This window comes from Desulfovibrio sp. An276 (assembly GCF_002159665.1).
Taxonomy (GTDB): Bacteria; Desulfobacterota; Desulfovibrionia; order Desulfovibrionales; family Desulfovibrionaceae; genus Desulfovibrio; species Desulfovibrio faecigallinarum.
Window position 1 is genome coordinate 57,672 of record NZ_NFJC01000004.1, and the last position, 57,671, is coordinate 115,342.

Below are 57,671 nucleotides of genomic sequence, written 5' to 3' on the forward strand. Positions count from 1 at the left end.
TCCACTATCCAGGCGCTTTCCGTCATGGGGAATGGCAGGACAAAGAGATCCACCTCGGCATCGCAATTGCCACGAACGGCGATGAGCGGAACCATTTCCATGAGCCTTGCAAAATTGTCCGGCATGTTGCCAGGGCCATAGGAGGCGGGCAGCCTGTTGCGCGGTCCGTGGTAGAGGATGTCTCCCAAGAGGACCACATGGTCGGGCTTCATCTCTTCGGTCTTTGCAAGCAGAAACTCAAGGCTCTCGCAGGAACCGTGCAAATCGGATGCTATGAGCATGCGCATTGATTGCTACTCCCCTGTGCCAGTCTTGTCCCTGTTCATCCAGGCGTCCCTTGTCAGCGCCTCTTCGGGCAGCATGACGGGAATGCCCTCGCGCACAGGGTACACAAGGGCGCATTTTGCGCAGGCAAGGCCCTCGCAAGTGCCAGCATCCGGCAAAAGCTCAAGCTTGCCCTGGCACACTGGGCAGACCAGAAGGCCCAGAAGTTCCTCTTTGTTCATAAAAACGCTCCTCGGGGCACGGGGCCCTTGTGTGTCCGGCATGAAGCCATGCCGGACACCTACTATAGACAAAATGCTAGGGATGCGCCACAGCCACGTACGGGTCGCCAAAGTAGCGTCTGACCACTTCCCTGATGTCCGCAGGAGTGACCTTCCTGGCCTTTTCCAGCTGCTGCAGGGCAAAGTCTTCGGGCAGACCGAAGAACACTTCCATGGCAGCCTCGCCGCCCCTGGCGGACAGGCTCTGGCGCGAGCGCACATAGCGGCCCTCGATCACGTTGCAGGCTGCCTCAAGCAGGGCAGGATCGAGCTCCTTTTCCTTCAGATTCTGTACTATGGCCGCAAAGCCCTTGCGCGCCTCTTCCACGCGATCCGGTGTCGTGCCTGCGTAGAAGAGCATGAGGCCTGCCTTCTGGAAGGTGAGGTTTTGGGCAGTCACTGTGTAGCCAAGGCTCTCCTCGTCGCGCATCTTCGAGAAGAGCAGACCGCTTTGCCCGGAAAGAACTGCCTGCAAAAGAGTCAGGGCAGGCGCATCCGGATGTGTCTGCGGCACAGTAGGCCACAGTTCCACAAGATGGGCCTTGTTCTTGTCCGGCACGTGCAGGACAAGCTCCTTGTCCCTGCCCCAGGAAGGGGCCTCGACTACCACGCGCTTTGCGCTTGCCTTTGGCAGGGTCTTCGCCCAAGCAAGGGCCTTTTCCCTGTCAAACTTTCCGGAAAAGACCAGCACCCTTGGCTGGGCCATCTGTTCCTTCCAGTAGCGGACCACATCGTCCCTCGTAAAGGCATTCACGCCCTTTTCCGTGCCGAGTGCATCAAGGCCGTAGGGGTGGTTGCCAAAGAGGGAGGGCCACAGCTTTGCCACAAGCTTGGACATACTGTCGTCGTCGCGGATGATCCTGGCGCTTTGCATGTCCTTCTTGGCCCTGGCTATTTCGCTCTCCTCGAAGCGGGGGGCTGTCACGACGCTGTACATCAGGGCCAGAAGATCGTCCATGTAGCGCGAGGGTGTACTCGCACTGATGGAAAAGGTCTGGCGTCCTGCCTTGGCGCCCAGGGTCTGGGCCTTCGAGGCCAGGGCCTTTTCAAAGGCCACCCTGTCGAGCTCGCCGCAGCCATCGCTCAAGGTATCGGCCACAAGCGTTGCCAGACCTTGTGTCTTCTCATTGAGCAGGGCGTTGCCGCCTGCAGCTATCATGTTCACGGACACGTAGGGGATGGTGTTGTCCCGGACAAGCACAAGCTGAACACCGTTTTCAAGCTCTATGGTCTCGCGACCCTTTGCCCTGGTAGCCGCTGCACTCTGCGTTCCTTGGGAAGCCTTTGGCCATTCGCGTTCCAGGATGGCGGCAAGGTCGCCAATCTGTGCCTTTTCCGGGGCAAGCAGGCGCACGCTGACCCTTTCCGGACGGATGTAGTCCCTGTACGCACTCTCAATCTGGGCAAGATCCACGCTGCGCAGGGCCTTGCGCATATTGGCCTCGCCAAGGCGCCCGCCCATCTCGAATTCCATCTGGGCCCGCCAGGAGGTCAGGCCGTTCAGGGTCTCGGACTGGCGGTCAAAGTCGTCCTCTGTCACAAACTTGGCCCTGGCAAGATCGTCTGCGCCAAAGTCCCCAATCCTGAATTTGGCGAGATCGCGCACAAGCTCGGTAAAGAACTGGTCTGTCTTGTCCGCATCCAGAATGGCGGAAATGGTGAAAAGCCCCACTCTGGAAAGGCTCATGTTGCTCACGGAGATGCTGTCCACAAGGCGCAAGTCGTTGCGGTACTTGCGCTCGAAGGGTGTGGTGCCGTCTCCGGCAAGCAGATAGGCCAGAAGATCCAGGTCAAGGGATGTGTAGTCGCGAAGGCCCGGCACGGGGAAGGCAAGGCTCAAATAGACCTTGTTCCACTTGCCCCTGACTATTTCCACGCGCCCCTTGTCGGCAAATTCCAGACTGCTGGCTTCAATGGGGGCCTGGGCTTTAAGCTCGTTTCTGTTTGCAAGGGAGGAGAAGTTCTTCTCCACATAGGCGCGCACGGCTTCCGGGTCCATGTCGCCTGCGACCACAAGCAGCATGTTCTGGGGCTGGTACCAGGTGTTGATATAGGCTCTTAGGGAATCCACGGTCACGGCATTGACACTTTCCCTCGTGCCTATGATGGGATGGGCATAGGGGGTTTTGGCAAGGCCAGCCCTTTGCACCTCGAGAAAGAGCCTGTAGGTCGGCTCGTCCTCGTTGCCTTCCATTTCGGAGATGATGACGGGCTTTTCCTTTTCCAGCTCCTCTGGATCGAGCAGGGGATGGAAGGCCATGTCGCGCACAATATCTATGCCTGTCTGCCAGTGCCTTGCGGGCATGTCCGTAAGATAGCAGGTCTTGTCAAAGCTCGTGTAGGCATTGAGATAGCCGCCCAAAGACTCAACTTCCCTGGCAATCTGCCCCTTGGGACGCGTGGTCGTGCCCTTGAAGACCATATGTTCGAGCACATGACTTATGCCAAAGTCCCTTTCTTTTTCGTTGCTCGATCCTGTGCGCACATAAAGCCTTGTGCACACCATGGGAAAGCGCGTGTCCTTTATAAGGTAGACATTCAGGCCGTTTGCCAGTTTGAAGATCGTTTCGTTCGGGGAAGAGGTTTCGAAGCCCAGGCTTCCCTTCTCTGCCGCATTTTCCGCGGCCATTGCTGTTTCCATGGAACCTGAAAGAATAAGCATACCTGTAACCACAAGAAGAATCAGCAAGCGCTGCAATGGATATTTTCCTTTTGTTTCAGCCATATGTATCACCCTTGCATAAATGTGCGATCCAACTGCTGTCCGCTCTTTTTGCGAGGCAGGAGACAGGCTCGTGTGCATGGAGCCCATGCCCAAGGCATGGCCTGTCGGGCCCCCAAGGGGGCAAAAATCCCGGCCGGGGCCGGGAAAATTTGTTGATTTCATGAGGCTTTGTGCGGATTTCGGCTACCTGTTCTCGCGAAAGAGCGCAAGCGTCTCTTCCGGGGAGCCGAGGCGCAGGGACTTTTCCTCCCTCGGCGCATCTAAAACCCTGGGCTCTCCAGCAAGGGGAAGCTCCTTCGTCCGTATGAAGGTGTCCACAAGACCAAAGACGAGCTCGTTGCCGCAAAAGCGTCCCTTTGCGATATTTGCCTGGTACTTTGGCAGCTTTGCCTCGAATTCCGTGAGCAGTTGCGGAGAGAGCTTCTCCATATCCGCCTGCATGCCGTAGCCAAGACGTTCTATGTAGAGCGCGTTGAAGCGCTGCTCTATCATGGATTTCAGAGGGATGGTCAGTATGGGCTTGCCAAGATGCAAGGCCTCGGTCATGAGCGTATGGCTTCCGCCCTGGACAACATAGGACGCACTCGCAAGAAGCTGCAAAAAGACGTCCTCGCTCTTCTTCATGAAGACGATATTGCCGTCCTGTCCCTCTTCCCTGGTGTAGCCAAAGACATAGCATGTTCTTTTGGTAGAGTTTTTCAAGAAATCCAAAAGGGCTGGACTTGTGCTGTTGCTCTGGTACACAAGGACATGGCCCAGATCTTCGGGCTTTGCCGCTATAACCTTGTCCCGCAGTATGGGAGGAACTACCCTTGCCCTGTATTTTGAAAGTACCGGCGGCTGGTAGAAGGAGACAATGAGGTTCTGTTCCGTTGGGCTGAAAAGGTATTTTGGAGTCAGCCCCTGCACCATTGTGTCCCACCACATGTTGCCGGGCAGATTGTGCCTGCAGCAGGTGATAACGTGCTGGTGGCTCAAGGTCAGGCAGGGCACATTCATGCGCTTTGCGGCCCTTGGCACAAAGTACTCAAGGTCAGTCATGCACACATCGGGCTCGAAGGCGTGGATGAGATCCATGATCTCGCGCACGTACTTCTCCCTTTTCCAGAGCAGGGGGACTGCCCTTTTGATGGTGGTCTTGAAGTCCACCTTGTAGTTTTTGAAGGCAGTGCCGAGATTGGGAATCGTGTGCACGGGAAATTCCGGCTTGAGCACGGATAAGGCATCGTCTGCGCAGACAAAGAGAAAGTCGTGCTGCCTGAGCCTGCGGGCTATGGTGAGCCCGCGCATGGCGTGTCCATGCCCTGTGCCGTGTACTCCATACAAAATCCGCGCCATGAAACCCCCTTTTTGGTATGTCCTGTCTGGTTGGCCCTAGGCCTTGGCATCGGCCACTGTGGTGTCCGCGTCTTCGCTGTCGCGCACTGCCTCCACGATGTTGGGAAGCTTGCCTATGCGCTCGATGACCTCGTAGAGCTGGTTGGCGTTCTTGACCTCAACCACAAAGTGCAGGGTGGATCTGCCGTCCACCAGGGCCTTGATGGTAGCGGACTGGATGTTGACTTCCGCCTCTGCAAGAACAGTGGCAATGGAGGCCAGGGCACCCCGCTGGTTCTTGGCAAGAACGAAGATGCCACCCTCGAAGGGCTTGCCCTGCTCGCCCTCGTCCCCTTCCCAATGCACGGAAATAAGCCTTTCGGGCTCCATGTTGGGAACATTGGGACAGTCGGCCCTGTGAACGGTAATGCCTGCTCCGCGGCTGATGTAGCCCACAATGGGGTCCCCGGGCACGGGATTGCAGCAGCGAGCAAAGCGCATGAGAACACCGTCCACGCCGGAGACGGCAACGCCGCCTGCGGGAAGCTTGCCCTTGCCCTCCTCGTGCGCTGGCTGTGCAGGTGGCGTGGGTTCGGCTGCCTTCTGTGCAGCTACCGGTTCCCCTGGATGAAGCACTGCGTAGAGCTTGTTCAAAACCTTGCGCGGGGTCACGTGGGCGTAGCCCACTGCGGCGTAGAGTTCCTCTATGCCGTCGAAATTCATGTCCTGGGCAACAATGTTGAGCTGACCTTCCTTGGCGCAGCGCACGACATTGATGCTGGCCTTCCTGCCTTCCTTTTCCAGCATTTCGCGGCCAAGCTGAATGGCGCGCATGCGCTCTTCGGTGCGCAGATAGTGCTGGATGCGGTTGCGGGCCCTGGCGGTCTTGACAATCTTGAGCCAGTCCCTGTTGGGGTTGCGGGCAGGATCGGTGATGACCTCGACAGTGTCGCCGTTTTTCAGCGGGGTTCCCAGGGGCACAAGGCGGCCGTTGACCTTGGCGCCTGCGCAGTGCTGCCCCACCTTGGTGTGGATGTGGAAGGCAAAGTCCAGGGGCGTTGCGCCTTCGGGCAATTCCTTGACGTCGCCTGCAGGCGTGTAGACGTAGACCTCGTCGTGGAAGAGGTCCATCTTCAGGGAGTGCATGAACTCCTTGCCGTCCGCCTCGTCGCGCTGGCGCTCGAAGATTTCGTTGAGCCAGGAGAACTGGGCCAGATCCTTGCTGTTGATGCGGCCGTGCTCCTTGTAGAGCCAGTGGGCGGCAATGCCGTGCTCTGCCTGCCTGTGCATTTCCTCTGTGCGTATCTGCACTTCGATACGCTCGCCGTCAGGGCCTATGACCGTGGTGTGCAGGCTCTGGTAGCCGTTGGCCTTGGGCATGGAAATGTAGTCTTTGAAGCGCCCGTGCACGGGTTTCCACTGCTGGTGCACAAGGCCAAGGACCGCGTAGCATTCCTTGACATCCTTGACTATGACCCTGAAGGCCATGATGTCGTGCATTTCGTCCAGAGTCAGGGACTCTGCCAGCATCTTCTTGTAGATGCTGTAGTGGTGCTTGATACGTCCGTAGACCTGACCCTCGATGTCGTTCTTCTTCAGAAAATCCTGAAGCATGCCCACAACGTTCTCTATGATCTTCTTTTCCACCACCTGATGTTCTTCCAGCCAGTGGGTAATCAGATTGTAGACGTCGGGGCGAAGATACTTGAAGCTCAGATCCTCCAGCTTGCGCATGATGTTGTAGAGGCCGAGCCTGTTTGCCAGGGGAGCATAGATGTCCATGGTCTCCTGGGCTATGCGCTTTTGCTTGTAGGCCTTCTGGAAGTCCAGAGTGCTCATGTTGTGCAGACGGTCTGCCAGTTTGACCATGATGACGCGCATGTCGTGGCTCATGGCGAGGATCATCTTGCGTATGTTCTCTGCCTGAGCCTCTTCCTTGCTGTCAAAGGGAATGCGGCTGATCTTTGTGACACCATCCACGATGTCCGCGGTCTCGTCGCCGAAGTTTTCGGCAATGGTGTCTATGTCCACACCTGTGTCTTCCACTGTGTCGTGCAAAAGGCCTGCCGCGATGGTAGGCTCGTCAAAGCCCATTTCGGCCAGGATGTTGGCAACGGCCAGAGGATGGGACAGATAGGGTTCTCCGGAGAGTCTTGTCTGTCCTGCGTGGGCCGTGGCGGCAAAGATGTAGGCCCTCTGGATCATCTCCAGATCGGCGTCCTTGTGCAGCGACTGCACCTTGTCGAGAATTTCCTGGATGCGTATCATACAATGCTCTCCGCAGACTTGGACACAGGCAGGACAAAATTGTCCCTCATGTCCCTCATGTTCCTCACTTCTTTTTCTTGTAGCCTGAATGAAGGGCATTGCCAAGACTGCGAGAGCGCACGAAGCCCCCTTCTCCCGCGAATTTTGCAGGAAAAGGGAGCGTTCGAAAGTCCGAAAATCCGGAAAAAGAGATTGGCAAAAGGAGGGCAACTACTTTTCCGTGAGCCTGTACCTTTGCCTTGGGCTGTTGCGCCCCTCGGTCGCTTCCACTCTTCCTGCCTTCTTGAGCCTTTGCAGGGCATTGGCGACACTTGTGCGGGAAAAGCCTGTGGAATCCACGATTTCGCGCACGCTCACGCTGCCGCTCTTCCCTATCATCTCCACAATAGTGTCTGAAAGCTGACTGCCCCGTATGTTCTTTTTCCCCGAAACATGAGCTCCGCGACTTGCAAAGCTCACGCTGAAAGAATCGGGCAAGGCCCTGATGCGCGCAGGCTGCACCCCCTCCCTCGCAAGCTCGCTTTCGATGGTGGTAAGGCCTCTGCCGCAGTTGTCCGCAATAAGGCCCCTGTTTCCGTACACATCGTTCTTGTAGGGCGTGATCTCAAAGGTTGCCTCGAGGATGGCGGAAAGAAAGACGTTTCTGCTGGATGTTTTCCCAGGCTTTCCCAGATCTTCTGCAGCCATTCCGTACAGGCTGCCGGGGCTTGTGACCTCAAGGCTGTCTCCATACATAGTGATGCACACAGGCTGACCAAGATCTTGCGGGGCATAGGACCTGTGCTGCAGGGCGTTGGCTACGGCCTCGCGTACTGCCGAAAGTGCGTAGTCCGGGACATCTTTTCTGAAGGCACCCTCTATCTTCGCACCTGTACGCATGTTTCTTTCCACGCACTCAAGGGCATCGGCAACCATGACGGGTATGGGACCAACAAAAGTCCAGCTTTCCCAAAAAGTCGGCTTTTCGGGCAGACTCTCCTTTTCGTCTCTGTTTCCGGCAAAGAGCGAGAAAGCCACCACGAGCCTTGGATAGAACTTTTGCGGATAGACTCCGAGTGCCAAAAGCCCTGCCAGTGTCGGGCGCAAGCACCCTTTGCCATCTGCCGCGATCACGCGCATGTTGCGCAAGGTATCTTCCTCGTCCATCTGTCCGAACACACGCGGATGGATGCTGCGCAATCCTTGGACAAAATCCCGGACAAGGGAGCTTTCCAGATCTTCCAGAATCGCCCCTTCGACAATACAAGCGTCCCAATGGGGCTCGCAAGATACAGGCAGACAATGCGCCTTTCCGGCATCCAGCACCTCAGTGTCTCTGCCGCATTTTTCCGGGCTATGGGAATTCTGCCCGATTTCTTCTTCACTGCCCATGACTCACCCTCCTGTCCTCGTTTTCGAACAACTGACAACTTGTCACAGGCTCGGCACAAAGAGCCAAAAAGTCAACCTCTGTATCAGGATTTGCAGCAAGTTCCCTGAAATATTTTTAAAACACACGAAAACACTAGCCATTACTTGCCAGAAATACTCATTAACCAAAAGCAAATCCCTGACTAGTGTTGAGTTTTACCCCTCTATTTCAGATCAAACCATAACTAACAAGCTAAGATTACACTATATTATCCCTACTCAACATTCACCAAAAACAACTAGTTATTGTTGAGTTGAGTAGCAAGTTCAATGACAAGTCCTGTTGCGTTGTCCGCCTAGGGCACAAGCTTTGTCTCGTAGAGTCTGTTGCCCAAAATGCTCGAACAAAGCGAGCAAAGCCCTGTCACAAGAACAATGATACCCAAGGGGAGCGCGCTTTGGGGGCCTGCAAGGCCTGTCAGGGGGGACGTCAGGGCGCCGAAGAGAAAGACTGCCACACCGAGGATCCCGGAGGCTGCACCTGCTCCCACGGACTGCGAGCAGATGGCCAAAGAAAAGCTTGGAGAGAGGGTGAAGCTTTGCATGGCAAGCATGGCAAAAAGCGCTATCATGAGCGGCCAGGGCGAGGCAGGGGTCACAAGGCATACGTAGAAGACAGCCCCGCAGGCAAGTGTTCGCGCCATGTCTCCGGCAAGAAGAAGGCGCTTGTCACCCAAACGTTTGGACAACCAGCCTGCCAGAAGGGAGGTGCACACCATACCTATGGCGTTCACGGCAAAGATGAGGCTGAAGCGCTCCATGGAAAGGCCGTAGACGTTCTGGAACACAAAGGGCGAGGCCGAGACATAGGCAAAAAAGCCTCCCATGGTGAAGCCCTGCACGCAGGTGTAGCAAAGGTACGCCCGCTCTCTGAAAAGCCTTCCGGTGTTCGCAAGGGATGCGAGAACCCCGCCCTGCACGCGCTTATCCTTCGCCAGGGTTTCGGGCAAGAAGAAGAGGGTCGAAAGCGTCAGAATCACCCCGATGCCTGCAAGCACCCAGAAGACGCTGCGCCAGCCTGCCCAGCCGCCGAGAAAGCCGCCAACCACAGGCCCCAGGATGGGGGCTACGCTGTGAATTGCCATGAGCAGCGAAATGTATTGTGTGAGCTTCGAGCCGTGGAAGATGTCGCAGCAAACGGCCCTTGCGAGCACTGCCCCTCCGGCGCCCCCGAAGCCCTGCAAAAAGCGCAGAACGATGAAGCTTGTGCCATCCTCGGCCTGGGTGCAGAGGAAGGAAGCCACTGTGTAGAGCACAAGCGAGAGCACGAGCACACCGTGGCGCCCCCTGCTGTCGGATATGGGCCCCACAAAGAGCTGGCCCAGGGCCAGGCCCAGAAGGCAGGAGGTGATGCTCGACTGAGCAAGGGCAGTGGAAATGCTCAAATCCGCCGCTATGTCCGGCAGAGTGGGCAGATACATGTCCGTGCACAAGGGTCCGAAGGCCGTGAGCCAGGACAGAAGGAGGGTAGTACAGGCAAAGCGCAGGCCGTGCTGTTCCTGTATGGGTGTAGTGGAAAAGGGCATGGTATCCTACGTGATTTCTTTGAAAATTGCGGTTTCGTGGCAAAGAATCCTGCTTTGGGCACTGTCCGCATATCCGGAAAAAAAGACTGCGGACAGTGCGTGCGGACAGGCGCCGCAAGAAACGAGCCTATGCCACGAAGCAACTCCAAGCGCAAGAAGGCTTGTCAGGGCACAAGCCTTGCTGCAGGCTTTTCGCCTGCAATCCACCACCGTTCCATGTTCCAGGCAATGCCGGCCAAAGCCGGCTCTATGCCCCTGATGCGGCTTTTGAGGATGGGCAGGGACCAGGGCACATAGAGGAAGCAGTAGGGTTGCTCGTCCGCCAAAACTTCCTGCACTCCATAGTATATCTTCCTTCGCTCTTCCTCGTCGAGGGTGGCGCGCCCCCTTTCCAGAAGCATATCCAGCCTTTTGTTCTTGAACCAGGTGAAATTGAGGCCGCCTTCCACTGCGCTTGAGGAGTGCCAGACCTGGTACAAGTCCGGATCCGGGGTAATGGTCCAGCCAAGGATCACTGCGTCAAAGGCGCCCTTGTTCACGAATTCCCTGATAAAGGCAGCCCATTCCACTGTGCGCACACTGACGCGGATGCCCACCCTTGCCAGCTGCTGCTGCATGATGATGGCGCACAATATGCGCTCCTGATTGCCCTGATTGGTCAGGATGGTGAATTCGAGCTTCTTGCCATCCCGCTCCACAACGCCGTCTCCGTCCCTGTCCGCAAAGCCGGCCTCTGCAAGAAGCCTTTTTGCGCCCTCTGTATCCTGAGCCACTGGCTTCAGATCCGGATGATAGAAGGATGTCCCGGGCTTGTAGGGACCAAAGGCCGGAACGCCCTGGCCTAGCAGTGCGCCCTTGACGAGCTCGTTTCTGTCAAGTGCTTTGGAAATGGCCCAGCGCACGCGCTTGTCCGCAAAGAAGGGGTGGCGCATATTGAAGCCCAGATAGGTGTAGGACGAGGAGAGGTAGCGGTATTTGCGGAAATTGTCCTCCCAGGCAGGGCCCTTTGTCTGGCGCAGGTACTGCTCAGGAGAAAGACCCATCATGTCCAGCCTTCCGGCTTTCAGTTCCATGAACATGGTAGCCATGTCCGGGATGATTCTGTAGGTGATGGTCGCAATATGCGGCTTGACAAGGAAGTAGCGCTCGTTTGCAGCAAGGGTTAGTTCGGAGCCGCTGGACCAGGAATAAAGTTTGAAGGGGCCTGCGCCTACGGGATTGCGGGCAAAGCTTCCTGTGCGCACGTCCTGCCCCTCAAGCACGTGTTTGGGCAGGATGGAGGAGGCAAAGCTGACCTTTGCCCTCGCATAATAGGTGTCGTAGCTGACCTCAACCGTATATCGGTCAAGCTTTTTAACATCCCTGATGCGCATAAAGTCTTCTGCGTAGGGACTGCCCGTCTTTGGATCCGCCACAAGCCTGATGGTGAAGACGAGATCGTCCGCTGTCATCTCCACCCCGTCTTCCCAGAGTATGCCCTTTTTCAGACGGATGACTATGCGTTTCCCGTCCTCGGACATGTCAAAGCTCTCGGCTGCCCACAGCTCCAGTTCCAGGTTTTTGTTGTAGCGCAGGGGAGCAATGAAGATGAGGTCCGCAACCTCGTGGGAGGCAGAGTCCGAGCTTATGTAGGGGTTGAGGTTCGAGGGCTCCCCTATGCTGCCAAGCACAAGGTTGCCGCCGTCCACAGGAGCCTTTTGCTGCGTGCCGGACTCTGTCCCCTGTGCTTCGGCAAGGCCTGTGCAGACAAAAAGAAAAAGCACAAGGCAAAAGGTGAGGTATTTGAGCAGAAGGCCTTGGGGCAGAAACTGGCCCTTCCTGCCTGTTTTGCGCACATACATCTTTTTTGCTGCAGGCGTATTGATCATTTTGCCCTTCCTGTTATATGGTCCGCAAGATCCTAGCAGATTTCTTTTGTACAATTGCGCCCAAAATCCATCCAATCCCGTTCCCCGGGCAAGGCCAGGGGAAGATCCTGGACAGGGAGGCGCCCCCGGTTGTCAGCCTTTTTTGCGCGGAACACAAGCCCTGCCTGCCTATCCCCCAAGGCCAGGCCCCTTTGAAGCCTAGAGGCTTTCCGCATTTTGGAAAAAAGTTGCTGCAGCTCATGCCTTTCGGGATGTGTATCCACAGGGCAGATCTCCGTAATCTTTGCGCGCAACAAAAGCCAATTCCCTTGCCTTGTGCAGGAATGAGCCCTTGGCGCAACGCATTTTTCGCAAAACTCCAGTGTTCTTGCAAAGCCACAATACCCAACAGAATTGTCCGCATCCTGCCGAAGGTGGCAAGACGGGCCCGAGGAATCATGAGCCGATCCGAACACAGTGTTATCCTTGAGATAAGCCAGGCATTTCTGCACGACAGAATTCCGGAATACATTCGCGATGCCGGAAGTTACATTCTCTCCGACAGCGGTGTGCAGAAGATCCATATCCAGGAAGGCGAAACATGGGAGGTGACCGGAAACATCCAGGGCGACGATTTCCAAGTCTATACACCCCAGCTGACCTTCTCCATCTTCGACCACAGTGTCAAGTCGCTGTGCAACTGCTCGGATGCCTTCACGGGCATCTGCAGCCATGTGGCAGCGCTGACCATGCATCTTGTGGACGAGCTGCGCAAGGAGGAAGGCCAGGAAACGGACGATCACAACCCTGCTGTCGACTGGAAGCAGAGCTTCCGCGGCTTTTTTTCCACCAGCATGGAGCCGGAGGCAGGCAAGCACTACCTTGTCTTCCGCTTCGAGCCGGACGAGGGAAGACTTTTGGTCTCCTTTTTCCGCTCCCGCCAGAACAAGTCCGGCCTCTCCACTGTGCACAACGAGATAACCCTGGAGCAGCTCATAGCCAATCCCGAATGGTGCGAGGCCTCCCCTGAGCTGCCCAGGGTTGCAAGACAGATAGGTCTGCACGTGGACTATTTCGGGCACAGGGTGGAGATTCCGGACGGGCTCGTGTCCTGGTTTTTCTGGGCCGTGCGCCACGAATACTATATTTTCTGGAAGGATACGGACAAACCCTGCCGCATAGAGTCAACGCCCTTTGCCCTGAAGCTCAAACCCAATCTGGACGCCCAGGGTTTCTGCTTTGACGTGCTTTTGAAGCGCGAGGGACGCCCCCTCATCTACATCAGCACAAGCGAGGAAGAGGACGAGAGCCACAAGAAGGCAAGCGACGAGCCCACAGAACCGCCTGTCACCTTCCACGGCCAGATGCCCCTGTGGGTCTGCTACCGCAGAAGCTTCTACCCTGTGCAGACAGGCCTTGACCCGTCCCTTGTGCGCAGCCTCATCTACGAGCGTCCCGTAGTCCCCCACGAGGAAATTTCCGAATTTCTGGACCGCGTGTGGACAAGGCTTCCCTCCTCGGAACTTTTCGAGCCGGAAAAGTTCCTCAAGATGATGGAGCCTGTCTTCCAGCCTGCCACCTACAATCCCAAACTCTTCCTGGACGAGGAAGGAAGCCTTCTCACCCTGGAAATCGACAACATCTACGAGACAAAGCACGGAGAATTCTCCCTGGGCGGTCCCAATCCGGATTTCCAGACAGGCAGCTACACCTACGAGGGCCAGACCTTCCTTGTGCGCAGACATCAGCAGGAAGAGGCGAACCTCATGGCAACCCTCTCCTCCATCGGCTTCCAGCCCCGCTCGAACAAGCTGTGGTTTTTGGAGCCAGAGGAGGCCATTGCCTTTTTGCTCGACACCTACCCCACCCTGGTCGAGACCTACCGCGTCTACGGCGAGCGGGCACTCTCGCGCTACAAGGTGCGCTCCACAAAGTCCACCATCAACGCGGAAGTGGCCAGCAACGAAAAGGACAAGGTTTTCTCCCTGGACATCACCGTGGACTACGAGGGACAGAGCCTGCCCCTGGACAAGATCTGGAAGGCCTGGATGCGCGGCAAGCGCTACGTGCAGCTGAAGGACGGCTCCTACACGTCCCTGCCGGAAGAATGGCTGCAGCGCATTGCCCACAAGCTCTCGGCCCTTGGCCTTGATCCCACAAAGCCCCCGCAGACCATCTTCAAACAGTTCGAGGCGCCCATGCTGGACAGCCTCCTTGATGATCTGCCCAATGCCCAGACAGACTCTTTCTGGAGCAAGCTCAGGGAAAAGATTCACTCCTTCAAGGAAATCCGCCTTGTGCCGGAACCCAAGGGCCTGCGCGCCTCTTTGCGCTCCTACCAGCTGCAGGGCCTGGCCTATCTGAACTTCCTCTCGGAGTACGGCTTTGGCGGCATCCTTGCCGACGAAATGGGCCTTGGCAAGACCATACAGACGCTGGCCTTTATCCAGCATATGGTGGAATCGAAGCTCGAAGGCCCGAACCTCATTGTTGTGCCCACATCCGTTTTGCCCAACTGGGACAGGGAAGCGGAAAAGTTCGTACCGGACCTGCGCCGCCTCATCATCTACGGCACGCACAGGGAAAACATGTTCCGCCAGATCGCGGACTCGGACCTTGTTATCACTACCTACGCACTTTTGCGCAGGGATCTGGAAGAAATCCAGAAGTTCGAATTCAATACGGTCATCCTGGACGAGGCGCAGAACATCAAGAATCCGAACACCATCACTGCGCGTTCCGTGCGCCGCCTTGCCGCACGCATGCGCCTGTGCCTGTCCGGTACGCCCATCGAGAACAATCTTTTTGAGCTCTGGTCGCTGTTCGAATTCCTCATGCCGGGCTTTTTGGGCTCGCAGCACGCCTTCCAGCGCGGCATAGTCCGTCCCATCAAGGACGGAGATACGGAAACGCTGGAGTATCTGCGCATCCGCATGCGTCCCTTCATCCTGAGGCGTACAAAGTCCGAGGTGGCCAAGGATCTGCCGCCCAAGGTGGAGAGCGTCACCTGCTGCGCTCTGGAAGAGGCCCAGGCAGAGCTCTACGCTGCAGTGGCCCACAAGCTGCGCGATCAGGTCCTGGCGGATGTGGACGAAAAGGGTATGGCAAAGAGCCAGATGTCCATTCTGGACGCCCTGCTCAAACTGCGCCAGATCTGTTGCCACCCAAGGCTTCTGAAGATAGACATGCCCGGCTTCTCGAACAATCTGCCTTCTGGCAAGTTCGAGGCCTTCAAGGATATGGTCATGGAAATCGTGGAGGGCGGCCACAAGGTCCTGGTCTTCTCGCAGTTCGTGCAGATGCTGCAGATCATCCGCCAGTGGCTCTCCTTCAGCGAAGTGCCCTTCTGCTATCTCGATGGAGCGAGCAAGGACCGCTTCGAGCAGGTGGATCGCTTCAACAACAGCCCCGATATCCCCATCTTCCTCATTTCCCTCAAGGCAGGCGGTACAGGCCTGAACCTTACCTCAGCGGACTACGTCATCCACTACGATCCGTGGTGGAACCCTGCTGTGGAAAGCCAGGCCACGGACAGGACGCACCGCATAGGCCAGCAAAGACAGGTCTTCTCCTACAAGCTTATCTGCCAGAACACTGTGGAGGAAAAGATCCTGAGGCTGCAGGAGTCCAAGCGCAACGTGGCAGCATCCATCATTCCCGGCCAGGAGACATGGAAGTCTCTCACAAGGGAAGATCTGGAAATGCTCTTTGACGTCTAGGGGGCACAAGGCCGGGAAACCGGCCATATCCGAAATATTTGGCCGGGCAGGCGCACTCATTGCGCGTCTGCCCGGCTTTGCAATGAAAGACTTTTGCCGCAACTTGCCAGCAATGGTGCAAAGTCCGCCATCCACTCGCCTGCCCACAAAAGCCGGAAATGGCGTCTTTGAGCTCACTGTCGTGAACAGCTCTTGCGCAGTGGCGGCATAGCCCCGGGACACAGGGACACAAGGCCTGCATTGACAGGGGTCATTTTCCGGACTACCCCTGCACAGTGTTCACTTCATGCGAACAGGCATGCAAACGGCCACTCAAACGGCACATGAAATGCAAACGAACCAAGGAGCATATATGCACGTCAACTCCTTCCCCCTGGGGCCTCTTGGCACCAACAGCTACATTCTGGACAACGGCATTGAGGCCCTGGCAATAGACGTGGGCGGCGATCCGGCAGACATGCTGGCCTTCCTGAGCAGGAACAATCTGAAGCTCCTTGCCATACTCATAACCCACAGGCACTTTGACCACCTCTACGGCGTGGCAGCCCTGCAAAAGGTCCTGGACGTTCCCTGCTACCTGCCTTCCGGCGAGGAGGTCTTAAGAGACAGCGAGGCCGCACAGGGCGGCATCTGGGGCATGCCCATGGTCCCGGCCTTCAGTGAAACGAGCCTTTCGGAAGGAAGCACGCGCATAGGCTCCTTCGAGATCACAGTCCTGAATACGCCCGGACACACCCCGGGCAGCGTTTCCTACTACATCAGGGAGGCAGGGTGCGTCTTTACTGGCGACGCCCTCTTCTACCGCTCTGTTGGCCGCACGGACTTTCCCATGGGCGATCATCAAAAGCTTCTCGCAAGCATACGCGAAAATCTCTTCACTCTTCCCCCGGAAACAATCGTCTATCCGGGCCACGGCCCCCAAAGCAGTATTGGCGACGAGAGGCAGCACAATCCCTTTGTGGGGGACTTTGCCTAAAGCCCATGTCGCAAACCGGGGTTCTCATAGTCTGCGCATCCCCCCACAAGGGGGGAACAACGGAGCGGCTTGCGCGCATCCTTCAGGACGGCCTTGCCAGGGACGCGACTCATGTTGAGGTCTCCCTGCTCCATCTTGCGGAAAATAGGTTTTCCGGCTGCCTGCACTGTGGGGCCTGCAAGAAGGACGGTACCTGCTCTCTTAGAAAGACGGACGATTGCGAGGCCGCATTTTCCGCCATGCGCAATGCTTCCCTTGTCCTCTGGCTCTCGCCTGTCTACTTCTATGGCCTTCCGGCCCAGGCCAAGGCCCTCATAGACAGAAGCCAGCGCTTCTACGAGAGCAGGGCGTGTGAGCACAACAAGGCAGCCAATGCCCTCTGTCCAAGGGCTCTCTCGCTTTTCGTGTCCGGCAGAAGAAAGGGGGATATGCTCTTTGCAGGCTCCCATCTTGCACTCAAATACTTTTTTGCTGCCCTTGGCATACCGTACGCTGGCTCCCTTGCCCTGCGAGGGCTGGAGGCGCCTTCGGATGTGACAGCCGAAACGAAGCAGGATCTTTTGCGCGCAGCCAAAATTCTTGCGCACAGCATTGAGAAAGATTGCCCTGATATTGCGAGTGCCATAACAAAAGCCTGCCCGCGTATCGAAAATGCCTTGCCCGCATAAGCCACAAATTTCCACAACCAACAGACAAATAACAGCCAAATCAGCCAAGGCTTCACACAGGGGATGACACTGTGAGCTTTATTTTGAACGGCCTTGTCTACGACAAGCCCATGTTTTCAATTGTCGCCTACAACAGGGCACAGCTTGCCACTGCCTTCGAGCAGATGGAAAAGCTGCGCAAATCCGGCCATCTTGCGGGCTATGTGCGCAGGGAAGCCTTTTTGCAACAGGAAACAAGCCTGGATCCGGAGACCGAGGAACAGCCCATGGCGCTCCTCAAATTCACGCTCTATCGCCTGCAAAAAAAGGCCCCGGAGCCCCAACAGCGCCCCTGGGTCTTTTGCCCGTCCCTGCTTGGGGTGGAAGACGGGTACATCAAGGTAGCCACAAACTGCCCTGGCTCCTTCATACATGATACCCTGGCCCCGGACTTTTCCTGTTCCGCACACTTCGAGGACGCCTTTGAAAGCCTTGTCTTCATGGGCCGCGAGGAACAAAACCTCGCAGCGGACAACACAACACCCGTGCGGGACCTGCTTTTTGAAGCCCTGGGCAAGGCAAGCGTGCTCATGGGACACTTTTCGCCAAAGGGTATCAGCCTTTGCCCCTCGACCCTTGCCCTGCACAAGAAGGCCAGGGAAGAGGCGCGGGACCTTCTGGTCCGCGATGCCGACAGGGAGGAGATTGTCAAAAGGCTCTGCCAGCCTGCCTCCCCCATACGGACAGCCACGCGCCTTGAGGGCGGAAGGGCACTTCTTCTGGAAAGGCACCTTGCGCGCCTGATACGTCTCGCAAGCGAACACGCCATCCCCACAGACAGGCTTGAATCCCTTGCAAGGGCCGTCTCTTCCGTGGAACTGCCCCTGCCAGGCTCCGAGGCCCTTTGGAGCGGAGGCCTTCCCTGCCCCTGGGGCATGCTGCCTGCGTCCGTGGAAGAGGAACTTTTGAAGGCAGGCGTGGACATCCAGAAAAGGGCTGCCCTTCACATGGAGCTTCAAAAGGACGGAAGCGTGCTCTTTGCAGCCCTTCCCCTTGCAGAAGACGGCACACGCACATGCGGCGTTTGCCGTACCTGCCTTGACGAGCGTAGCGACGCCTGGCAGCTCGACACAACAAAAGCCCTGCAGGAACAGGATACAATACAGGAAAGAGTGCAGGCCGGCGAGATCGACGACGCCATCATCGTCAACCGCTGCGCAGCCGTGGCTGGCACAGGCCATGGCGCCCTGCTCTGCAAGCAGGGACCTGCGCTTTTCTGTCCCCCTGCCCGCGACAGGGCCAGGGACAGCGTGTGCCTCGACTTTCTCCTTGAGCGCTCGCTTGTGCAGGAAAGGCTGTGCGGGCTTGCCAAGGCCCTCTCAAGCCAGGAACTCTTTCGCGCAAACTCCCTGCACGGTCTGGAAAAGATCGTGGTCGTCAAGGACTAGAGCTCCTGCCCAGTCTTTGCAAAAGCCTGCCCCGCACGAGCGGGACAGGCTTTTTTGTCCTTTCGGGGAAGGGGGAAAAATCGGTCCTAGCCAGGCAGAAGTGCCACGGCCATGGAGGAAAAGCTCACGCTGCAGCGTGTCCCTTCTCCTATTTCCATCCTGCGCACTGCCTCCATGCCCATGAGGGCTGCCATGCCAGTGCCGTCGTCCAGCCGTATACGCACAGAGGCCTCAATCTCGCCCTCGCGCACATAGAGCACTGTTCCCGTATAGTTGTTGCCAAGGCTGGTCTCGCTTCCCTCTTTTGTGAGCACAACCCAGGGGGCCTTCACCGTGGCAGTGACTGTCTGTCCCTTGTGCAGGGAGAGAGTGCGCATGCTTTCCATGGACACTGTGGCCCTGATCTCCAGCCCCGAGAGCGAGGTCACAACCACAAGGGCCGTGGTCATACCCTCGCGTATGGTCGTGATGCTGCCGGCAAAGGCGTTGCGCGCGGAGGAGTGGCGCAGGGTCTCCCTGCGCAGATGGGCGTGAAGGATCTGCCTTGCCTCGCTGTCATGGAAGTCCTTGAGCTGCACGGCCTGGGCTGGGCTTTGCAGGCCCAGAAACTTCTGCACAATGGACACAGGGATGCCGTTGTTCAAAAGCTCCGCCCCACGGGAGTGACGCAAAACCCTTGGGCCTCCAAGGGATTTGTCTATGCCGCACATGTCCGCCACAAGATAGAAGTTCTTGCGCACATAGCCAGGGTCCACATGGGAGAGGCTGCCCAAAAGATCGCTTACGGCAGGATCCTCTGCTATGCGCAAGAGGCTTGCCATGGCCTGATCCTGGATCTGTATGTCCCGATCATCCGCCACATGTATGGTAGAGGTGGAAAATATCAGGTCCTTCTTGTCGTCGATCTCCAGAGCCTCTCCCAGGCGCAGGCCGCCGTGTCTGATAAGCAGATAGACGAAGTACAGGCGCAGACGGATGCGGCGCTGCTTGAGCGTGCGCGCCTTTTCAAGCCAGTCGCTCCATGTTCTGTCCAGGAGATTGAGTGTTTCGGCGTCAAGGTATTTCATAAGGCAGGAAAAAAAGAGGCTGGCACCTTGCTGTGCATGCGGATTTGGGCAGCAGGCGGATTCAGACAGCAGACGATGGGCTCGCAAGACAGAGCCGGAAACGAGCCCTACTATGGCACACTGTGGCCCGTTTGCGCAAACAAGCACGAAAAATGTTCCAAGCGTGATAGTTGCACAGAGGCTTTTCACAAAAGCACCTCTTTTCCCACGTGACGTTTTTCGCAAGGCGTTGACAGGAAAGGTGCTTGCGATCAAGAAAAAAGCGTTCTTTTTCATTTCCTTCTTTCCTGTGCCCCAGGGGCAGAGGTCTCCATGTCATTCTCCCCCAAAGCCTGTCTTTCAAGGGGCTCAAGGCCCCAGTCGTGTCCCAAAACGCCGCTTGCACTTGTCCTTCTTCTTGTGGCTTGCCTCTTCTTTCACCTTGCAGGCCCGTGCGAGGCCTCAAGGGCAACTCTTCTTGTGCCGAGCAAGCCAAGCATCGAATCCCCCCTCTCCGTCACCCAGGCCACAGAGGCAGGGGAAGCAGTTGCCAAACCAAACGAGCAGGAAAAATCAAAAAAGAGCGCAGATGAAGCCCAAAAGAGCAAGCAGGGCGAGAAAAACGGCGCAAAATCCAATGAGAGCGCAGGCAAGGCCGACGCCAAGCCCGATACAGCCGAGGTCTGCGAGATCGTGGACGCTGTCAATGCAAGCATACAGGCAAGCATTGCCCCCCAGCAGCTCAAGGAGGAGGTGGATCTGCTCATTGTGGGCATGGAAGCCTTCCGCTACAGGGGAGTGGCCATTGATCCGCCGCGCATCTTTACCATCTACCGCTTTGACAAGGACGCGGAAAATCCCAGGCGTCCTGCAAGGCGCGAGGATCGCCTGGGCGACATAGAGGAAATCCGCTATCTGAACCAGAAGGCCTGGGGCGCCAATGTGGGCCTCGACAGGCCAGGCCTCTACCAGTTTGTCATCGAGACCCAGCCCTGGTGGTCCCAGTCCGAGGCAGGCTACGAGCGCCACATAGTAAAGACAATGCTGCCTGTCTTTGGCGAGGACTGGGGCTGGGATCTTCCTCTGGGCCTGAGCCACGAGATAGTCCCCCTTGTCCGCCCCTTCGGACTCTTCTCGCCTGCCCTTTTTGCCGCCAGGGTGCTGGTGAACGGCAAGCCGGCAGCTGGCGTGCCGGTGCAGGTTTTCCGCATCAATACGGAAAAGACAAAGGTTCCCACGCCCTGGCACGAGGAAATGCACCTTCGCACCCTGCCGGACGGCACCTTTGCAGTTGTGCTGAACAGGGCTGGCTGGTGGTGCTGCACGGCAACAAGGGAGGGAGCTCCTCTTAAAGGGCCAGACGGCCAGCCCTCCCCGCTCAAGGAAAGCGCGCTTTTCTGGCTCTACGTGGACGCCCAGGGAAAGTAGCAGAGCAGGCGCCCCTTTTGGGGAAGGGATTTTTCCGGACAGTACGGAAGGTCCCGGGCAACGGCCCCTAAGCCACGCTTTTTTCGCGCCACCCTTGCCTTTTCCCTTTGCAGACCTTATCTTCCATCGCGTGGAAACAGTGTCAGAGCCTTTTTCGCACTGAATCCGGCAAGTCGGCAACTCACACATTTGTCTCAAGCTTGCTTCACAAACCTCGGGAAACAACAGGAGCTGCGTCCCGACCGTCCTCACTTCTATGGACAGGCGCACCAACGCAGAACTCGCATGATCAAGAAATTCACAGCTCTTTTCTCGGCTCTCTTCCTTGTCTTTACCTTGAGCCTCGCCCTTCCGCTCGACTCCGACGCGGCTCGCATGGGTGGCGGCAGATCTTTCGGCAGCCAGCCTGCCATGCGCGCTCCGACCAAGGCTCCTGCCATGCAACAGCAGCAGAGGGCACAGCAGACTGCTCCCAATCAGGCGGCTACTGCCCAGCAGCCGAGGCGCGGCCTTCTTGGCGGCTTTGCCGGCGGCATGCTCGGCGGTCTTCTTGCAGGCACGCTCATTGGCTCCCTGCTCGGCGGCGGCGCCTTCTCCGGCGTGGGCTTTATGGACATTCTTCTGCTCCTCGTCATCGTTGGCGGCGTGATTTTCTTCCTGCGCAAGAAGCGTGCTGCCCAGCCCGCAGCCCAGACAGCAGGCTATGGTCCTGCCAGCAACTACACTGAGCAGCAGGCCTATGACACGAATACCATGCAGCGCAACAGCGTCCAGGACGCCTGGTCCGGCCTTTCCAACAACCAGGCCCAGGCAGCCCCTTCCTACCAGACCAACATTCCGGAAGGCTTTGACGTGGAAGACTTCCTGCGCGGCGCCAAGATGGCCTACACCCGCATGCAGGCTTCTTGGGACAAGCGCGATCTGGACGATATAGCCAATTTCGCCACGGACGCTGTTCTCGATGAACTGCGCATCCAGGCCAAGGAAGATCCCAACCCGAGCCAGACCCAGATTGTGCTCATCAATGCCCACCTCATTTCCGTTGAGGAATTCGGCAGCATGGACAGGGCCCAGGTCTACTTCGATGTGCTCATGCGCGAGGATCCCAGCCAGACCCAGCCCGCCAATGCCCGCGAAATCTGGCACTTCATACGCCAGCACGAGACAGGCACCTGGAAGCTCGACGGCATCCAGCAGATCGAAAGCTGCTAATCCCACCTTTGCCCACATGGGCCACGTTTTCTTTGCCGGAGCCTCTTGCATGCTCCGGCATTTTTTGTGCGATAACGTCTTGCCTGCAGCTTTTTTTGGACACATTGCGGCAGGACAGATGCAAAACAGAGGAAAGCAAAATGGATCCAATACAGGAACTGGCCATTACCAAATGGGACAATGTGTACCATCTCTTCAACATGAAGGTTGAGGAGGCCTCGCCAGAATACAGTCGCGTGAGCATGCCCATAGAGCCCAAGGCCTGCAATGGCATGGGCTTTGTACACGGGGGCGTTCTCTTTGCCCTGGGAGACATTGCCTTTGGCGCAGCCTCCAACTTCGGGCAGCCCACGGGCACTGTCACCCTGTCCTCCAATGTGCAGTTTCTCTCTCCCGGAAAGGATGGTCCTCTGATTGCCGAGGCCAAATGCATACGTTCCGGCAAGCACATTGTTGTCTACAACGTGGACATACACGACGCCAAGGGCGTCCACGTTTTGCACGGCACCTACGAGGGCTTTCGCACGGACTTTGCCTTTACCGAAACAAAGGCTGAAAAGAGCGGGGAATAGGGCACGTTTCCGCGGCAAGGCTCCAAATCGGCTCTTGCCTTTTTGCCATTTGCCCCGTACATAAGGGTATAAATCTTCTAATGCGGAGACGTTTCGTCACCGGTGTGGCGCCCAGTCTTCAAAACTGGTGGCAGGCTGAGAGGTCTGCGGTAGGTTCGACCCCTATGCGTCTCCGCCAAAAGCACACAAGGCCTATGCCTTCCATATAGACAAAACCCCGTGTCTTTTGCGGACACGGGGTTTTTCATTGGCCTGTGAGAAGGGTTTGCCTATTTGTCTGCCCGTTCCTTCTCCCGATCCATCTCCAAAAGTTCCATGAGTTCCTTCATGCGATCGTGCCTGTGTATGGAGACAAGCAAGTGGGGCTCGAAGTGGCGCGCGCGGTAGTCGTGCTTCCAGCGTTTGTGGTGGTAGACCTTGTGCATGTGGTGGAAGCTGCGCACAAGGTTCATGTCGCGTATACGGGCCAAAAGCAGGCACAGGGAGCCTGACACAATGAGCGCTATGCCCGTCATCATGGACAGGGGTATGTGGTCTCCCAGAATGATCCAGGCAAGGATCGGGGCAAGAACAGGCTTGAAGAAGAACACCAGGGAGGCCGTAAAGGGCGAGGCAGCCTCTGCAGCCATGAAGTAGCAGGCAAAGCCTGCCCCCGAAACGCCTATGCCTACGTAGAGCATGCCCAGGAAACTTGCGGGCGTATAGCCTGAAAGGAGGTCCACATTGGTCAGCATTTCGAGCCCGTGGGCAGCGAAAAATCCGCCAAGAGGCGTCAGCTTTGCCAGGGCAAGCAAAAGCATGAGCTCAAATGAACCCAAAAGGAAGGTCGCGCAGGTGACAACAACACCCGAATGCCTGCGGCAAATGGGCGTGGAGAGCACGGAATAGAGGGCAAAGGTGATGGGAGCTACGAGCGACAGTGCCAGAGCCTTCACGCTTAAGGTTCCGGCAAAGGGAATGACAATGCACACAACCCCTGCTATTGCCAGCACTATGGCCTGAATCTGGCTGCGGGCAATGGGATTTTTCAGCAACAAATGGGCAAAGAGCAGCACAAAGGCCGTATTGCTGCAGAAAAGCACAGCCACAACGCTTGCCGGGGCCTGTTCTACTGCAAGCTGATAAAAGCCCATGCTGAACACCATGCCAAGCAGACCAAGAAGGGCCAGCTCGCCAATGCAGGCAAGGGTCAGTCTGTTTGTGCCGCGCTTAAGATCCCGCAGCGCAAAGGGTATGAGGGCAAGGCCCCCCAGAAAAAAGCGGGTGATGTTGACCTGCATGGCGGAGAAGCTGTCCGCAATGGCCTTCAGGGCAATCTCCATGCTGGAGAAGAAGATTGTTGCTATGACGACAAAGACAAGGGCTCTGTTCATGATTGAGAAAGAAAAAAGGCTGCTGCCTTCCTGTTGTTACGAGAAGAGGAAGAGGGTCGCGAGCCCCAGGAAAATGAAAAAGCCCGCGCCGTCCGTGATGGTGGTGAGGAATATGCTCGAGGCCTGGGCCGGGTCGCGTCCCAGGGCGCGGAAGACCAGAGGAATGGAGCCGCCTGCAACGGCGCCAAGGACCATGTCGCACAGAAGCGCTCCGCCCATGACAAGGCCTATCACAAGGTTGGAGGTGAACAGCCACGCGCCAATGGTGGCCAGTATGGCCATCACAAGGCCTGTGAGCATGCCTATCTTGGCCTCGCGCAAAACTGCCATCCAGGCCTTGCGGACATCGAACCTGTCCGTGGCGAGCTGGCGGATCATGACCGCCAGGGCCTGCTGGCCGCTGTTGCCGCCCTGGTTTGCCACCATGGGCATGAGCACTGCAAGCACGGCCATCTGACTGATGGTGCCGTCGAATTTGTAGACAACCGAGGCGGACAGGGTAGAATTCACCATATTCACGCACAGCCAGGGCAGGCGCTTGCCAACGCTCTCAAGCCAGGGCGTATCGCTGGTCTCCTCCGGGTCGGCACCCACCATGCCGAGCATGTCTGCGCTGGCCTCCTCGTGCATGATGTCCATGATATCGTCGTAGGTCACAACGCCCATGAGGTGGTTTTGGTAGTCCACAACGGGAAGTGCCATGTAGTTGTAGTGGGCAAGCTCGCTTGCCACATCGCGCTTGTCCGTATCAAAGAGCACGCTCACCACACTCTGGCCTGCCACAGCGGAGGAAAGGACAGTGCCGGGCTTTGCCAGCATGAGGTTGCGCAGGGAAAGCACGCCCACGAGCTTGTCCTCCTCGTCGACCACATAGCCGTAGTAGGGCATTTCCTTGTCTTCTTCCATTTCCTGGCGGATGTGGGCAATGGCCCTGTCCACGGTCCAGTCGTTTTCGAGCAGGATGATTTCCGTGTTCATGACGCCGGCAGCGGAGTCCGCAGGGAAATTCAGAAGGCTTCTCAGCTCGTCGCTGTCTTCCTTGTTCAGGCGGCCAAGGAGCTCGTCGCGGTGATCCTCGTCCAGCTCGTCCAGAACGTCGGCAGCGTCGTCTGGCTCCATTTCGGCGATGATCTGGGCAGCGTCGTCGGCATCCAGATTTTCGAGAACGTCAACGACTGCATTCTCGTCCATTTCCGCGAGGGCCTCTGCTGCGTCCTCGCGGTTCATGCGCCGTAACGCACACACCTGGGATTCGAGGTCCAGATTTTCCAGGTGATCGGCAAGGTCTGCGGGGTGCACAAAGGAGGCCTCGGCAGCAGCGTCCACGCATTCCTGCGGGAGAGCTTCCTCGTAGTCGTGCCCATCGTGGTTGCCGCCATCGGTCTCGACCATCTCGTCTTCCGGGTGGTGCTGCCCCGAGGCATCCTCCAGAATGGCGGACGAGGTGGTTTCGTCGCCTTCCTGGATCAGGGGCCTTTTATGCATGTCACCGTTCATCATGGAAAGGGGCTTTTCGGCTGTCACCTCTTTCGTACCCGAAACTGCCGTATCCTGATTTGCCATGGATGCGGGGCTTGCCTGCCCTTTTGCGGCTGCTTCCTTCATTTCCTGCTCGTGCAGGTCCTGTGACTGGGCCATGGCTACCTCCCGGAATAATGAATCTTGATGCCCCTCGGGCCGCGTGCTATGACCTTTGGGCGGCCTTTCTACCAAAAGCTCATGCAAGGGACAAGCCTTGAGCGCGGGGCATTTTAGCCATGGTTCGCTACAGTTCTGTGACAAGAGTGCACGAAGCCTGCAGCCTGGTTGGGGAGCATTGCTTTGCCTTGCAGATCATACATAAAAGCCATGCACAAGATGCAGGCACAACTGCACGCCCAGCATCCTGTGCAAACAGGACAACAGGGCAATTTCGAGGTTGCAAAGTACAGGAAAAATATATATGTCGCGTGTCCCCGAAGGACGAGAAGACATGTGCCGTGCAAAAAAGACCTTTTGCGCAGCATGCTCCGCATCCTTCCATCAACCGCATCTACCATACTCGTCCCCATCCGTTCCCGAACCCATGCATAGGGAAGAGTCGCGCAGCGACAAGGACTATCGTCCCCCGCGGGAGCAGCATATTCACATCACGAGAGCCAGGAAAAAAAGGGAGAGCAGACATGACTGACATTCTGGAAATAGAGGCACGCTGCGCGAGCCTCAAGGAAAAACTGGGCAAGAAGGTCGCCATTGTTGGTCATCACTATCAAAAGGACAGTGTGATCAAGTTCTGCGATCACGTTGGGGACAGCCTGGAGCTCATACAAAAGATTCCTGCTCTGGACGCCCGCTACATCATTTTCTGCGGTGTTTCCTTCATGGGCGAGACAGCTGCCATGCTGGCAAGAGAGGATCAGAAAATCCTTTTGCCCGCTGCCGCATCCTCCCCTCGCACGGTCAACATGCCCAGCGCGGCACAGCTGGAAAAGACCCTTGCTACCCTGAAGGAGCATGGACACAATTTCATTCCCCTGGTCTACGTCAACTCTTCCGTGGAGCTAAAGGCGCTCACAGGACGCATGGGCGGGGCCATGTGCACATCGAGCAATCTGCGCCGCATGCTGCAGTGGGCCTTCAAGAAGTCCGCGCATGTCCTCTTCGTGCCGGACCAGAACCTTGGCCGCAACACTGCGCGCCAGATGGGCCTGAAGGACGAGGATGTGGCCATACTCAAGACCTGCGAGGACGGCATTGATCTAAGCGTGGAGCAGCCTCTCGACAGGCATCTGCTTCTCTGGCCCGGCTACTGCAGCATACACGAGGCCTACACTCCTGCCATGCTCAACGACATGCGCTTCCAGCACCCTGGCTGCCGCATCATCGTCCACTCCGAGGCAAGGCCAGAGGTTGTCGCCCTGGCTGACGCCGCAGGCCCCACCTCCTTCCTCATCCGCGAGGCTGCAGAGACTGCAAGGACAGGCAAGGCCAACGTGCTTGTCATTGGCACAGAACTCAATCTCGTGGATCGCCTGAACAAGAAGCACATGAACCACTGCACAGTCCTGCCCCTGCTCAAATCGGACACGCAGTACGACACCTCGGCCATAGTAAAGCCGGAGGAGCTCCTTGCCTCCCTCGAAGCCATAGACAATGGCACAGCCACCGGCGTCGAGCTCACGGCAGGGGAAAGGGAAGACGCAGCCCCCTGCGTCACCCGCATGCTCTTTGCCTGCGGGGCAACCAATCCCCGCTAGAAACCATATGCCTTTTCGAGGTAGCGGCCTTCCCCAACAGGGAAGGCCTTTTTTTGTGCCCCTTCCCTGCGCACTTGCGGCACTCTCCCGGGACAATCATTCGTCTTGCAGCGTCTTTTTTTGGCATGCTGCATTTCCCCCTTATCCTGCCCTACCCTCCTGATACTGCAGAATGCAATACCCCTCAGAAGTGCCCTACCCGCTTGTGCAAGACTTTGCAATTACGTATCAATGCAGTCGCTTCTCGCCTCCTGCGCTTTTCAAAGTCCGGCAAACGTGCTAGGAAGTGCACTTGTGGCCATGTTGCTTTCGTTCTTTCGCAGCATTCTTGCGGAGACTGTATGGCCAAGGACCTTTGCCTTCCCTTCCAGGCATTTTGGAGAGAGAAAGATATATGAAGCATCTTCTACTGAGTCTGCTTGCCCTTGTGCTCCTTGTCTGCGGCCTCACCGTTGCCGCAAGCTTCTTCTTGAAGAGCACTGTGGAGGACATGACACGGGAAGCCATTATGAGCATGGCAGGCCCTGGCGAGTCTGCCCTGGAGGGCGTGACCTTCTCGCCCCTGACAAGGGAGATCACCATCACGGGCTGGCGCACGCGCCACAGCACAACCGACGGTCCTGTCTCTGCCCACGCGCCCACTGTGCACGGCAAGGTCACCTTCAGGGGCGTGTTTGCCTGCATGCCGGTCCTTGGCACTCTCATCAACAATGCCGACACCATGGTGCCAGTTCTCGACAACGTCCGAGCCAGGGACCTTGCCTGGAGCAGCGCCGAGCGCCACGTTACCCTCGCCCGCGTGGAAGTTGGCACTGTACGCATACGCTTCGGCCTTCTGCAGCAGTACACCCTGGGCCTGAGGCCGCCCTTTGCCCAGGCAGTGAGCGGCATACACGTGGACAGGGTGGACGCAGACAATCTGACCCTTGTGCTCGCAAATCCCCAAAATGCCATGCAGCTCTCCTCGAAGACCATGGAAATCAAAGACGCACGCGGCACAGGTGCCAAGTCCTGCACCTTCAAAAACGTCACCTGGACCCTGCCAGGGGAAATACTCACCAGCCGCGAGGTGACCCTGAACGACATCAGGGTGTCCCCTGCCCTTTTGAGCGAGCTTGTGGCGCTCACAAGCAAGAGGCCGCGCACGCCAAGGGCAAACACCCACCTTGTGGAGGCCCTGGTTGCCAATGGCCCCATTGTTGCCAGGGCAGGCCTGAGGGATCTCGAACGCACGGGTGCCAGGAATGCAGCCCCCTTCTTCATGGAAAACTGCGATCTTGTGTGGACCGACGACAAGCCCTTCAACGTGGAGGCCCATGTGCGCGGAATGCGGCTTTCGCAAAGGTTTGTGCAGGAAAACGCCCTTCCTGTGAACATGGACGGCATGGAAGAGATACATCTCGAGGCTGACCTTGCCTCCTCGGGCATTACAGAGGTCCGCGAGACCGGCCTTGTACGCCTGAAGGATCTGGCAGACATAAGCTACACCCTTGATCTGGACGGAGCTACCATGAACGTGACAGGCCTTGTGCTCACCCTGCGCGACTACGGGCTTATGGCACGCATGGCAAGGACCATCTCGCCGGATCCGCACGCAGCAAGCATGCTTCTCAAGGCAAGCGCAAACAGCCTGTGCCAGGGAGACGACGAAAAGGGAAGGCAGACATGCGAAAGGATAGCAGACTTCGTGGACGCGCCTGGAAGCCTTACCCTGAAAAGACGCGCAGACGTGCCCCCTGCCTCCATGGTGGAACTTGCGCTCAATGTCCTCTCTGCCCGCCTGGGCTACCTTTTCGAGGCAGAGGTCACGCAGGGAGGAGCAAGCCTCACAACCCAAACAGAAAAAATCTATGGCCAGGGCAGATAGCTTCCGGCCGCAGGAACAAGGATACAAAAGAGTGACAAACTGTCAGCAACTGCGCCTGAAAAAAGGCGAGGAACGCCGCCTGAACATGGGACATCTGTGGGTCTTTTCCAACGAGGTGGACGTAAAGGCCTCTCCACTTGCGGACCTTGAACCCGGAAGCGAGGTTGCGGTCACGGACTATCGCGGAAACATTCTTGGCTGCGCGACAGTCAATCCCCAAAGCCTTATCTGTGCGCGCCTGCATGCCCGAAGCCTGGTCCCCCTGGACGAGGAACTCATAGCAAAGCGCCTTGGCAATGCCCTTGCCTTGCGCGAGAGCCTTTTTGACAAGCCCTTCTACCGCCTTGTGCACGCCGAAGGGGACTTTCTGCCAGGCCTTGTGGTGGACCGCTTTGGCTCGCATTTCACGGTGCAGGTTACGACACTTGCCATGGAAAAACGAAGGGACGCAGTCAAATCTGCCCTTGAAAGTATTTTTGCGCCCACATCCATACTCTGGGACAACACGGTTGCCCTGCGCGCTCTGGAGGGCCTTGAGCTTTTCCGCACAGAAGACGGCGCATGTCCCGAAACACTTGAAGTGCCGGAAAACGACTGCGTGTTTTCTGTCTTTATGAAGGAAGGACAAAAGACCGGCTGGTACTACGATCAAAGACCAAACAGGGCGCTCATGCAGCATTTTGCCAAAGGCAAGAGAGTTCTCGACGCCTTTTGCTACGCTGGCGGCTTTGGCGTCAACGCTGGCCTTGCCGGCGCAAGGGAAGTGGTCTTTTGCGACGCCTCGAAAAAGGCGCTTGCCATGGCCAAGGACAACCTGCACCGCAATGCGAAGGGGACTTCCTGCACCTGCCTTGAGGGGGACGCCTTCGAGACATTGAAGAGTCTGAAGGACAGGGGCGAGCGCTTCGACATCGTGAGCATCGATCCGCCTGCCTTCATAAAGCGCAGGAAGGATCACAAGGAAGGTCTTACTGCCTACAGGCGCATCAACGCCCTTGCCCTCACACTTGTGGCTGACGGCGGTCTTTTCTTCACCTCTTCCTGCTCGCAGCTTCTTTGTGCAGACGAGCTCAAATCCTGCGCAAGCCACGCGGCTGCACGCCACGGCCTGCACTTGCGGCTCTTGCACCAGGGCTTTCAGGGTCCGGATCACCCCGTGCACTGCGCCATGCCCGAAACGGCCTACCTCAAATGCCTTGTCTACTCGTGCAATAAGCTCTAAGCTAGTTCTTCCCTTTTCCCATCCCCCCCACATTTGGGGCAAACAATAAAGGATAGTCATCATGCTACTGAACAAAGCACGCCTCCTCACGCCCGGCCCAACACCTCTTCCAGAACAGGTGCGCCTTGCCCTGGCAAAGGACGCGGTCCATCACCGCGAGCACGCCTTCTCGGATCTGCTTCTCAAGGTCGAGGAACAGCTCAAGGTCCTCTTTGGCACAAGCGAGCCCGTGCTGCCCCTGGCCTCGTCCGGAACAGGCGCCATGACTGCAGCCGTGGACAGCCTCTTTGCCCCCGGCGACAAGGTCATTGTCATCAATGCCGGCAAATTCGGCGAGAGATGGAGCATGATTGCCAGGGCCCGTGGCCTGCAGGTGGTGGAGCTTTGCTACGAGTGGGGCCTTGCGGCCAATCCCGAGGACATCGAGGCCTGCCTTGAGGAAAACAGGGACGCACGCGGACTCTTTGTCCAGCTTTCCGAAACATCGACGGGTGTTTTGCACCCTGTGAAGGACATAGCCGCAAAGCTCAAGAACACAGGCGTCATGCTCATTGTGGACGGCATAAGCGGCGTTGGCATCTGCCCCTGCCCCATGGACGAATGGGGCATAGACTGCCTTGTCACAGGCTCCCAGAAGGGTCTCATGCTGCCTCCGGGGCTTGCCTTCATAGCCCTCTCCGAAAGGGCCTGGAAGGCAGCGGAAAAAACCAGGGGCTCCTTCTACTTCAATCTGCCCAAGGAAAGGGCCAATCTTGCCAAGGGCCAGACCAATTTCACAACCCCGGTCAACCTCATCCAGGGCCTTGACGCGGCCATGGATTTGCTCCTTGGCGAGGGCCTCGACACCCTCTACCGCAAGCAGTGGGCGCTCACAATGCTCTGCCGCAGAAGCATACAGGCCATGGGCCTTATCCCCTATGCCAGACGCAACTACACCTGGGGCCTTACCTCGGTGCTTTTGCCGGACGCTGTCTCCGGAGCACGCGTACAGGCTGACTGTACGCAAAACTGGGGCATTACCATTTCCGGAGGCCAGGACACCCTCAAGGGACGCATTGTGCGCGTGGCTCACATGGGCTGGATCGACTGGTCGGATGTTGTGGCAGCTCTCTACGCCCTAAACAGATCCATCATCGACAACGGAGGCTTTTGCGGCTCCCACGATTTCCTGGAACAGGGCCTTGCGAGCTACAGGGCTGCCCTCGAGGGCGAGCCGGGTGTCGAGCCTGTGCTCGTGCACAACTAAAGGCACTGGCAGGCAAAAAGGCCACAAGTATCCACGGTACGCAAGAAACAAGCGAGGCGGCGCGAAGGTCCAAGGGCCTTCGCGCCGAAAAATCCATGAGCGAGAGCAGCACAAACAAGGATTGCGCCACAAAGGCGCAGGACACGGACAAGGCAGCAGAAAAAAACAGCTGCCAGCTTCCGGAAATCACCTTCTCGACCTTCATTCTCTCCCTTGCCTCCTCCACCCTAGTCCAGTTGGGCGAGGTGCCCAATCCGGTGAGCGGCGTCATAGAGCCCAACCCGGAACTGGCAAAACACGCCATAGACACGCTGGCCATGCTTGAGGAGAAAACACGCAAGGGCCTTGACGAAAACGAAAAACAGATGTTGCACAGTCTTTTGTACGAGCTCAAGATGAAGTACGTCTGCCTGTGCGACAAGCTCAATAACGCCTGATCCCCCGAAGGGGGCCCTTCCTCCTCAGTCAAAAGACCTCCCTTCGGATCCACGCAATTCCGGATCCAGACAGACAAATTTCAGGATAGAAAAATTATGGACAAGATTCGCGCTGGCCTTGTGGGCATTACCGGCTACACAGGCATGGAACTGGCAAGACTTCTGGCTACGCACCCCTCCATGAAGCTCACCATGGGCTGCTCCAGATCCGAGGCCGGACGACGCCTTGGGGAATTCTATCCCTTCCTCGAGGGCCTGCCGGGAGCGGACATTGTCATCAGCGTCTATTCGCCAAAGGCTGTTGCCGAGAACTGCGACATAGCCTTTCTGGCTGTGCCCCACGGCAAGGCCATGGTCATGGCAAGGGAACTTCTCGAGGAAGGCGTGCGCGTGGTGGATCTGTCCGCGGACTTCCGCATACACGACGCTGACGTCTACGAGGCCTGGTACAAGGTCGCTCATACTGAAAAGCACCTTCTGCCCGAGGCCGTCTTTGGCCTTCCGGAATTCTACGCGGACAAGGTCGCAAAGGCCCGCCTTGTGGCAAACCCCGGCTGCTACCCCACATCCATCATCCTGGGACTCGCACCGGCACTCAGAAACGGCCTTGTGAGCAGCGAGGACATTGTCATCGACTCCAAGTCCGGCACCTCGGGCGCAGGACGCAAGGCTGTCACCACAAGCCTCTATTGCGAGGTGACGGACAGCTTCAAGGCCTATGGCCTTGGCAAGCACAGGCACACCCCGGAAATCGAGCAGGAGCTCTCCCTGCTTGCAGGAAAGCCCGTGACAGTGTCCTTCAACCCCCACCTTGTGCCCATGAACAGGGGCATACTCTCCACCATCTACACAAAGCTTGCCACAGACAAAAACCTGGACGAAATCTGGCAGGTGTACAAGGACTTCTACAAGGACTGCCCCTTTGTGCGCGTCCTTGCCAAGGGAAGCCTTCCCGAGACCCGATTTGTGCGCGGAAGCCTTTTCTGCGACATGGGCCTTGTGCTCGATCCGAGGACAAAGCGCCTCATCATAGTCTCCGCCATTGACAACATCTGCCGCGGCGCTTCCGGCCAGGCCCTTGCCAACGCCAACATCATGTGCGGGCTGCCCATGGCCGAAGGCCTGGGACAGGCCCCCCTCCTGCCTTAAAGGAGAGAAGTCATGTGTGCACAGACAAGCAGAGGGGAAGAGGAAAACATTTTAGCAGAAGAGGGCATTTTGCGGGACAAAAAGCTCTGCCAGGCCCTTTTGCGGCGCCTTGAAAAGGCTCTTTCAAACATCGAGGGCGGGCAGATGCGCTTTATGGAAGTGTGCGGAACCCACACAGTCTCCATCTTCCAGTCCGGCCTGCGCTCCCTTTTGCCAAAAGGCATAACCCATCTCTCGGGCCCTGGCTGTCCGGTCTGCGTGACCCACGACGCGGAGGTCGCGGCCTTCCTCAAGATGGCCCAAAATCCCGATGTCTGTCTGTGCACCTTTGGCGATCTCATTCGCGTGCCTGGACCAAACGGCAGATCCTTAAAACACGCCATGGCCGAGGGCGCCAAAATACACATTGTGTACTCCCCCCTGGACTCCCTTGCCATTGCGGAACAAAACCCGGACAAGACTGTGGTCTTTCTGGGCATAGGCTTCGAGACCACTGCACCCACGGTGGCAGGCACAATGCTTACGGCAAGAGCCAAAAACCTCAAAAACTTCTGTGTCTTTTCCCTGCACAAGCTTGTGCCGCCTGCCCTGGAACTTCTCCTGCAGGATACGGACAACAATATCGACGCCTTTCTTTTGCCCGGACACGTGTGCATGGTCACAGGCCTTGAGCCCTACCGCTTCCTTGAGGAAAAGTGGAAGGTACCTTCCTGCGTGTCCGGCTTCGAGCCAGCGGACATCCTCCTTGCCCTCTGCCTTCTGGCCGAGGATCTTGCAGAGAAAAAGGCCAGGGTGCGCAATGCCTACGAGCGCGCAGTACCAAAAGATGGCAACCCCAGGGCACAGGAACTTGTGGCCACTGTGTTCGAACCCTGCGACGCACTCTGGCGCGGCATTGGCAAAATCCCCCAAAGTGGCCTGAAGGTCAGACAGGAATATGCGGACATGGACGCCAGGCTGCGCCTTGGTATTGATCTTGAGGAAACAAGGCCCATACCCGGCTGCCGCTGCGGCGAGGTTTTGCGTGGCCGCATTTCCCCCAGGGACTGCCCGCTCTTTGGCAAGGTCTGTACACCGCTTGAGCCCGTGGGCCCCTGCATGGTCTCGACCGAGGGCAGCTGCGCTGCCTACTACAAGTATTCCTGCTAGCCGCAAGGATTGGGCCGTCCATGAACATCCCCACACTTGAGCAAATCCGCGCCATGGAAGAAAAAATCGCTGCTCTTAGTACCCCCATGCAGGCAAGCATTGTGGGGACACTTGGCATCACATTTCTTCCTGCAGAACTTGAAGGAGCAGACGCAAACCTTGTCGTCAGGGCCACCATGCCCTGCGACGAGCGCACCTGCCAGCCCTTTGGCTATTTGAGCGGCGGAGCCTCCCTGGCCCTTGCCGAAACCCTTGCGGGCTACGGCTCCATGCTTTTGCTTGCAATGGGCGAGCGCCCTGTTGGCGCAACCGTGAGCGCAAACCACGTCTCGGCTCTCAAAAGGGGCAAGATGGCCCAGGGTGTCGCAACCCTTTTGCATCTCGGGCGCACAACCCATGTCTGGAACGTGGACATCGTGGACGCCGAAGACGGCCGCCTTGTGTCCACAGCCCGTGTTCTCAACCACATACTCCCAGGGGAAGAGCCCAAAACCTTCCCTGTACGCGCATCCTGATATCCATGCCTTCTCTTGTCCCCCACTTTCGCTCCAAAGAGCCCGTTTCCCCGCTGCCGGACGTCCGCTCCCTGCAGGAGCTGCTCCTGCCGGTTGATACCCTGCTTCGCTCCGATGTTTCCCTGGCCCTTGTGCGCTATCCCGGCTGCGAGCCGTATGTGTGCATGCAGCGCGACGGCAGGGACACGCTCTGCCAGCGCTTGAGCGGGCTTTTTGGCACGGGCTTTGTGCTCTGTCCCTTTGCCGAGGGCGAGGGCCATCCCGTAGTGCTTGTGCGCGCGGACGTGACAGCCTGCGGCTGGGAAGACATTGGAAGACTCTTGCAAAAAATGGTGCGCGAGCTGCACTTGAGCCACGCGACCCTGCCGCAGTCCATGTCCGTGCCCACCTTTGCAGATTTGAAGGCAAGGCTTTTCGAATCAAGGCCGGACTCGGGCTACGAGGGGGCCTTGAGCGTCTTCTTGCACGATTTGCAGGAAGGCAGATTCGACAAACTCGTGCTTTCAAGGGCCCAAAACTTTCCTGGTGCCCACTCGGCTGCGCGCATCTTTGCGCGTGCCTGCCACGCCTACCCCAATGCACTCGTCACCCTCTCCCACACGCGCTCCGGCACCTGGATTGGGGCAAGCCCGGAAATCCTCTTGCAGGGCGAAAAGGATCAGTGGACGACCATGGCCCTGGCAGGCACAAGGCCCAGGGGAAGTGCGACTCCCTGGGACGAGAAAAACCGCAGGGAACAGGCCTGGGTTGCGCGCTATATCCGCGACTCTCTTGCCCCTTTGTGCGCACGCATCAGGGAAGAGGGACCGTTTACTGCCGAGGCTGGGCAGGTGGAGCATCTGCGCACGGACTTCTTTTTGGAAAAGGCACAAGGGGTAAGCTTTCGCGATCTGGCCCTTGCCCTGCACCCGACACCTGCAGTCTGCGGTCTGCCCAAGAAGGAGGCCATGGAGCGCATTCTCTCGACCGAAAGTCTCGACAGGCGCTACTATTCGGGCTTCATAGGCCTCATGCAGGAGGACGCAGCCTCCTTCTACGTGAACCTGCGCTGCCTGAAACTCCATGCCGGAGGCGTGCGCCTCTACGCTGGGGGCGGCATTCTTGCGCAGTCGAAGCTTGAAAGCGAGTGGAAGGAAACCTGCCACAAGATGTGTACCATGCTGGCCCTGATCGGGCGCGACGAGGCATAGGGAGGAATCGAGTCATGTATTCGGAAAACAAATCCGTCCTGCAGCTTGTTTCCCTGCTTGTTGCCCACAGGGTGCGCAGGGCCATTGTCTGCGCGGGATCAAGAAGCTCGCCCATTGCCCAGAGCCTTGCGGCCTGCCCGGACATTGAAACCTTCCCTTGCGTTGACGAGCGAAGCGCAGCCTTCGAGGCCCTTGGCATCATGCAAGTCACGGGCGAGCCGGTTGCCATGTGCGTGACCTCCGGATCTGCCCTCATGGACGCAAGTCCTGCTGTGGCAGAGGCATACTACCAGGAACTCCCCCTCATCCTCATCTCTGCCGACAGACCCATGGCCTGGATAGACCAGAAGGACGGACAGACCATGCGCCAGGCAAACGCCCTTGAGCACGTGGTGCGCTGCGAAGTGAATCTGCCAAGTCAGGATGGCCCCGAAGAGGACTGGCACAGAAACCGCCTCATAAACGAGGCTCTTTTGAAGGCTACGGGACCTGTGCCCGGCCCTGTGCACATCAATGTGCCCCTGGCAGAACCCCTCTTTGGCTTTGGGGCCACAGAGCTTCCCCTGGAGCGCAGCGTGCGCGTGGTTCGCCCAGCAGGATTTGCCCTGCCAGACGAGCTTGCAGGAAAGTGGCAGGAATCACGCCGCGTGCTCATTGTCTGCGGGCAGATGCGGCCGGACACCCTGGACACAAAAGCCCTTGCAAAACTTTCCGGCAAGACAGTGCTCGTCATGGAGCATCTTGCAAACCTTGACGATCTGTCAGCCTCCATCGACTGTGCAGACAGGGCGGATCTCGCGATCCTTGAAGGGGGGGAGAAGCTGCAAACCTTCAGGCCGGACCTTGTCATAAGCCTTGGCGGGCACATCGTCTCCAAGAGGTTCAAGAAATACCTGCGCTCCTGTCCGAATCTCGTCCACTGGCTTGTCAGCTCCAACGCAGAGCTCACGGATACCTATACTCATCTTGAGACCGTCCTTGCCACTGAGCCAAACGATTTTGTCAAGGTTCTGGCTGACCTTCCCCTAGGCGCGACGGACAGGGATTTCATACACTTCTGGACTATGGAATCCAGAAAAATCCGCACAAAACTCAAGAGTAGCCCAGGGGATTTTGCGGACGTGCATCTGGTCGGAACATTCCTGCGCAACATGCCCGAAAATGCCTGCCTGCACCTTGCCAACAGCTCCGTGGTGCGCCACGCCCAGTACTGGGAGCTTCCACGGGGAACACGGGTTTTTTGCAACCGCGGCATCAACGGCATAGACGGCTCCCTTTCCGCTGCCCTTGGCAATGCCGAAGCCCTTGAAGCATATGGCACAGATGTCTATTGCCTCATTGGGGATTTGAGCTTTTTCTACGACCAGAATGCCCTCTGGCGGACAAGGCTTCCCAAGAATCTGCACGTCTTGCTTTTTAACAACAAGGAAGGCAATATCTTCCGTACTCTGGATGGTCTTGCCTCGCCCTATCTGCGCAGCCACATAGCAGGCGCAAACAATCTGCGAGCCAAGGACATGTGCAGGGGATTTGGGCTGCACTATGCGTGTGCCGAAAACATGGATGCCTTCAAGCGCATCCTGCCCGATTTTATCAAGGGCCCGGCACCAACCCTTCTGGAGGTTGTTACCGATCCCGTACGGGACGCCCAAGCCTGCAAGGAGCTCAATGCCTCTCTTCTCTGATCCCAAGGGCAATTTCTGTCCATGCAGGAAAATCAACGCAGGGAGAACCATTGCAGAAAGATTGCAGGGGTTCCCGTTTTTTCACAGGAGTTTTCTCAATGGCTGTCCGGGAATGGAAAACCATCAAGGAATACGAAGAAATCTTGTTCGACTACTATGAGGGCATAGCGCGCATCACCATCAACAGGCCCAGATACCGCAATGCCTTCACGCCCGAGACCACCAAGGAGATGTCCGAGGCCTTTGCCATCTGCAGGGAGGATCCGGACATCAACGTCGTTGTCCTCACTGGCGCAGGAGACAAGGCCTTTTGCAGCGGTGGCGACATGCACGTGAAGGACAGGGGCGGCTACCGCGGCAAGGACGGGGTCAAGCGCCTCAACATCCTGGACGTGCAAAAGCAGATTCGCTCCATTCCAAAGCCTGTCATAGCCATGGTCAATGGCTACGCCATTGGCGGAGGACACGTGCTCCATGTCATGTGCGACCTTTCCATAGCCTCGGAAAACGCCATCTTCGGTCAGACAGGCCCCCATGTGGGCAGCTTCGACGCGGGCTTTGGCGCAAGCTACCTTGCGCGCATCGTAGGCCAGAAAAAGGCCAGGGAAATCTGGTTTCTGTGCAGGCAGTACACAGCCCCGGAAGCCCTGGACATGGGCCTTGTGAACAAGGTCGTGCCCTTTGACCAACTGGAAGACGAGGTGGTTGCCTGGGCCATGCGCATGATGGAGATGAGCCCTATGGCGCTGCGCATGATCAAGGTAGGCCTCAACGCAGAGCTGGACGGTCAGGCGGGCATACAGGAGCTTGCCGGCGACGCAACCCTTCTCTACTACCTTACGGACGAGGCTCAGGAAGGCGGCAAGGCCTTCCTCGAAAAGCGCAAGCCCAACTTCAAGGACTACCCGAAATTTCCGTGATTTGGGAGAGCCCCAGGGGGCTTTCAAGGAGTGAACATGGCCTGGCAGTATGCTATCAAGCGCCGCACCCTGCACTTTCACGAACCAGCCGGCACCTCGCGTGGCGTCTACACCACGCGCACTGTCTGGTATGTTGTCCTTTTTGACATGGCGGCCGGCGTCTTTGGCGTTGGCGAATGCGCGCCCCTGCCTGCCCTAAGCCCAGAGCTTCCCACTGCAGAAGAGGGGAATCTGAACGCCCTTGAGGCAAGGCTTGAAGAGGCCACCCGCGCCTTTGTGGCCGGCGCCTGCACCTCCGCGGCCATCCCGGAAGAGACACCTTCCTCCATACGCATGGCCTTGGAAACTGCCCATTTGCACGTAAAGACCAAATCCGTGCGCTTTTTCAAGACCCCCTTTGCCAGGGGTGAGGAAGACATTGCCATCAACGGCCTTGTGTGGATGGGCGACAAGAAGACCATGGTACGCCGCATGGAGGAGAAGCTTGAGCAAGGCTTTTCCTGCATCAAGTGCAAGATAGGCGGCATAGACTTTGAAAGCGAGCTCGAGATGCTTGGGATCCTGCGCTCCCTTGCCCCGGATCCGCAAAAGGTCGAGCTGCGCCTTGACGCAAACGGAGCCTTTGCCCCTGAAGAAGCGGACAAAAAGCTCGAAGCCCTTGCCAAATTCTCCCCCCACTCCATAGAGCAGCCCATACGTAAAGGGCAGTGGCAGGAAATGGCCAGATTGTGCAAAACCTCGCCCATACCCATTGCCCTGGACGAGGAGCTCATAGGAGTGCCAAGGCGCGAGCGCCTGAAGCTTGTGGAAGAGATTGCCCCTGCCTACTTCGTGCTGAAGCCCAGCCTGCACGGCGGCTTCAAGGGCTGCGAGCAGTGGATCGATCTTGCCATCATGAGCGGCTCAGGCTTCTGGGTGACTTCGGCCCTTGAGTCCAACATCGGCCTCAACGCCATAGCCCAGTGGTGTGGCACCCTGGACTGCCCCCTGCCCCAGGGTCTTGGCACAGGAAAGCTCTTTTCTGACAACTGCGAGATCATGCCTGTGCACATTGTGGGCACTGCCCTGCACTGCGATCCTGCTGCACATGAGCCTGATCTTCTGGCCTGGCTTGGTTTGGGCATGCTTTCCTTCCTCGGCTCGTAGCGATCGCCCTAAACAAGGAATCGACGCACTTGCGTTTTCGGCTTTGCGCGCAGGGTATGAGAGCCCGCGCACAAGGCAATTCAGCCCCAGTGACTGCTACAAGGAGGCAGAATGTCGGGAGTATGGTATTTTTGGGGAAGTCTTGCTCTACTCATGGCAGGCTACCTTGTCTATGGTTCTGTGGTGGAAAAGGTCTTTGGCGCTGACGCAAAACGCCCAACTCCCCTGCACAGCAAGAATGATGGCGTAGACTACGTTAAGCTTCCAAGATACAAGATCTTTCTTATCCAGTTTCTGAACATCGCGGGCCTTGGCCCTGTGCTTGGCCCCATTTTGGGCGCCCTGTACGGTCCTTCGGCACTCTTGTGGATTGTCATTGGCTCCATCTTTGCCGGAGCAGTGCACGACTACTGCTCCGGCATGATGAGTCTGCGCCTTGGCGGTGCCTCCTATCCGGAAATCATAGGCCACAGTTTTGGCAAGGGTGTGCGCCGCATCATGGAGATTTTCACGCTCCTCTTCATGATCATGGTGGGCGCTGTCTTTGTCCTTGGGCCCGCAGCTCTGCTCGCGAGCATAACTCCCCTTGGCGTTCTCTTCTGGTCCTGCGTTATCTTTGCCTACTACTTTCTGGCTACCCTCATGCCCATTGATGTCATCATCGGGCGCATCTATCCCTATTTCGGCCTGCTTTTGCTCGTCATGACCATAGGCCTTGTGGCTGCCCTCATGCTTGGTGACAGGCCTATCCTCCCCAACACAGACTTTGTGACAAACGCGGATCCCTCCAATCTCCCCCGCTGGCCCCTGCTCTTTGTCACCATAGCCTGTGGTGCCATCAGCGGCTTTCATGCAACCCAATCCCCGCTCATGGCAAAGTGCATGGAAAGCGAGAAGCACGGCCGCATGCTCTTCTACGGCCCCATGATTGCCGAAGGCGTCATAGGGCTCATCTGGGCAACGCTCGGGCTTTCCTTCTATGAGTCTTCCGAAGCCCTGCAGGCTGCCATTGCCGCTGGCTCGCCCACGCTGGTTGTCAAGGAAGTGTCCGTGGGATTGCTGGGAACCATTGGTGGTGCCCTTGCCATATTGGGCGTTGTGGTCCTTCCCATTACCACTGGCGACACGGCCTTTCGCGGGGCAAGGCTGCTTTTGGCAGATGCGTTGCACATGAAGCAGGACAGGCCGGGAAAAAGGCTTATTCTGACCGTACCGCTCTTTGCCGCAGGCATTGCCCTGACGCTGGTGGACTTTGCCGTCATCTGGCGCTACTTCGGCTGGGCAAACCAGAGCATGGCCTGCGTGACTCTCTGGGCCGTGTCCGTCTATCTTGCGAGGGAGGGGCGCCTGCACTGGATTGCCACCCTGCCGGCTCTCTTCATGACTGCCGTCTGCGTCACCTATCTGTGCAATGCGTCCATTGGCCTGGGTCTCACTCTTCCTCTTGCAAGCGCCATGGGCATTGTCACAAGCCTGCTTGGCCTTGTGGCTTTTTTGCGCTGGACAGCAAGGCAAACAAAGATTGTGTGAAATGTCTGATATGCTGGACAAAAAGGACAACAACTGCGTCTTTGAAGACAACACAGCCCCCAAGGAACTGGAAGAGCTTGTCAGCCTGCCGCTTACCATGGACGGCGTGCAGCTGACTGGCGGAACCCTCACTGCCTTTGCCGAAAGCTATGTAAAGCGCGAGGGACACATGGGGGATCTGGCACGCTTTTTAGTGGAATGGCGCAAGAAGTGCCCGACACTGACAGTGCTCACCTCGGGCTCTACCGGCAGCCCCAAGCCCATTGCCGTGGAAAAGATCAGGATGGCCAACAGCGCCAGGGTTACTTGCTCCTTTTTGCGCCTCAAAAAGGGGGACACGGCCCTTCTCGCCATGCCCCTGCGCTACATAGCAGCCCGCATGATGGTAGTCCGCGCCCTTGTCTGGGGTCTGGATCTCATTGTGTCACAGCCCTCGTCCTCACCCCTTGCCTCGCTTGAAAAGCACGTGACCTTTGCGCCTCTCACTGCCATGCAGGTCTATGAGAGCCTGCAGGATGCAAGTACGGCAAAAAAGCTTAAGGAAATAGATTGCCTGCTCATAGGCGGGGGTGCTGTGACAGGTCCTTTGGCCGAGGCACTTCGGGATTTCCCAAACGAGGTCTGGTCCTCCTACGGCATGACGGAAACCCTGTCCCACATAGCCCTGCGCCGCGTAAACGGTCCCGAGGCGTCCGAATGGTACACGCCTCTTTTTGGTGTGAGCGTGCGCCTGACCCCGGACGGCAGGCTTGCCATCTGGGCCCCGCGCGTGACCGAAGGGGAGCTTGTTACCAACGACATTGCGGAAATAGACGGCGACGGGCGCTTCAGGATACTGGGGCGCTGCGACAACGTAGTCAATACCGGCGGCATCAAGGTGCAGCTGGAGGCAGTGGAGGAACTGCTGGAGCCTGTCCTGCACCTTCCCTTCTGCGTGACCTCGGTTGCGGATCAGCGCCTGGGAGAAAAGCTCGTGATGCTCCATGTGGGCAGCGAGACAGCGGAGAATCTGGAAAAACTCTGCCGCCATGTTTTGCCCAGATACTGGGTGCCCAGGGCCTACCTACGGGTTTCCGAGATTCCCCTGACGGAAACAGGGAAAAAGGCCAGGGTGGCCGCAAGGGAGCTTGCCGCGCACATTTTCCAAAGGGCCTGAAAAGTCCAAGGATTCGGAATCATTGTTGCTCCGGGGTATGCCCGGAGCTTTTCTTTAGACAAGGCGCATGTCCTTTCTGTCCGGGAAGCGGACAGTTATCTCAAGCGTTCCGCCGAGCGCTGTCACAAGGGAGGCCAGGGTGGAAAGCTCCATGTCCGCCTTCTCCTCAAGGGGGCTCAAGCGTGGACGTTTTGCCCGCAGAAAAGCCATCTCCTTCGGTCCAATCCCCTTTTCCCTTCGCAGGGTGCGCAGATTTTCCTGCACACGGACAACCACCCTGCGGGCCTCCATGGTGCGCCGAAGCTCCCGCATTTTCTGCCTGCGCTCATCGTCTGTCATCTGTCCCATATCCGTTTTCCTCATGAGAAGGGCCTTTGGCAAAGAGCATTTGCCAAGGGCCCTTTTCGTATGTGTTTTCCTGCAAGGCCTTAGCCCGCAAGCCCATTTTCCACAGCCTCCACGACTACGGCACAAAGCCTTTGCACATCCTCATCCGGTGTCACCAGGGGCGGCATAAGATAGACAAGGCGACCGAAGGGCCTGATCCAGACACCCTTCTCCACAAAGAACTTCTGCAAACGAGCCATGTCCACGGGATGTTCTGTCTCCACAACGCCAATGGCGCCAAGGACACGCACATCACAAATCCCTTCCCTGCCCCTGCAGGGGGCAAGGCCCTTTTCAAGAAGGGCTTCAATGTTTTTCACGCGCTCCTGCCAGGGGGAAGCCAGAAGTTCCTCAATGCTTGCAAGGGCAGTTGCGCAGAAAAGGGGATTGGCCATGAAGGTTGGCCCGTGCATGAGAAGACCTCCGCCAAGTTCGGGAGTAGCCTCTCCTATGCCGCGGGCAACACGCTCCGTGGCAAGGGTGGCAGCGCCTGTCATCATCCCCCCGGTGAGAGCCTTGCCAATGCACATGATGTCTGGCGTAATCCCCGCCCACTGGCAGGCAAAGAGCCTTCCAGTGCGGCCAAAGCCTGTGGCTATCTCGTCCGCTATGAAGAGGATGTCGTGCTCGCGGCAAAGATCCTGCAATTCCTTCAGATAGCGGGGATGGTAGAACCACATGCCCCCTGCGCCCTGGACCACCGGCTCCAGGATGACAGCAGCGATCTCGTCCTTCAGGGAAGCTATCCTTGCCCGTGCGTCGTCAAGGCAGGACGGGTCGTAGGGTGCATCGAAGCGGCAGGTGGGGCGTTCCATGAAATAGTGCCTTGGCAAGAGGCCCGTGAAGAGGGTGTGCATGCCGTTTACGGGATCGCACACGCTCATGGCGCCCTGGGTGTCCCCATGGTAGCCGCCCATGGGGGTGAGGAAATGGCGCCTTTTTGTGCGACCCAGGGATATCTGGTACTGGACAGCCATCTTGAGGGCCACTTCCACGGAAACAGAGCCGGAATCCGCAAAGAAGAGGTGGGTGAGGCCTTCAGGAACAAGGGAGAGTATGCGCCTTGCAAGTGCTACTGCCGGTCTGTGGGTAAGGCCTCCGAACATCACGTGGCTCATGCGGGCAGCCTGGGCCTGCAGGGCGCGCACAATGTTCTCGTTTCCGTAGCCGTGCACTGCGCACCACCAGGAGGACATGCCATCAATGAGCTCCTTGCCGTCTTCAAGCAGGATACGGTTTTTGCGTGTGGCCTTGACCCCGTATACGGGCAGGGGATTGGTGGCCGAGGTGTAGGGGTGCCACAGATGCTCCCTGTCAAAGGCAAGGTCCGCATCCGTTTCATTGGGCGCAGCCCAAAGGTCGCGCACCCTTTGCGCAACAGGGGCAAAGCCCGAGACAAGTTCGTCCTTGCAAGAAGCGATGTCCCCTCCAAGGTAGGGAATGTCCGCAAGAAGCGGAAGCCCGCATTTTTTGCCAAGGGATTCAAGGCTTCTCGCATTGTCGTTGAGGATGCGCTCCTCGTCCTCGTAGCCTGCATCAGATCCGCACCCCGGATCGCAGACATCCGCAGACTGTGCGCGGTTCAAAACCATGCCCACGACTTTCAGGCCCCGAAGCTGCAGGGCCTCAATGCTCAAGCGCGCCTGATTGAGGCAGCCAAGCCTGTTGCCCACCACAAGGAGCACCGGAAGATCCAGCTCCAGCATGAGGTCCAGCATGGTCTCGTTTTCGTTGATGGGAACGTATATGCCCCCTGCCCCTTCCACTATGACCGGGGAGTCGGGCTCCTCCTGGGCCTTTGCGCGAATTTCGCTGGCAAGGTCAGCACAAGAAAGATGCGTTTTGGCAAGCGCCAGTGCCAGATGCGGGGAACAGGGCGGATAGAAGCAGTGCAATGCCTCTGCCCTTCCGCCAAGGCTTTTGACCATCTCCACATCCGGCACATATATGCCTTCTTCCCTTGCAAGGCAGCCTGTCTGTATGGGTTTGATGACGCGGGTATTGGCAAGTGTGAGAGCCAGGGCACAGCTTGTAATCGTCTTGCCCACTTCCGTGTCCGTGGCAGTGACAAAAACTCCCTTCATTGAACTTTGGCGTCACCCCGCATGAGGGATACGCTCGACCTCCTTTTGTGCAAGATCCCGGATATGCAAACAAGGACCCCTATCTTCTCAAGGTGCCCAGGGTGGCAAGAAGCGCGTCGTCGTCCTCGTAGCCGCAGCCGCGCGTTGTCAGATAGTTGCCTGTCATGATGGCGCTCGCTCCACTGGCAAGCACCCATGACTGCTCCTCGTGCAGGGTGGCAAGGCGCCCTCCGCAGACAATGATTTCCTTCTTTGGGTGCATGAGCCTTGCGAGTGCCAAAACGCGCAGGGCTTCCCTTGGGGCAAGGTGTTTTCGTTCGCCAAAGGGGGTTCCAGGAACAGGACAGAGGAAATTGACAGGCAGCGAGTCCACACCAATGTCCGCAAGGTCTCCCAAAAGCTCCACGCGCTGCTCCCAGGTCTCGCCAAGGCCGAAGATGCCGCAGCTGCACACTTCAAGGCCTGTCTTGCGGGCAATGCGCAATGTCTCTATGTCCTCGTCGTAGGCATGGGTTGTGCAGATGGCCGAAAAGTGGGAGCGGGAGGTTTCCAGATTGTGGTGGTAGCGGGTAATGCCTGCCTCGCGAAGCCGCTTCGCCTTTTCCTCGGTGAGAAGGCCCAAGGAAGCGCACAAGGATATGCCAACCCTGCTTCGCATTATCTCAACGGACGCGCACAATGCGTCCAGCTCCCTGTCCGAAAGGGCCGTTCCGCTCGTGACAATGCCGCAGCGCGCAATGCCGTGTGCTGCCATCTCTTCTGCGTGGCGCAAAAGCTCGTCCGTACCCATCAATGGGTAGATGGGGGCGTTGGTGTGGTAGTGGGCGGACTGGGCGCAAAAGGCGCAGTTTTCCGGACATTTTCCGGATTTGGCGTTGATGATGGCGCAAGTGCCAGTGCCCTTCGGTCCACGCAGCTGGCGTACAGCATTTGCCACAGCCAAAAGCTCCATGTTGTCTTCCCAGGGGAGAGAGGAGATCGCGCACGCGTCCTCTCTTCCCAATGAAGCGTTTTCATCCGCAAGCGACGCAGCCAAAACCCTCTGCAACAAGGCGTGCATACCTGTAACGTACCTCCCTCAAAAGAATACGGTGGAAAGTCCCTGCCCTTCCCGCTTTTTCGCACGTGCAAGGGGGAAATACGCAAAGCCGGGCTTTTCAGGGCGAAAGCCGAACATAGGCCCTGCAGGGGCAGGCGCGCAAGAGTGAAATTGCTTCTGATTTCGGAAAAGGCTTTCTGGACAGGACAAAGTGTTCGGGATAGTGTCACAAATCCAAGTCATTCACTGTTCTTTTTTCCATGTGACATTTCTGCACCCATCGAGGAGACCTTCATGCCTGCATCCCCAGCATCCGAACTCGACGCCCTGGAAACCCTGCCCCTTGCCGAATGCGAGGCCAGGCACGCACGCGTGCGCGAGCTTTTGGCAAGGCTTCAGCCTGAAGCACACGGCCTTCTTCTCTCGGACAAGGTCCACATCTACTACCTTACGGGCTGCCTTGGCACAGGCCTTTTCTGGCTGCCCAGAGAAGGAGAACCAGTGCTTTTGCTGCGCAAGGGCGTTGAGCGGGCAAGGGTGGAGTCTCCCTTAAGCCATATCCTGCCCTTTGTCTCCTACAGGGAAATTCCTGCTCTCACAGCAGAGGCGGGCAGCCCCCTGGGAGAGGTTTTGGCAGTGGACAAGGACAATTTCAGCTGGACCATGGCGGAAATGCTGCAAAAGCGCGTGCCAAACGCGCGCTTTGTTGCAGCTGACGGCATCATGAACAGGGCACGCTCCGTGAAATCCCCGTTCGAACAGGAGAGAATGCGTACCTGCGGGGAAATCCACGCGGAAGTGTACGACCTCGTGCTTCCCGAACTTTTCGAGGCAGGGATGAGCGAGCAGGAACTTGCCTGCGTGTACATCTCCGAAGTCATGGCAAGGGGCTGTGACGGCATGTGCCGCATGCGCTCACACGGCGAGGAGATGTTCTTTGGCTACGCGTCGACAGGAACAAGCGGCCTCTACCCCACTCCCTACAATGGCCCTTTGGGCTGCCGAGGCCTGCATCCTGCTGTCCCCTTCCTGGGTTCCAGGGATCGCGTGTGGGAGAAGAACCAGTGCCTTTCTCTGGACATGGGCTGCCAGAAATACGGCTACCACACGGACCGCACCCAGGTGTACTGGTCTGGACACCCTTCAACCATTCCCGCCAAACTCGCGAGTGCCCAAAAGATCTGCAGGGACATCTTGTGCTCCACGCTAGAGCTCATGCGCCCTGGTGTTACACCGCAGGAGCTTTGGAGCAACGCGCTTCAAATGGCGAAGAAGAACAATGTGAGGGAGAGCTTCATGGGTCTTGGCCGCGATCAGGTGCCCTTCCTTGGGCACGGCATTGGCCTTGCCCTGGACGAATGGCCCGCCCTTGCCCGCTCCTTCAACGAACCCTTGGCAGAAGGAATGGCCATAGCCCTTGAGCCCAAGATTTCAGTGCCAGGAATGGGCATGGTCGGCATAGAGCACACCTATCTTGTGCAGGCAGACGGCCCAGAGCCCCTCACAGGCACGCAGATGGACATAATCTGCCTGGAATAGCCGCATCTTCGCTTTTGGAACACAGTAGCAAAAGGCTCCTTCTGCCGCTTATCAGAAGGAGCCTTTTTTCGTGTCTATCCAAAGGAGGGAATGTGGAAGAGTATTGGATCCGAGATTGCCAAGTGAGGGGACTGCTTGTTCCTGATGCAGCACCCTCTCACCGTCTTGCCCTGGAAAACTCTTTTCCGCTCAACCAAGGAGTAAGTTACACTTGATTGGTTAAACAGTCAAGCTATTTTGTGAAAAAAATGTTTTTTGACCCAAAATCCCGCGCTCATCTCCTTGTCAAAAACAAGATAAACCATTTGAATCACAAGTAATTACATGGATAGTGAATTTTATCACTTTTGACGGCGACTGAGCGTGAGGAGGTATTTCTTGTGTCTTCTGGATACGCAGACACCCCCGAAACAATGTACTCGTAGTCGGGGGTGTCACAAGGAATGTTTCCGAATAAGCCTCAAACCTGAATCAATTGATGTTCTTGGCAGAGACAAATCTCAAATACTCATCGCATCCGTCGCCAACAAAACCATAGACCTTTTCATATGTTATCTGGAATTTTTTTCCTTCCATACCCTTGAAATTCTTTTCAATAGCTTCCGGATCAGCAACAAGTCTGATTTCCTCACCCTGAATATTGATCATAATTTCAGATGGAATATCCATGACTTCTTCTATATAATACCCTTTAAGCGTGCAATGCTTTGTATGGCTTGAAAGTATTTTTTCAGGAAAGCATTGTTCCTGAGCCTGAATAGCAACAGAATTGAAAAATATTACCATCAAAAAAGTTACAAAAATACTTGCAAATTTCATATTATCACCTCTATTCCAGATAAAAAAACAAATGGTATGTTATACCACTGACTATTGAATTATAGCAAAATTGTATTTACAGATTTTCCAAAGTTATGCTAGAGATCAATACTCTATGGGTATTCCCCTGTAGAACTTGTGGTTCTCACGATACCCTTTTTTCACAAAAGTGGCAAAAAGCAGGCCGCTATCAGACTACCGACGTATTTTCACGTGGATTCACAGCGAGGAGAGAATGGGCAAGGCACGACACGTAACACGTCTTTTCGGTGCACAAATCGCAGCGCAAAGAAAGGCGAAGGGCATGACGCAGGAAGCCCTGGCCGAAACACTCGGGATTTCACAGGAGTCCCTGTGCCGTATGGAAAAGGGGCTGATTGTGCCACGGTTCGAACGTCTGTTCGACTTTGCAAGGGCCCTGGACTGCTCTATTGCCGACCTCTTTGCAGAGCCCAAATCCAAACCAGACAAGGCTGATTCTGCCCCCACTGAAGCACCCGCATCTGCGCCCGCTTCAGTCCCTGCATCTCAGCCTGCCCTTGCCACTATGATCTCAAGCCTGCCCCCTGATACGCAAAGGGAAGTTCTGTGGATATCGTGGTACGCATAGTCGCACTGGCAATGCCCGCAACAAAATCCTGAAGCCTTGTGCCAAACAAAAGAGCGTCACAGCAATCTCGAGAACCAGGGCAGCAGAGATTCTTCTGGCGGTCTTGAAGGACGATCTTGCCCCTGACCTCAGCGCCTCGTTCAGGCTTTTACGCTCTGGCCGGCAGACTCTTGCCGGGATTGCCACTATTCTTTCGGGCACTCTTGTGCCCTTATTTGGGCATCCTGCTTTTGTCGGATCAGGGCCTCGTAGTACATGGACTTCCTGGCATAGAACCAGAAGTATTCCTCATAGGCTATCTCCTTGGCTTCCCGCCATGGCTGAAGACCTGCAAAGTGCAGGAGCCTGATATGGGCGGATGCCCTTTCCCTCTCCTCAAGAAGCTTTTGGGTGAAGACAATCTTCGGGTTCGGATTGGCAACGAAGTTCCATTCATAGGGAAGGGTTTGCACATGCCCCCCGAAGGCAAGGTTCAGGATGTCCTGATCCACATAGGCAAAGGGCTTTGTGTTCAGAAGCTCAAGACAAGCCTCTGTCCTCTTGCATCTGCGCATCTCCTGCAGATTCAGCACAAGTACCCCGGCATTGAAGTAGCTTGCTGTTTGCACGGGCTCCATACCGCAGTATTTTACAAGGTACTCGTATCCATCGTACATCGGACAAAACGGCATATGATAGGCTGGATTCGAGAGCATGCCCTGTATATCGAAATCAAGGACAGCTGCCGCAAGCTCTTCCCTGTGGGCGTCAAACAGTTCGGCAACATCTCCCAGAACAACAATATCTGCGTCCAGGTAGAGAGCCCTGTCGTATTCAGCCAAAAGCTCGGGGATCATGAGACGAAAAAAGGTAGCCTTTGTGTACTTGTCGTGCACGCTGAAATTCGGGACCGCATAGCCGCCCATATCAATGCTGCGCAAGGCTACGTTGGCATACCCATGCATCTGTTCCTGCAGGGCGCATATGTCAGTCGCAGGAACATTGTCCGTGAGCAGAATCAGTTCGTACTCTCTGTCAGGACTTGTGTGCTCAAGAAAAGAGGCGAGAAAGGCGCTGTATATGGGGATGTAGTTTCTGTCTATGGCAGAAACGACAGGTATGAGACCTTCACGCTGTGCAAGCCTGCTGGCTTCCATGCACTCCTCCCTGTTATCCTGAACTTTTTTGGGACTTTGCAAACCGGCCACAGTCACAAATGCCACTTCCGGGATACTCGCCTGCACCATATCCCTGCCATTTGTTGCAGGCAATACATACCTTGTGAGCCCAGCGGGCACAAAAAAAGGGCCTGGGAGACATCCCTTTTCGGGGGTATTTCCCAGGCCCAATGTTTACTCAATTTGGGCAATATGCCTTTTGCAGTCAGGGTCTGTTAGCCTCTCTGCACCTCGATGCTTTTGACCTTGCTTTGCTCGGGCGCCTTGCGGGCGATTTCCAGGGTCAGCACACCGTTTTTGGTGACGGCCTTGATGCTCTCGCAGTCAGCGTCTTCCGGCAGAGTCATGCTGCGCATGAAGGAGCCATAGCGCCTTTCCTGCACGTGGGTCTTGCCGTCTTCCTTCACCTCTTCCTTCTTTTCGCCGGAAATGGTGAGCTCGTTGCCATTGACCTCGACTTTCACGTCCTCTGGCGCAACACCAGGCAGTTCCACGGACATTGTGTAGGTCTTGTCATCGCTCTTGAAGTCGATTTGCGGCATCAGTGCCTTTTCATCTCTGGGGAAGAAGTCGGGGAGGAAATCCCTGCCAAAAAATCCGCCAAAGAGACGGTCTATGTCATCGTGCAGCTGGTTGACACCACGCATACCTGCGACTGTGGGGAGCTTTCTGTCTGTCAAATAAGTAGCCATTATCTTGTCCTCCAAAAAATATCTTGTAAAGTTATTCTTGAAGGGAATCGTTCATGGGGTTCTAACTGCTCCATGCTTTCCTTCTTTCAATATCATAAATAAAACATAACTGCATTCTGTAAAGAGCTATTTATAACTTTTTTAGTCTTTTTATACATTACAATATGAATTGGCATTAGCTATTCTTTGAGCAAAATGCCAAAAAAGAGAGCCGAAGTGATACTTCCATATTGGGAGCACCACTTCGGCTCTTGTCCATGCAATTTTGCTACTTAGGCTGCCAGTGGCAGCTCATCCAAGTTAGCCTCTCTGCACCTCGATGCTCTTGGCCTTGCTTTCGGGCTTGCGGGCGATTTCCAGGGTCAGCACACCGTTTTTGGTGACGGCCTTGATGCTCTCGCAGTCAGCGTCTTCCGGCAGGGTCATGCTGCGCATGAAGGAGCCATAGCGCCTTTCCTGCACATGGGTCTTGCCGTCTTCCTTCACCTCTTCCTTCTTTTCGCCGGAAATGGTGAGCTCGTTGCCATTGACCTCGACTTTCACGTCCTCAGGAGCCACACCGGGCAGTTCCACGGACATTGTGTAGGTCTTGTCATCGCTCTTGAAGTCGATTTGCGGCATCAGTGCCTTTTCGTCCCTGGTGAAGAAGTCGGGGAGGAAATCCCTGCCAAAGAATCCGCCAAAGAGACGGTCGATGTCATCGTGCAACTGGTTGACGCCACGCATGCCTGCGACTGTGGGGAGCTTTCTATCTGTCAAATAAGTAGCCATTATCTTGTCCTCCAAAAAATATCTTTCAAAGTTATTCTTGAAGGGAATCATTCATGGGGTTCTAACCGCTCCATGCTTTCCTTCTTTCAACATCATAGGTAAATCATCTTTGCAGTCTGTAAAGAGATTTTCTTGAACTTTTTCTATTTTTATTCTGTGTCAATCTGTACAATCTGAAAATTGTACAACGAAAAATTTCTTGTTTTTCTGCCAAACAAAAAGGACTCCGCCAAGAGAGTCCGAATGGGGCGCGCCATGCATCTGGCGCCTGGGACGGGAGCGGGAGAAGATGCTCCAGTCCCATGACAAACTTTCTAGCCGCGCTGAACCTCGATGGTTCTGGTCCTGACTTCCTCCGGCTTCCTGCGGGGAATCTCCACCATGAGCACGCCGTCCTTGGCAAAGGCCCTGATACGTTCCGCGTCTGCGTCCTCGGGAAGGGAAAGGGCCCTTGAGAAGGTTCCGTAGCCGCGCTCCTGCACAAAGACGCGCACGCCCTCGCGGACCTCGTTCTTCTTCTCGCCGGAGATGGTGAGTACATTATCCGCGACCTTGATGTTCACATCCTCGGGGGACACGCCGGGAAGCTCGATATGCACAAAGTAGGCTTCCTCGTTGGCAGTCACGTCAAGCATGGGAGTGATGTCGGGCTGCTCTGCCACGCGTTCGGGCATGTTCTGGCGCATCCAGTGGCCGGGGAACATGTTTCCGCCAAACAGGCGATCTATGTCATCGTGCAGGCGGGACACACCCTGGTAGTTGTCGCGCATATTCTTTCTGACAGGAATGAAGTACGGCATGGTATTGCTCCATTTAAATTTGTTTGATTTGTTTGCAGTGTTTTTTTGTTCTGTATTGCAATTGAATTTGGCTTGCAAAATAGTGGTACGGATGGTCATCCAGGATGTTTTGCTGAAATACTCCCCGGGTTTTCCCGGGTCTTGCAGATGCTTTCCATTGCTGCCATCCATTTCTTTCGCAAAAGAAGATAGTTCCTCATTCTTTCCTGTAAAGGTGCAAAACGCGAAAAATTTGGCTTCTCCCTGCCCTTTTTCCGAAATCCTCCGGATACACCAAACCAACTATTTGTTATCATTTAATAAATAGAACAAGGCCATTCTCCCTGCCTTGCAAAAAAGGGGGAGCTTTGGCAAAAGAAGTCCATGTCATTTGGGGAAGCCCTGGTACTTTCCCTGCCCCTTCCACCGATACCCATCTCATATATATACAGGGTCCGTCACAAGGATCTGTCAGCGGAGTCAGTCACTATATGTCCGATTTTGTCCACCTTCACTGCCATACCGAATACAGCATGCTCGACGGCGCCATCCGGCTCAAGGATTTGTGCGCCAGGGCCAAGGATTTTGGCATGTCCTCCTGCGCCATCACGGACCACGGCAATATGTTCGGCGCTGGCCAGTTTCAGGAGGCCTGCAGGGAATATGGCCTGAAGCCCATCTTCGGCTGCGAAGTCTACGTGACGCCAAACCGCTTTGACACCACATCCGACTCTGCAAGGCGCCGCAACCACCTGATCCTTCTTGCGCGCAACGAAGAGGGATTCCACAATCTGCTCAAGATTGTCACTGCCGGCTGGCAGGAGGGCTTTTTCTACAAGCCCAGGGTAGACTGGGACGTAATCTCTGCCCACGCCAAGGGCATCACCTGCCTCTCGGCCTGCCTGCAGGGCCAAATCCCCCAGGCCATTCTCTCGAAGCGCATGGATGTCGCGGCAAACCTTGCCCGCTACTGCTCGAAACTCTTTGACGGCCACTTCTATCTCGAACTGCAGCACAACGGCATACAGGAGCAGACCACAGTCAACAACGGCCTTCTCGAACTGAGCAGGAGCGAGGGCATACCGGTTGTTGCCACCAACGACTGCCACTACCTGAATCCGGACGATGTCGAGGCCCACGACATCCTTTTGTGCATAGGAACAGGCAGCACCATACAGGATGCGCGGCGCTTTCGCTTCCGGACAACAGAGCTCTACTACAAGTCTCCGGAACAGATGGAGAAGGAGTTCGCCTTTGCGCCCGAGGCCCTGGACAATGCCGTGCGCATTGCCGAGGAGTGCAACTACCGCATACCCTTTGGCAAGCACTTCTTCCCGCAATACGCTCTTCCTGCAGGCGCAACCATCGAATCCGAATTCTGCCGCCTTGCTACCGAGGGCCTTGAGCGCAGATTCAGGGAGCATCCGGAAGGGGACAAGCTCGACAAGGACCTCTACCGCAAGCGCCTGAAGTACGAGATGGACGTCATCCTGGAAATGGGCTTTCCGGACTATTTCCTCATCGTGCAGGAATTTATCAACTGGGCCAAGAACAACGGCGTGCCCACAGGTCCCGGCCGCGGCTCCGCAGCCGGCTCCCTGGTTGCCTGGGCCATGCGCATCACAAATCTGGACCCCATCCCCTACCATCTGCTCTTCGAACGCTTCCTCAACATCGAGCGCGTGAGCCTGCCCGATATCGACGTAGATTTTTGCGAACGCAGGAGGACCAGGGTCATACGCCACATGGCAGACATCTATGGCGAGGACTCTGTCTCCCAGATCGCAGCCTACAGCAAGCTCAAGGCAAGGGCAGTCATCCACGACGTGGGCCGCGTCCTTGGCATCCCCTTCCAGGAACGGGCTGCCATAGTCAAATTCATCCCTGCCAACGATCCCAAGGTTCACATAAGCGAGGTGCTCAAGGACAACGAGGACTTAAAGAACCTGTACCAGAGCGACGAGCGCGTGCGCAAGGTGCTCGACATCTCGCAAAGGCTTGAGGGCCTCACCCGCCAGGTGAGCATGCACGCTGCAGGCCTTGTGGTCTCGGAACTGCCCATGACCTCCTACCTGCCCCTCTTCAAGGGCAAGCACGACGAGCAGGTCACGCAGTTCGACGGCCCCATGGTGGAAAAGACAGGCCTTGTGAAATTCGACTTTCTCGGCCTGCGCACCATGACCATCATCCAGGACGCGCTGGACAATATTAAGCGTAGCGGCAAGGAAGTGCCCAATCTCGACACCCTGCCCTTCACGGACGAGAAGACCTACGAACTCTACTGCAAGGGCGACACGGATGGCGTCTTCCAGGTGGAAAGTTCGGGCATGCGCGGCTATTTGAGAAAGCTTCGCCCCTCCTGCTTCGAGGACATCATCGCAATGCTCGCCCTCTACCGTCCTGGTCCCCTGAAATCCGGCATGGTGGACGAATTCATCGAACGCAAGCACGGCGAGCGCAAGGTCATCTACCCCTACCCAACCCTCGAGAACTGCCTGAAGGACACCTACGGAGTCATTGTCTACCAGGAACAGGTCATGCAGATCGCGCAGATCATCGCCTCCTACACCCTTGGCGGCGCTGACCTTCTGCGCCGCGCCATGGGCAAGAAAAAGCCCGAGGAGATGGCAAAGCAGCGCGTGGTCTTTGTGCAGGGTGCGGAAAAGAACAGTATCAGCGCGGACAAGGCCAACGAGATCTTCGACCTCATGGAAAAATTCGCTGCCTACGGCTTCAACAAATCCCACTCTGCAGCCTACGCAGTCATTTCCTACCACACGGCCTATTTGAAGGTGCACTACCCTGCTGAGTTCATGGCAGCGCTCCTTACAAGCGAACTGGGGAACCAGGTAAAACTCCTCAAATACATTTCCTGCTGCCTTGATATGGGCATAGACGTGCAGCCCCCGTCCGTGAACTACTCGACACTCTCCTTTTCTGCCCACAACGACAAGGTCGTCTTCGGCCTTGCCGGCATCAAGGGCTGCGGCGACGAGGCTGTGCGCAACATCATCCACAACAGGAAGGACGGCCCCTACGTCTCCCTGCTTGATCTGTGCGAAAGGGTCAATCTGCGCAAGGTAGGCAAGAGGGTGTTGGAAGCGCTCATCAAGAGCGGCGCCTGCGACGATTTTGGCGCAAGCCGCCAAGCCATGCTGGCAAGCCTGGATCTGGTCCTCGCAAAGGCCCAGAAAAGGCAGAAGACCTCCTCCCAGGGCATGCCCTCGCTCTTTGACTTCATGCCCAAGGACATGGAGGTGGAAAAGCTCACGGGCGTAGGCATAGACTGCGAGGAGGCAAGCCTTCCGGAATTTTCCGAGGAGTTCTTGCTCAAATACGAAAAGGAGTACCTTGGCTTCTACCTTACCTCGCACCCTTTGCAAAACTACATGCGAGAAATCCGCCGCATAGGCTGCAGGACGCTGGAAAACGCCCTGGAGGCGCAGCCGAGCCAGGAGTTCGGCGTAGCAGTCCTTGTCAACGAGGTGCGCGAGGTGGTGACAAAGTCCAAGGGCCAGCGCATGGCCTTCGCAGTGGTGGAAGATCTCACCGGCAGGGCAGAGGTCACTTTCTTTCCCAGAAGCTACACGCCTGCCATTCAGGATCTATTGCAGACGGAAAGCCCCATCTGGCTCAAGGTGCGCGTGGACAAGAACCAGGAAGAGGAGGAAAACGAGGACGGCGAGGTCACCCGCAGCCTGAAGCTCATAGCCTCGGACGGGGAGCTTCTTGCGGACGTGTGCAAGAACGACACCCATCCCCTGCACTTTGTGCTTCCGCCCTCGCGCCTTGGCAGGGACGACATTCTCTCCCTGCGTCAGCTTCTGGAACAGCACAAGGGGGCTGTCCCTGTGGTGGCAGAGGTTGAACTCGATCCGGGACGCATCTACCACGTAGCCCTGGGTCAGGAGTTTTGCGTTGCCCCCTCGCCAGAGCTGCACTCCTCCCTGGCGGCATGGGCGCAGGCATAGAAAGCGCAAAAAAGACACCAAAAAAGTTCGGGCCCTTCCGGAATATTCCGAAAAGGCCCTTTTTTGTTTTCTACCCTTGCGTGCAGGCTCGTCGCAGGGCTATGAGCGCTGCCCCCTTGAGGCCAAGCTCCTCGTCAAGGAACTGCGACACAGGGACTTCTTCGAGGAAGGTTGCAAGCTCTCCCTTCCCTTTCACAAATTCCGTGCGAAAATGCCTGGACTGGACAAGAAGGGGATTTTTCATGGCAATGCCGCCAGCTATCCACAATCCTCCCCGGCACATGGTGGCCAGGGCCCAGTTGCGGCAGGCCCTGGCAAAGAGGCGGGCAAAGTGGACGAAGAGCTCGCTTTCCTCGTCCTGAAGATAGAGCGCAGAAGCATCTGCAGCGGACATCTGCCTTCCAGTGATCGCCCTTGCCAGGGCTTCGAGACCACGGCCCGAGACAAGGTCGTCCATTTCCGGCATGGGGCCAAAGGCACTTGCAAGCTCCCGCTCCCTTTCCGAGACTAGGGCAAGGGCCATGTGCCCACCCTCGGACGGAACAAAAACGCCCCCAGGCAGAAGAAGGCCGCAGCCAAAGCCCGTGCCTGCTCCGGCCGAGGCGCGGATCTTCCCACAATCCGGATTTTTCCCGTACACGTGTATGCCTTGACTGGCAGACTCAGGCTCCATGGCCATGGACACGGCCTCGAAATCGTTGACAAGAAAGACCGGCTTTCCAAAGGCTTTCTCTGCCTCGCTGCGTTCGAGAACAAATGCCCTGTTCGAAAGACTGGCCTTTTTCCCGTCCGTGGGGCCTGCAAGGGCAAGGCACACGGCTGCAATATCCTCCTTCTCCCCTTGTCCAGCTTCCTCAACTACGGCACAATAGAGACGAACAAGGTCAGAAAGGCCCTGCCACTCGTCTCCCGCAAGGCTTTTGTGGGCAAGAAGGCGCACCCGGCCTTGCCAAAGGTCTGCCAGGGCAGCGCGGCAGTTGGTGCCGCCTATGTCAAAGACTACAACACGCATTTTGGCTCCCTGCCCCGCCCTTCACAAGTGGTTTGGGGCAGCAATTTTGGAGGAATGGGCATGCTCACGGAAAAGGATTTGGACGAATTTGCAGAATACATGAAATCCGGCGCCATGGAACAGGACTTCAAGGACGGCTGCGAAAACGACCGCTTCTATCTTTTGAACCTTTTGGAAAAGTTTATGGACGTAGCCGAGCTTGCGGACGAAACTGCCACAAAGCTCATCTTTCGCGGAAGCCTTGGGGCTCTTTTCCCGGAAAAAAAGCCCGAGGAAGAAGGCGACAAGGAATAGGCAAAGCCAA

At 56.8% G+C, this 57,671-nt stretch carries 45 protein-coding genes and 1 tRNA gene (1 of these 46 only partly in view); 26 read left to right on the plus strand and 20 right to left on the minus strand.

What is annotated here, in order from left to right; translation table 11 throughout:
* From yfcE to B5F76_RS03650, 8 genes are all read right to left on the minus strand, one after another.
* On the minus strand, nucleotides 1–287 hold the 5' portion of the coding sequence (gene yfcE, locus B5F76_RS03615; RefSeq protein ID WP_087351231.1) for a phosphodiesterase. 268 nt of this gene lie to the left of the window's left edge; the window shows 287 of its 555 coding nt (coding positions 1–287); the start codon lies at nucleotides 285–287; its stop codon lies off the left edge, out of view.
* 6 nt (nucleotides 288–293) lie between these two features.
* A complete protein-coding gene (locus B5F76_RS03620) occupies nucleotides 294–506 on the minus strand; it encodes a Trm112 family protein (RefSeq protein ID WP_087351234.1) in 213 nt (70 codons plus the stop codon).
* Between the two features lie 76 nt (nucleotides 507–582).
* The gene (locus B5F76_RS03625) at nucleotides 583–3,186 is read right to left on the minus strand and encodes a M16 family metallopeptidase (protein ID WP_239406945.1); all 2,604 of its coding nucleotides are present in this window, start codon (nucleotides 3,184–3,186) and stop codon (nucleotides 583–585) included.
* 267 nt (nucleotides 3,187–3,453) lie between these two features.
* Nucleotides 3,454–4,608 carry a glycosyltransferase family protein gene (locus B5F76_RS03630; protein ID WP_087351237.1) on the minus strand — a complete coding sequence of 385 codons (1,155 nt, stop codon included), beginning with the start codon at nucleotides 4,606–4,608 and terminating at the stop codon, nucleotides 3,454–3,456.
* A gap of 36 nt (nucleotides 4,609–4,644) precedes the next feature.
* The gene (locus B5F76_RS03635; RefSeq protein WP_087351240.1) at nucleotides 4,645–6,855 is read right to left on the minus strand and encodes a RelA/SpoT family protein; all 2,211 of its coding nucleotides are present in this window, start codon (nucleotides 6,853–6,855) and stop codon (nucleotides 4,645–4,647) included.
* 210 nt (nucleotides 6,856–7,065) lie between these two features.
* On the minus strand, nucleotides 7,066–8,226 hold the full coding sequence (locus B5F76_RS03640; protein ID WP_087351243.1) for an ATP-binding protein: 1,161 nt from the start codon (nucleotides 8,224–8,226) through the stop codon (nucleotides 7,066–7,068).
* 335 nt (nucleotides 8,227–8,561) lie between these two features.
* Nucleotides 8,562–9,791 (minus strand): multidrug effflux MFS transporter, encoded by a 1,230-nt coding sequence (locus B5F76_RS03645; RefSeq protein WP_087351246.1) that lies wholly within the window; start codon nucleotides 9,789–9,791, stop codon nucleotides 8,562–8,564.
* A gap of 164 nt (nucleotides 9,792–9,955) precedes the next feature.
* Nucleotides 9,956–11,659, minus strand: a complete 1,704-nt coding sequence (locus tag B5F76_RS03650) for a peptide-binding protein (protein ID WP_239406946.1) — start codon at nucleotides 11,657–11,659, stop codon at nucleotides 9,956–9,958.
* A 437-nt stretch (nucleotides 11,660–12,096) separates the two neighbouring features.
* Between B5F76_RS03650 and B5F76_RS03660 the strand changes: the two genes are divergently transcribed.
* The 4 genes from B5F76_RS03660 (at nucleotide 12,097) to B5F76_RS03675 (ending at nucleotide 18,428) form a co-directional block, all read left to right on the plus strand.
* Nucleotides 12,097–15,357 (plus strand): DEAD/DEAH box helicase, encoded by a 3,261-nt coding sequence (locus B5F76_RS03660; protein ID WP_087351252.1) that lies wholly within the window; start codon nucleotides 12,097–12,099, stop codon nucleotides 15,355–15,357.
* A gap of 352 nt (nucleotides 15,358–15,709) precedes the next feature.
* Nucleotides 15,710–16,333 carry an MBL fold metallo-hydrolase gene (locus tag B5F76_RS03665; protein ID WP_087351255.1) on the plus strand — a complete coding sequence of 208 codons (624 nt, stop codon included), beginning with the start codon at nucleotides 15,710–15,712 and terminating at the stop codon, nucleotides 16,331–16,333.
* 5 nt (nucleotides 16,334–16,338) lie between these two features.
* A complete protein-coding gene (locus B5F76_RS03670; RefSeq protein WP_087351258.1) occupies nucleotides 16,339–17,001 on the plus strand; it encodes a flavodoxin family protein in 663 nt (220 codons plus the stop codon).
* A gap of 71 nt (nucleotides 17,002–17,072) precedes the next feature.
* Complete coding sequence (locus tag B5F76_RS03675) at nucleotides 17,073–18,428, plus strand: aminotransferase class IV (protein ID WP_087351261.1); 1,356 nt, start codon at nucleotides 17,073–17,075, stop codon at nucleotides 18,426–18,428.
* Nucleotides 18,429–18,514: 86 nt separating this feature from the next.
* Here B5F76_RS03675 and B5F76_RS03680 read toward each other — a convergent pair whose 3' ends face one another.
* On the minus strand, nucleotides 18,515–19,495 hold the full coding sequence (locus tag B5F76_RS03680; RefSeq protein WP_162608665.1) for a TOBE domain-containing protein: 981 nt from the start codon (nucleotides 19,493–19,495) through the stop codon (nucleotides 18,515–18,517).
* A 312-nt stretch (nucleotides 19,496–19,807) separates the two neighbouring features.
* On the opposite strand from B5F76_RS03680, the gene B5F76_RS03685 reads away from it, so the two are divergent.
* The 4 genes from B5F76_RS03685 (at nucleotide 19,808) to B5F76_RS03700 (ending at nucleotide 22,864) form a co-directional block, all read left to right on the plus strand.
* Entirely contained in the window at nucleotides 19,808–20,902 is a 1,095-nt protein-coding gene (locus tag B5F76_RS03685) for a DUF4198 domain-containing protein (RefSeq protein WP_087351267.1), read from the plus strand.
* Nucleotides 20,903–21,187: 285 nt separating this feature from the next.
* A complete protein-coding gene (locus tag B5F76_RS03690; RefSeq protein ID WP_087351271.1) occupies nucleotides 21,188–22,114 on the plus strand; it encodes a Tim44 domain-containing protein in 927 nt (308 codons plus the stop codon).
* A gap of 140 nt (nucleotides 22,115–22,254) precedes the next feature.
* Entirely contained in the window at nucleotides 22,255–22,686 is a 432-nt protein-coding gene (locus tag B5F76_RS03695; RefSeq protein WP_087351274.1) for a PaaI family thioesterase, read from the plus strand.
* A gap of 84 nt (nucleotides 22,687–22,770) precedes the next feature.
* Nucleotides 22,771–22,864, plus strand: a tRNA-Sec gene (locus B5F76_RS03700).
* A gap of 91 nt (nucleotides 22,865–22,955) precedes the next feature.
* On the opposite strand, the gene B5F76_RS03705 is transcribed toward B5F76_RS03700, so the two are convergent.
* Both B5F76_RS03705 and mgtE read right to left on the minus strand, forming a co-directional pair.
* On the minus strand, nucleotides 22,956–24,059 hold the full coding sequence (locus B5F76_RS03705; RefSeq protein ID WP_087351277.1) for a DMT family transporter: 1,104 nt from the start codon (nucleotides 24,057–24,059) through the stop codon (nucleotides 22,956–22,958).
* A gap of 36 nt (nucleotides 24,060–24,095) precedes the next feature.
* On the minus strand, nucleotides 24,096–25,451 hold the full coding sequence (mgtE, locus tag B5F76_RS03710) for a magnesium transporter (RefSeq protein ID WP_087351416.1): 1,356 nt from the start codon (nucleotides 25,449–25,451) through the stop codon (nucleotides 24,096–24,098).
* A gap of 770 nt (nucleotides 25,452–26,221) precedes the next feature.
* Here mgtE and nadA point away from each other — a divergent pair.
* From nadA to B5F76_RS03780, 14 genes are all read left to right on the plus strand, one after another.
* Entirely contained in the window at nucleotides 26,222–27,295 is a 1,074-nt protein-coding gene (gene nadA, locus B5F76_RS03715) for a quinolinate synthase NadA (protein WP_162608666.1), read from the plus strand.
* A 394-nt stretch (nucleotides 27,296–27,689) separates the two neighbouring features.
* Entirely contained in the window at nucleotides 27,690–29,162 is a 1,473-nt protein-coding gene (locus B5F76_RS03720; protein WP_087351283.1) for a hypothetical protein, read from the plus strand.
* 31 nt (nucleotides 29,163–29,193) lie between these two features.
* On the plus strand, nucleotides 29,194–30,384 hold the full coding sequence (locus tag B5F76_RS03725; protein ID WP_239406947.1) for a class I SAM-dependent rRNA methyltransferase: 1,191 nt from the start codon (nucleotides 29,194–29,196) through the stop codon (nucleotides 30,382–30,384).
* Between the two features lie 61 nt (nucleotides 30,385–30,445).
* Nucleotides 30,446–31,630 carry a pyridoxal-phosphate-dependent aminotransferase family protein gene (locus tag B5F76_RS03730; protein WP_087351289.1) on the plus strand — a complete coding sequence of 395 codons (1,185 nt, stop codon included), beginning with the start codon at nucleotides 30,446–30,448 and terminating at the stop codon, nucleotides 31,628–31,630.
* A 95-nt stretch (nucleotides 31,631–31,725) separates the two neighbouring features.
* Nucleotides 31,726–32,067 (plus strand): DUF1844 domain-containing protein, encoded by a 342-nt coding sequence (locus B5F76_RS03735; protein ID WP_087351293.1) that lies wholly within the window; start codon nucleotides 31,726–31,728, stop codon nucleotides 32,065–32,067.
* Nucleotides 32,068–32,163: 96 nt separating this feature from the next.
* A complete protein-coding gene (gene argC, locus B5F76_RS03740; RefSeq protein WP_087351296.1) occupies nucleotides 32,164–33,216 on the plus strand; it encodes an N-acetyl-gamma-glutamyl-phosphate reductase in 1,053 nt (350 codons plus the stop codon).
* A 12-nt stretch (nucleotides 33,217–33,228) separates the two neighbouring features.
* On the plus strand, nucleotides 33,229–34,365 hold the full coding sequence (gene hypD, locus B5F76_RS03745; RefSeq protein WP_087351299.1) for a hydrogenase formation protein HypD: 1,137 nt from the start codon (nucleotides 33,229–33,231) through the stop codon (nucleotides 34,363–34,365).
* 20 nt (nucleotides 34,366–34,385) lie between these two features.
* Nucleotides 34,386–34,880, plus strand: coding sequence for a PaaI family thioesterase (locus B5F76_RS03750; protein ID WP_239406948.1), 495 nt, complete (start codon nucleotides 34,386–34,388; stop codon nucleotides 34,878–34,880).
* Nucleotides 34,881–34,885: 5 nt separating this feature from the next.
* Nucleotides 34,886–36,070, plus strand: coding sequence for an isochorismate synthase (locus B5F76_RS03755; RefSeq protein ID WP_087351302.1), 1,185 nt, complete (start codon nucleotides 34,886–34,888; stop codon nucleotides 36,068–36,070).
* Between the two features lie 14 nt (nucleotides 36,071–36,084).
* Nucleotides 36,085–37,755, plus strand: a complete 1,671-nt coding sequence (gene menD / locus B5F76_RS03760; protein WP_087351305.1) for a 2-succinyl-5-enolpyruvyl-6-hydroxy-3-cyclohexene-1-carboxylic-acid synthase — start codon at nucleotides 36,085–36,087, stop codon at nucleotides 37,753–37,755.
* A 98-nt stretch (nucleotides 37,756–37,853) separates the two neighbouring features.
* A complete protein-coding gene (menB, locus tag B5F76_RS03765) occupies nucleotides 37,854–38,675 on the plus strand; it encodes a 1,4-dihydroxy-2-naphthoyl-CoA synthase (RefSeq protein WP_087351308.1) in 822 nt (273 codons plus the stop codon).
* A 36-nt stretch (nucleotides 38,676–38,711) separates the two neighbouring features.
* Nucleotides 38,712–39,821, plus strand: a complete 1,110-nt coding sequence (locus B5F76_RS03770) for an o-succinylbenzoate synthase (protein WP_087351311.1) — start codon at nucleotides 38,712–38,714, stop codon at nucleotides 39,819–39,821.
* Between the two features lie 111 nt (nucleotides 39,822–39,932).
* On the plus strand, nucleotides 39,933–41,351 hold the full coding sequence (locus B5F76_RS03775; protein WP_087351315.1) for a carbon starvation CstA family protein: 1,419 nt from the start codon (nucleotides 39,933–39,935) through the stop codon (nucleotides 41,349–41,351).
* Nucleotides 41,352–41,361: 10 nt separating this feature from the next.
* Complete coding sequence (locus B5F76_RS03780) at nucleotides 41,362–42,507, plus strand: AMP-binding protein (protein ID WP_239406949.1); 1,146 nt, start codon at nucleotides 41,362–41,364, stop codon at nucleotides 42,505–42,507.
* Nucleotides 42,508–42,561: 54 nt separating this feature from the next.
* Here B5F76_RS03780 and B5F76_RS03785 read toward each other — a convergent pair whose 3' ends face one another.
* From B5F76_RS03785 to bioB, 3 genes are all read right to left on the minus strand, one after another.
* The gene (locus B5F76_RS03785) at nucleotides 42,562–42,870 is read right to left on the minus strand and encodes an XRE family transcriptional regulator (protein WP_144268380.1); all 309 of its coding nucleotides are present in this window, start codon (nucleotides 42,868–42,870) and stop codon (nucleotides 42,562–42,564) included.
* Between the two features lie 65 nt (nucleotides 42,871–42,935).
* Nucleotides 42,936–44,978, minus strand: coding sequence for an adenosylmethionine--8-amino-7-oxononanoate transaminase (gene bioA, locus B5F76_RS03790; RefSeq protein WP_087351322.1), 2,043 nt, complete (start codon nucleotides 44,976–44,978; stop codon nucleotides 42,936–42,938).
* Nucleotides 44,979–45,057: 79 nt separating this feature from the next.
* Nucleotides 45,058–46,038 carry a biotin synthase BioB gene (bioB, locus tag B5F76_RS03795; protein WP_087351325.1) on the minus strand — a complete coding sequence of 327 codons (981 nt, stop codon included), beginning with the start codon at nucleotides 46,036–46,038 and terminating at the stop codon, nucleotides 45,058–45,060.
* 273 nt (nucleotides 46,039–46,311) lie between these two features.
* On the opposite strand from bioB, the gene B5F76_RS03800 reads away from it, so the two are divergent.
* Nucleotides 46,312–47,556 (plus strand): M24 family metallopeptidase, encoded by a 1,245-nt coding sequence (locus B5F76_RS03800; protein ID WP_087351328.1) that lies wholly within the window; start codon nucleotides 46,312–46,314, stop codon nucleotides 47,554–47,556.
* Nucleotides 47,557–48,027: 471 nt separating this feature from the next.
* On the opposite strand, the gene B5F76_RS03805 is transcribed toward B5F76_RS03800, so the two are convergent.
* On the minus strand, nucleotides 48,028–48,375 hold the full coding sequence (locus tag B5F76_RS03805; RefSeq protein ID WP_087351331.1) for a hypothetical protein: 348 nt from the start codon (nucleotides 48,373–48,375) through the stop codon (nucleotides 48,028–48,030).
* Nucleotides 48,376–48,610: 235 nt separating this feature from the next.
* On the opposite strand from B5F76_RS03805, the gene B5F76_RS03810 reads away from it, so the two are divergent.
* A complete protein-coding gene (locus B5F76_RS03810; RefSeq protein WP_087351334.1) occupies nucleotides 48,611–48,985 on the plus strand; it encodes a helix-turn-helix domain-containing protein in 375 nt (124 codons plus the stop codon).
* 185 nt (nucleotides 48,986–49,170) lie between these two features.
* On the opposite strand, the gene B5F76_RS03815 is transcribed toward B5F76_RS03810, so the two are convergent.
* From B5F76_RS03815 to B5F76_RS03830, 4 genes are all read right to left on the minus strand, one after another.
* Entirely contained in the window at nucleotides 49,171–50,121 is a 951-nt protein-coding gene (locus B5F76_RS03815; RefSeq protein WP_162608668.1) for a glycosyltransferase family 8 protein, read from the minus strand.
* Nucleotides 50,122–50,357: 236 nt separating this feature from the next.
* Nucleotides 50,358–50,834 carry an Hsp20/alpha crystallin family protein gene (locus B5F76_RS03820; protein ID WP_087351339.1) on the minus strand — a complete coding sequence of 159 codons (477 nt, stop codon included), beginning with the start codon at nucleotides 50,832–50,834 and terminating at the stop codon, nucleotides 50,358–50,360.
* 300 nt (nucleotides 50,835–51,134) lie between these two features.
* Complete coding sequence (locus tag B5F76_RS03825) at nucleotides 51,135–51,605, minus strand: Hsp20/alpha crystallin family protein (protein ID WP_162608669.1); 471 nt, start codon at nucleotides 51,603–51,605, stop codon at nucleotides 51,135–51,137.
* A 314-nt stretch (nucleotides 51,606–51,919) separates the two neighbouring features.
* The gene (locus B5F76_RS03830; RefSeq protein ID WP_162608670.1) at nucleotides 51,920–52,405 is read right to left on the minus strand and encodes an Hsp20/alpha crystallin family protein; all 486 of its coding nucleotides are present in this window, start codon (nucleotides 52,403–52,405) and stop codon (nucleotides 51,920–51,922) included.
* A gap of 470 nt (nucleotides 52,406–52,875) precedes the next feature.
* Here B5F76_RS03830 and dnaE point away from each other — a divergent pair, with 470 nt between their 5' ends.
* Nucleotides 52,876–56,355: a DNA polymerase III subunit alpha gene (dnaE, locus tag B5F76_RS03835; RefSeq protein WP_087351348.1), complete on the plus strand. Its 3,480-nt coding sequence runs from the start codon at nucleotides 52,876–52,878 to the stop codon at nucleotides 56,353–56,355.
* Between the two features lie 70 nt (nucleotides 56,356–56,425).
* Here the strand turns inward: dnaE and B5F76_RS03840 are convergent, their stop codons facing one another.
* Nucleotides 56,426–57,367, minus strand: a complete 942-nt coding sequence (locus B5F76_RS03840) for a glucokinase (protein ID WP_087351351.1) — start codon at nucleotides 57,365–57,367, stop codon at nucleotides 56,426–56,428.
* Between the two features lie 60 nt (nucleotides 57,368–57,427).
* Between B5F76_RS03840 and B5F76_RS03845 the strand changes: the two genes are divergently transcribed.
* A complete protein-coding gene (locus tag B5F76_RS03845) occupies nucleotides 57,428–57,661 on the plus strand; it encodes a hypothetical protein (RefSeq protein WP_087351354.1) in 234 nt (77 codons plus the stop codon).
* The last annotated feature ends 10 nt before the right edge of the window (nucleotides 57,662–57,671 follow it).

Coding starts and splice junctions, on each gene's coding strand:
- B5F76_RS03770 (WP_087351311.1), top strand. CDS start 38,712: ATGGCCTGGCAGTATGCTATCAAGCGCCGCACCCTGCACTTTCACGAA.
- B5F76_RS03750 (WP_239406948.1), top strand. CDS start 34,386: ATGAACATCCCCACACTTGAGCAAATCCGCGCCATGGAAGAAAAAATC.
- B5F76_RS03820 (WP_087351339.1), bottom strand. CDS start 50,834: ATGGCTACTTATTTGACAGACAGAAAGCTCCCCACAGTCGCAGGTATG.
- B5F76_RS03780 (WP_239406949.1), top strand. CDS start 41,362: ATGCTGGACAAAAAGGACAACAACTGCGTCTTTGAAGACAACACAGCC.
- B5F76_RS03665 (WP_087351255.1), top strand. CDS start 15,710: ATGCACGTCAACTCCTTCCCCCTGGGGCCTCTTGGCACCAACAGCTAC.
- menB (WP_087351308.1), top strand. CDS start 37,854: ATGGCTGTCCGGGAATGGAAAACCATCAAGGAATACGAAGAAATCTTG.
- B5F76_RS03840 (WP_087351351.1), bottom strand. CDS start 57,367: ATGCGTGTTGTAGTCTTTGACATAGGCGGCACCAACTGCCGCGCTGCC.
- B5F76_RS03670 (WP_087351258.1), top strand. CDS start 16,339: ATGTCGCAAACCGGGGTTCTCATAGTCTGCGCATCCCCCCACAAGGGG.
- B5F76_RS03640 (WP_087351243.1), bottom strand. CDS start 8,226: ATGGGCAGTGAAGAAGAAATCGGGCAGAATTCCCATAGCCCGGAAAAA.
- B5F76_RS03660 (WP_087351252.1), top strand. CDS start 12,097: ATGAGCCGATCCGAACACAGTGTTATCCTTGAGATAAGCCAGGCATTT.
- B5F76_RS03705 (WP_087351277.1), bottom strand. CDS start 24,059: ATGAACAGAGCCCTTGTCTTTGTCGTCATAGCAACAATCTTCTTCTCC.
- B5F76_RS03735 (WP_087351293.1), top strand. CDS start 31,726: ATGAGCGAGAGCAGCACAAACAAGGATTGCGCCACAAAGGCGCAGGAC.
- B5F76_RS03755 (WP_087351302.1), top strand. CDS start 34,886: ATGCCTTCTCTTGTCCCCCACTTTCGCTCCAAAGAGCCCGTTTCCCCG.
- B5F76_RS03620 (WP_087351234.1), bottom strand. CDS start 506: ATGAACAAAGAGGAACTTCTGGGCCTTCTGGTCTGCCCAGTGTGCCAG.
- B5F76_RS03630 (WP_087351237.1), bottom strand. CDS start 4,608: ATGGCGCGGATTTTGTATGGAGTACACGGCACAGGGCATGGACACGCC.
- menD (WP_087351305.1), top strand. CDS start 36,085: ATGTATTCGGAAAACAAATCCGTCCTGCAGCTTGTTTCCCTGCTTGTT.
- dnaE (WP_087351348.1), top strand. CDS start 52,876: ATGTCCGATTTTGTCCACCTTCACTGCCATACCGAATACAGCATGCTC.
- B5F76_RS03720 (WP_087351283.1), top strand. CDS start 27,690: ATGAAGCATCTTCTACTGAGTCTGCTTGCCCTTGTGCTCCTTGTCTGC.
- B5F76_RS03815 (WP_162608668.1), bottom strand. CDS start 50,121: ATGGAAGCCAGCAGGCTTGCACAGCGTGAAGGTCTCATACCTGTCGTT.
- nadA (WP_162608666.1), top strand. CDS start 26,222: ATGACTGACATTCTGGAAATAGAGGCACGCTGCGCGAGCCTCAAGGAA.
- bioA (WP_087351322.1), bottom strand. CDS start 44,978: ATGAAGGGAGTTTTTGTCACTGCCACGGACACGGAAGTGGGCAAGACG.
- B5F76_RS03690 (WP_087351271.1), top strand. CDS start 21,188: ATGATCAAGAAATTCACAGCTCTTTTCTCGGCTCTCTTCCTTGTCTTT.
- argC (WP_087351296.1), top strand. CDS start 32,164: ATGGACAAGATTCGCGCTGGCCTTGTGGGCATTACCGGCTACACAGGC.
- B5F76_RS03650 (WP_239406946.1), bottom strand. CDS start 11,659: ATGATCAATACGCCTGCAGCAAAAAAGATGTATGTGCGCAAAACAGGC.
- B5F76_RS03830 (WP_162608670.1), bottom strand. CDS start 52,405: ATGCCGTACTTCATTCCTGTCAGAAAGAATATGCGCGACAACTACCAG.
- bioB (WP_087351325.1), bottom strand. CDS start 46,038: ATGCACGCCTTGTTGCAGAGGGTTTTGGCTGCGTCGCTTGCGGATGAA.
- B5F76_RS03810 (WP_087351334.1), top strand. CDS start 48,611: ATGGGCAAGGCACGACACGTAACACGTCTTTTCGGTGCACAAATCGCA.
- B5F76_RS03685 (WP_087351267.1), top strand. CDS start 19,808: ATGTCATTCTCCCCCAAAGCCTGTCTTTCAAGGGGCTCAAGGCCCCAG.
- hypD (WP_087351299.1), top strand. CDS start 33,229: ATGTGTGCACAGACAAGCAGAGGGGAAGAGGAAAACATTTTAGCAGAA.
- B5F76_RS03645 (WP_087351246.1), bottom strand. CDS start 9,791: ATGCCCTTTTCCACTACACCCATACAGGAACAGCACGGCCTGCGCTTT.
- mgtE (WP_087351416.1), bottom strand. CDS start 25,451: ATGGTCGAGACCGATGGCGGCAACCACGATGGGCACGACTACGAGGAA.
- B5F76_RS03785 (WP_144268380.1), bottom strand. CDS start 42,870: ATGAGGAAAACGGATATGGGACAGATGACAGACGATGAGCGCAGGCAG.
- B5F76_RS03845 (WP_087351354.1), top strand. CDS start 57,428: ATGCTCACGGAAAAGGATTTGGACGAATTTGCAGAATACATGAAATCC.
- B5F76_RS03775 (WP_087351315.1), top strand. CDS start 39,933: ATGTCGGGAGTATGGTATTTTTGGGGAAGTCTTGCTCTACTCATGGCA.
- B5F76_RS03825 (WP_162608669.1), bottom strand. CDS start 51,605: ATGGCTACTTATTTGACAGATAGAAAGCTCCCCACAGTCGCAGGCATG.
- B5F76_RS03680 (WP_162608665.1), bottom strand. CDS start 19,495: ATGAAATACCTTGACGCCGAAACACTCAATCTCCTGGACAGAACATGG.
- B5F76_RS03695 (WP_087351274.1), top strand. CDS start 22,255: ATGGATCCAATACAGGAACTGGCCATTACCAAATGGGACAATGTGTAC.
- B5F76_RS03625 (WP_239406945.1), bottom strand. CDS start 3,186: ATGGAAACAGCAATGGCCGCGGAAAATGCGGCAGAGAAGGGAAGCCTG.
- B5F76_RS03805 (WP_087351331.1), bottom strand. CDS start 48,375: ATGAAATTTGCAAGTATTTTTGTAACTTTTTTGATGGTAATATTTTTC.
- B5F76_RS03800 (WP_087351328.1), top strand. CDS start 46,312: ATGCCTGCATCCCCAGCATCCGAACTCGACGCCCTGGAAACCCTGCCC.
- B5F76_RS03730 (WP_087351289.1), top strand. CDS start 30,446: ATGCTACTGAACAAAGCACGCCTCCTCACGCCCGGCCCAACACCTCTT.
- B5F76_RS03635 (WP_087351240.1), bottom strand. CDS start 6,855: ATGATACGCATCCAGGAAATTCTCGACAAGGTGCAGTCGCTGCACAAG.